The sequence below is a fragment of the Streptomyces sp. NRRL B-1140 genome, from assembly GCF_001280065.1.
In the GTDB taxonomy this organism is placed as follows: Bacteria; Actinomycetota; Actinomycetes; order Streptomycetales; family Streptomycetaceae; genus Streptomyces.
In genome coordinates this window covers 286,451-339,359 of the sequence record NZ_LGEA01000036.1, presented here as the reverse complement: position 1 = coordinate 339,359, position 52,909 = coordinate 286,451, and the positions used below count along the sequence as shown (strand labels likewise).

Below are 52,909 nucleotides of genomic sequence, written 5' to 3'. Positions count from 1 at the left end.
GAACTCGTACCAGGAGCCGTACAGGGCCCGCTCGCGCTCCACGAGCAGCGGCAGCGGCTCGCTGCTGGTGACCAGGTCCCGCAGCGGGTGCCGGGCCAGGACCGCGTCGACCTCCGGCGTCAGCGCCGCCGCCAGACGAACCGCCGCGGGGCGGTCCTCGTCCCGCAGGGCGTCGACGGCGGTGAGGATCACTGCGCGCAGTCCCTCCTCCTCGGGCACACCGGCGGCTGCCCGCTCGTACAGACGCGCGCCCTCCTCCAGGACGACGTCCGTGTCCATGCCCGCCGGGATCTTGATCTCGGCGTGATGGCGCCAGGTACTGACCGGGTCCCCCCATGCCTCGACGGTGAACGTCCACAGCCCGGGCTCCCCCGCGGTGACCGTGGCGCCCCACCGGTCCGTCCCGGGGGCCAGCTCGCGCATCGGCGTGAACGGGCCGGGGCGGCCCTCGGGGTCCTTCAGGACGACATCGGCGGCCACCGCGTCGTGCCCCTCCCGGAACACGGTCGCCGAGATCTCGAAGGTCTCGCCGGTGACGGCCTTGGCCGGCCGGCGTCCCCGCTGGACCGCCGGACGGACGTCCAGGACGGGTATGCGCCCGACGGCGGTCGTGTCGCTCACGGGGGGTGGTGGCGCGGCCGGTGTACCGGCGGCGGCCGGGCGTGCGGGGCGTGCTTCGCCGCCGGGTGCGCGCGCCCCGGTGGTGCGGCGGTTGGGGGGTGCTGGCGAGTGGTGCTTGGCGGGCATGACCGCTCCTGTCCGCGTCAACGTGGGTAGGCGGATGTCTGTGGGGAGGTGGGTCCTGCATGGTGCTCCTGAGAGGGGTACCCGCAGGAGCCTTCCCACCCTATTCGGGTGGGCAATCCGGCACTTTGTTAACTACTCACGCGTATGTCGACACACAAGACCGGCCTCGTCCGCGACGGACGAGGCCGGCTCCTGGCGTGGCCGCTCCTTCGCCCTACACGCGCGGCACCCGCAGTAACCTGTCCGGCGAACCGATGCCCGCGCCGGAGACCTTCCCGGTCGCCGCTCGCGCGGTCAGAGCCCTCCCGACCTGCGCCGGAGCGGCTTTCGGATGATCGGCCAGATAGAGCGCGGCCGCGCCGGCGGCGTGCGGGGACGCCATCGAGGTGCCCGAGAGGGTGGCCCACGCGGTGTCGCTCACGGCGGACGCGGCGGTGATACCGACGCCCGGCGCGAACAGATCGAGCGCCAAACCGTGATTGGAGAAGGCCGGTTTTCTATCCTCACGGTCGGTCGCGCCGACCGTGAGGGCCTGTTTCACGCTCCCCGGGGAATACAGTCCCGCCGGCCTGCCGTCGTTGCCCGCGGCGACCGTGTAGGTGACGCCGGAGGCGATCGAGGCGCGGACGGCGGCGTCCAGCCGTTCGTTGCGCGGTCCGCCCAGGCTGAGGTTGGCGACCGCGGGCTTCCTCGCGTGCCGGGTCACCCAGTCGATCCCGGCGATCACCCGGGCCGTGGTGCCCCCGCCCGCCGCGTCGAGGACGCGCACGGAGACGATCCGGGCCTTCCTGGCGACGCCGTGGGTCGCCCCGGCGACCGTGCCGGCCACGTGCGTGCCGTGGCCGTCCGCGTCCGAGGCCACCGGGTCGTTCCCGACGAAGTCCCAGCCGTGGGACGCCCGGCCTCCGAAGTCCCGGTGGGTGGTCCGCACGCCGGTGTCGATCACGTACACCGTCACCCCCGCACCGGCCGACCGGGGCCAGGTGAAGCTCCGGTCCAGAGGCAGCCGCGGCTGGTCGAGGCGGTCCAGCCCCCAGGACGGGGGTGCCTTCTGCACGCCGTCCAGGCGCACGCGGGTGTCCTGGACGACCGAGGCGACCCGCGGGTCGGCGGCCAGCCGTCCGGCCTGTCTCTCGTCAGCGCGGACCGCGTAGCCGTTCAGGACCGTGCCGTAGACATGGCTGATCTCCACCCCGTACTTTCCGGCGAGGGCCTTTCCGGCCGCCGACCGGGCCTGCGTGCCGCCCTTCAGTGTGACCAGGTAACTCCCCTGCACGGAGCCGGGTGATCCGGCGAGGAGTATCCGCCCCTCCGGTACGGCCTGCGCGGGCAGGGTGGTGGCCGAAAACGCCGCGACACAGATCGCCGCGACCAGGCCCCCCGTCCGCCGCAGACTGCGCTCGCGCGTCCGAGCCATGGTCCGATGTCCCCTCCTCGACTCGGCGTACGGCGGCCGCGCGGCGTCGCGTGCGGCGGGCACGGGCCGGTACGCCAGAGGCAGCCTCTCGTGGCGGGTGAAGCACCACAAGGACGCCTACGGGGGTGGAATCGGCCATATCCGCCGATGGTGCCGTTCAGGCCGATCGGGGGTCGCGAGGCGGAGCGTCGGCCGCGGCGGCGCCGACGTGGGTACTGTCGTAGGAGACGTCGTCGAAGCCCTGCGAAATCCTGCGAACGCGCCGAGGTGGAACCCTTGAAGGCGATCCGTCGATTCACCGTCCGACCCGTTCTCCCCGACCCCCTCCGGCCGCTCAGCGACCTGGCCCGCAACCTGCGCTGGTCGTGGCACGCGGAGACCCGGGAGCTGTTCCGGTCCGTCGACCCCGAGCGGTGGGCCGCCTCGGGCGGCGACCCCGTCCGGCTGCTCGGCAGCGTGCCGCCCGCACGGCTGGCGGAGCTGGCCGGGGACCGCCCGTTCCTGCGCCGCCTGACCGCGGTCGCGGGCGACCTGCACGACTACACCACCGGCGACCGCTGGTACCAGACCCAGCCCGAGGAACTGCCCGCCGCGATCGCCTACTTCTCACCCGAGTTCGGCATCACGGCCGCCCTGCCCCAGTACTCCGGCGGCCTCGGCATCCTGGCCGGCGACCACCTCAAGGCGGCCAGCGACCTCGGCGTCCCGCTGATCGGCGTCGGCCTGCTCTACCGGCACGGCTACTTCCGCCAGACCCTGTCCCGGGACGGCTGGCAGCAGGAGCACTACCCCGTCCTCGACCCGAACGAGCTGCCCGTCGTCCAGCTCGAGGAGCCCGACGGCACGCCCGCCCAGGTTGCCCTCGCCCTGCCCGGCGGCAAACAGCTGCACGCCCGGATCTGGCTGGCGCAGGTCGGCCGGGTCCCGCTGCTGATGCTGGACTCCGACGTCGAGGAGAACGACCTCGGCGAGCGCGGCGTGACCGACCGGCTCTACGGCGGCGGCAGCGAGCACCGGCTGCTCCAGGAGATGCTCCTGGGCATAGGAGGGGTCCGGGCGGTACGGACGTACTGCCGGCTGACCGGCCACCCCACGCCGGAGGTCTTCCACACCAACGAGGGCCACGCGGGGTTCCTCGGCCTGGAGCGCATCGCGGAACTGTGCGCGGACGGGCTGGACTTCGACTCGGCGCTGGAGTCGGTGCGCGCCGGGACGGTCTTCACCACCCACACCCCCGTACCGGCCGGCATCGACCGTTTCGACCGCGAGCTGGTCGCCCGGCACTTCGGCCCCGACGCCGAACTGCCCCGCATCGACGTCGACCGCATCCTGCGGCTGGGCATGGAGACCTACCCGGGCGGGGAGCCCAACCTCTTCAACATGGCCGTGATGGGGCTGCGCCTGGCCCAGCGCGCCAATGGCGTCTCCCTGCTGCACGGCAACGTCAGCCGCGAGATGTTCTCCGGACTGTGGCCCGGCTTCGACGCCGACGAGGTGCCGATCACGTCCGTGACCAACGGGGTGCACGCCCCCACCTGGGTCGCCCCCGAGGTGTTCGAGCTGGGCGCCCGGCAGATCGGCGGCCGGCGCGCCGAGGACGCGATGACCGTCGGCGGCTCGGACCGCTGGGACGCGGTCGCCGACATCCCCGACCAGGACATCTTCGACCTGCGGCGGGTGCTGCGCGAGCAGCTCGTGCAAGAGGTGCGGGAGCGGCTGCGGGCCTCCTGGCGGCAGCGCGGCGCCCACACGGCCGAGCTGGGCTGGATCGACGACGTGCTCGACCCGGACGTCCTGACGATCGGCTTCGCCCGGCGCGTGCCCTCGTACAAGCGCCTGACGCTGATGCTGCGCGACCGGGACCGGCTCATGGAGTTGTTGCTGCACCCCGAGCGGCCGGTCCAGATCGTCGTGGCGGGCAAGGCGCACCCCGCGGACGACGGCGGCAAGCGGCTGGTGCAGGAGCTGGTGCGGTTCGCGGACGACCCGCGGGTACGGCACCGGATCGTCTTCCTGCCCGACTACGGCATGGCGATGGCGCAGAAGCTGTACCCCGGCTGCGACATCTGGCTGAACAACCCGCTCCGGCCGCTGGAGGCCTGTGGCACGTCCGGCATGAAGGCCGCGCTCAACGGCTGTCTCAACCTGTCGGTCCTCGACGGCTGGTGGGACGAGTGGTTCCAGCCCGACTTCGGCTGGGCCATCCCCACGGCGGACGGCGTCGCCACCGACCAGGACCACCGGGACGACATAGAGGCCGCGGCGCTGTACGACCTGCTGGAGCAGCGGGTGACGCCCCGCTTCTACGAGCGGGGGCGCAGCGGGCTGCCCGACCGTTGGATCGAGATGGTCCGGCACACGCTGAGCCTGCTCGGGCCCAAGGTGCTGGCCGGGCGGATGGTCCGCGAGTACGTGGAGCGGCTCTACGCGCCGGCCGCGCTCTCCCACCGGGCCGTGGGGCCGGACGCGGCGCGTGATCTCGCCGAGTGGAAGACGAGGGTGCGGGCGGCGTGGCCGGGGGTCACCGTCGACCATGTGGAGACGTCGGCGTCGGAGGCACTGGCGGAGCTCGGGACGACGCTGGGGCTTCGGGTGCGGGTCGCCCTCGGCGATCTCGGGCCGGACGACGTGGACGTCCAGGTCGTCTCGGGGCGGGTGGACGAGGAGGACCGGATCGGGGACGCGACGGTTGTTCCCCTGAAGCCGGTGGGGTCGCCCGACCAGGACGGACGCTGGGTCTATGAAGGGCCCTTGTCGCTGGATCGCACCGGGCCTTTTGGGTACACGGTGCGGATCCTGCCCGCGCACCGGCTTATGGCTTCGAGCGCGGAGCTGGGCTTGGTTGCCGGGCCTTCCGAGGAACTGGTCGCGGCTGCGGGGCTGCTGATGCGGTGAGTCCGGCTGCGGGTGCGTGGGGGCTGGGCGCGCCTACGCGGCGGAGCCGCACATCGATACGGCCCCGCGCCCCTCAGGGTGACTCACCGCTCTGCGTCGCGAGGTTCCGCAGGACGGCGCCGCACCGTCGCGCATACGCGTGCTGGAAGCCTCTCGTCGCCGGGCCGCCCGCCTTCGCGTACCACTTGGCGGGGCGGCTGAACGCGTTGACCGTCAGCCACACCGTGCCGTCTCCCGTGCGGTCGACCACGAAGGACTCCTCGCCGGTCTCCGGGTGGCCGGGCAGGGTGCCGTAGGCCCAGCCGGCGCGGCGGGGTTCCTCGACCGTCCAGACCACGCGGCAGGGAGCCTTGATCATGCCGGCGAGGGTGACGGTGACGTCGACGCCGGGGGCGGCCCGGTCCGCGCTCGCGTCGAGGCCGACGCCCATCGCCCGGTGCATCTGCCAGGTGAGGACGGCCTCCGCGGCCCGGCGGAAGACGTCCTCGCCCTCGCCGAGACGGGTGCGTACGTTCATGGGACGGAAGCCCGGCGGGCAGAAACCCTGGTCACGGGTGGCGCCGACATCGGCGTAGGTGAAGTCCTGCGAAGACATGAGCACCAAGAGTAAGGCGGCACCCGGACCGTCCTGCGATCCGGGTGCCGCCCGTGGCCGTGCTGCGGTCAGCCGACGTTGACGGCCGACCAGGCGGCCGCGACCGCCTTGTACTCGGTGCTGGAGGCGCCGTACAGCGCCGAGGCGGCGTTCAGGGTCGCCGTACGGGCCTGGGCGTACTTGGTCGTCGACGTCATGTACGTCGTCAGCGCCTTGTACCAGATCTGCAGCGCCTTGGTCCGGCCGATGCCGGTGACCGTGGAGCCGTTGGAGGTGGGCGAGTTGTAGGTCACGCCGTTGATGGTCTTCGAGCCGCTGCCCTCGGACAGCAGGTAGAAGAAGTGGTTGGCGGGACCGGAGGAGTAGTGGACGTCCACGCTCCCGAGACTGGAGGACCAGGCGTCCTTGGACGAGCCGTCCTTGCTGGGCTTGTCCATGTAGCTTGCTGGGCTTGTCCATGTAGCGCAGCGGGCTGCCGTCGCCGTTGATGTCGATCTCCTCGCCGATGAGGTAGTCACCGACGTCGGAGGAGTTGTTCGCGAAGAACTCGGCACCCGCGCCGAAGATGTCGCTGGTGGCCTCGTTCAGGCCGCCCGACTCGCCGCTGTAGTTGAGGCCCGCCGTGGCCGACGTCAGACCGTGGCTCATCTCGTGGGCGGCCACGTCCAGCGAGGTCAGCGGGTGGGTGTTGCCCGAGCCGTCGCCGTAGGTCATGCAGAAGCAGCTGTCGGACCAGAAGGCGTTGACGTAGTTGCTGCCGTAGTGGACCCGGGAGTAGGCGGCCTTGCCGTCGTTGCGGATGCCGTTGCGGCCGAAGGTGTTCTTGTAGAAGTCCCAGGTGATCTGGGCGCCGTAGTGGGCGTCGGCGGCGGCGGTCTCGGCGTTGGACGGGCTGCCGGTGCCCCACACGTCGTCGGAGCCGGAGAAGAGGGTGCCGGTGCCGGAGGTGCCGCGGTTGAGGTTGTAGGTCTTGTGGCCGCCGCGGGTGCCGTCCGTCAGGTTGTACGTCGAGCCGGACTTGGTGGTGCTGAGGGTGACGGCGCCGCTGTAGGTGGTGTTGCCGGTGCCCGTCTCGACGCCCTGGTACTCGTACAGCTTCTTGCCGGTGGCGGCGTCGGTGATGACGTGCAGCTCGTTCGGGGTGCCGTCCTCCTGGAGGCCGCCGACGACGGTCTCGTAGGCGAGGACCGGCTTGCCGTTCGCGGCCCAGATCACCTTGCGGGGCGCGGAGTCCGCCTCGGTCTTCTCCGAGCCGGCGGCCTTGGCGAGGGTCACGGCCTGCTTCTCGGCCTTGGCGGCGGTGACCGCGGGTTTGAGCGAGGCGACCTTCAGGGCCGCCTTGGTGGCTCTGGTGACGCCCTTGGTCGCACCGGACTTCGACTCGTGCACCACGAGGTCGCCGCCGAGGACCGGCAGGCCCGCGTAGGTGCGCTCGTAGCGGGTGTGCACCGAGCCGTCGACGTCCTTCACGACGTCCTTGACGACCAGCTTCTCCTGGGAGCCGAGGCCTATCGCGTCGGCGGTCCTCGTGGCGTCCGCCTGCTGCTCCCGCACGAGCGCGGTGCGGGCCTGCGCGGAGAGCAGGACGGGAGCGGCCGCGAGGGCCGGCTTGCTCGCGGAGTCCGCGGCGACGCTGCTCGTGGAGGTCAGACCGGTGGTGAGCAGGGCACCGGCGGCGACGGCGGTGGCGATGGCCAGCGTGGCGCGCTTTTGACGCGCGTAGAAAGAGGTGGACACACAAGCTCCTCGATGTGGGGGAAGTGCTGTGCTGCGGTGGTGCCGTGCGGGTGGGGGAAGAGTGGCACTCAGGGCGCGTACATGACAGGAGTGGGGGTGATGTTGGCCGGAAAACGACGGCCAGATGTACGCGAGGACACGTGAAACGGACGCCGCCCCGGGGGATTCGAACCCACCGGGGCGGCGCCCTGACTTCGAGGGCCCACCGGACCGCGTATCCACGGCCTGTGGACCTGCCGGCCTACGGATCTACGGGAACGTCAACTTCCAGCTGTTGATGTAGCCGGTGTCGATGGCCGCGTTGTCCTGGACCCGCAGGTTCCAGACGCCGTTGGCCACCTCGGAGGAGGCGTTCACCGTGTAGGTGGTGTTGATGTTGTCGGCGCTTCCGCCGGTGCCGTAGCCCTTCAGCGTGTAGACCGTGCCGTCGGGGGCGACCAGGTCGACCTTGAGGTCACCGATGTAGGTGTGGACGATGTCCACCGAGACCTGGAGGTTGGACGGCGCGTTGCCCGTCCGGCCGGAGACGGTGACCGGCGAGTTGACCGCCGCGCCCCGGTCCGGGATCGCCACGTCGGCGGTGTTCTCGAAGGACGTGCCGCCGCCCCCGCCGCCGCCGGAGCGGGTGCCGACGTTGACGCCCGCCCACGCGTCCTGGACCGCCTTGTACTCGGCGCTGTCCGTGCCGTACAGCTCACCGGTGGCCGCGAGGGTGCCGGTGCGGGCCCCCGCGTAGTTGGTGTTCGAGGTGAACTTCGTGGTGAGCGCGCGGAACCAGATCTTCTCCGCCTTGTCCCGGCCGATGCCGGTGACCGGAAGGCCGTCCGAGGTGGCCGAGTTGTACGTGACACCGTTGATGGTCTTGGTGCCGCTGCCCTCGGAGAGCAGGTAGAAGAAGTGGTTGGCGGGGCCCGACGAGTAGTGCACGTCGACCGAGCCGATGCCCGAGTACCAGCTGTCCTTGGACGAGCCGTCCTTGCTGGGCTTGTCCATGTAGCGCAGCGGGTTGCTGGGCTTGTCCATGTAGCGCAGCGGGCTGCCGTCGCCGTTGATGTCGATCTCCTCGCCGATGAGGTAGTCACCGACGTCGGAGGAGTTGTTCGCGTAGAACTCGACCGTCGATCCGAAGATGTCGGAGGTGGCCTCGTTCAGACCGCCGGACTCGCCGCTGTAGACGAGGCCCGCGGTGTTGGACGTGACGCCGTGGGTCATCTCGTGACCGGCCACGTCGATGGACGTCAGCGGGTGGGTGTTGCCCGAGCCGTCGCCGTAGGTCATGCAGAAGCAGCTGTCGGACCAGAAGGCGTTGACGTAGTTGTTGCCGTAGTGGACCCGGGAGTAGGCGCCGACGCCGTCGCCCTTGATGCCCGAACGCCCGTGCACGTTCTTGTAGTAGTCCCACGTCAGCGCCGCGCCGTAGTGCGCGTCCGCGCCGGCGGTCTCGGCGTTGGAGGGGCTGCCGTTGCCCCACACGTCGTCGGGGCCGGAGAAGAGGGTGCCGGTGCCGGAGGTGCCGCGGTTGAGGTTGTAGGTCTTGTGGTTGCCGCGCGTGCCGTCCGTGAGGTTGTACGTCGACCCCGACTGCGTGGTGCCGAGCGTCACCGTGCCGCTGTACATCGTGTTGCCGGTGCCGGTCTCGATGCCCTGGTACTCGTAGAGCTTGGCACCCGTGGTGGCGTCGGTGACGACGTGCAGCTCGTTCGGGGTGCCGTCCTCCTGGAGGCCGCCGACGACGGTCTCGTAGGCGAGGACCGGCTTGCCGTTCGCGGCCCAGATCACCTTGCGCGGGGCCTTGTCGACGTCGGCGCTCTTGGTGTCGTCCGCCTTCGCGGCGGCCAGCGCCTGCTTCCGCGCCTTGGCGGCGGAGACGGCGGCGGTGGTGGTGGCCGGCTTGATGGCGGCGCGGGTCGCCTTGACGACCGACTTGGTCGCACCGGACGCGGCGGTCTTGACGACGAGGTCGCCGCCGAGGACGGGCAGGCCGTCGTAGGTGCGCTCGTAGCGGGTGTGGACCGTGCCGTCGGCGTCCTTCACGACGTCACGGACGACCAGCTTCTCCTTGGCGCCGAGACCCAGGTCCCGGGCGGTCTGCGCCTTGCCGGCCTCGGCCTTGCGGATCAGCGCGGCGCGCTGGGCCGGGCTGAGCTTGACCGACTCCGAGCCGGGGATCGCCTTGCTCGCGGCCGGCGGCGCCTGCTCGGGGGCCGCGGTGGCCGTGCCGCTCTGGACGGCGGCGGCGATCAGCGCGGCGACGCCGGCGAGGGCCACGGCCGCGGTGCGGCGAGGGGTGTGGGGAGTGCGTCTGTGGGAGGTGCCTCTTCGCGAGGAACTGCTTCTCAACACTGACTCCTTCTGCGGGACCGGGGGTCGCCCGGCCTGGGGAGGTGGAGGTGTTGCTGTGGGGTTCCTGTGGAGCAGTCGTGGGAAGCGTGGCAGGGGAGCGCGCTTTCTGTCAGGACCGCGTCAAAAGTATGGCCGGAAACGGTTCGTTGTCCGGAAGTTCATGTTCGCTATACGGACGCGTTGCCGCCGCCGGGAGGATTCCCGTGCTCCTCGCGCGGATCCCCGTGCCACGAGTGCCACAGCGCCGCATAGGTTCCACCGGCCGCCACCAGCTCGTGGTGCGTGCCGAGTTCGGTCAGCCGGCCGTCTTCCATCACCGCCACCCGGTCGGCGTCGTGCGCGGTGTGCAGCCGGTGGGCGACGGCGATGACGGTGCGCCCCTCCAGGACGGCGGCCAGGGCCCGCTCGGTGTGCCGGGCTGTCGTCGGGTCGAGCAGCGCGGTCGCCTCGTCGAGGATCAGCGTGTGCGGGTCCGCCAGCACCACGCGGGCCAGAGCGAGTTGCTGCGCCTGCGAACCGTCGGTACGGCGACCGCCCTGCCCCAGCGGGGTGTCCAGCCCCTCCGGCAGCTCCCGCACCCACGCGTCGGCGCCGACCACGGCCAGCGCGTCCCACAACCGCTCGTCGTCCGCGACCGGTTCGGCGATCCGCAGATTGTCGCGGACCGAGCCGAGGAACACGTGGTGCTCCTGGGTGACCAGGACGACCTGACGGCGCAGCCGCTCCGGCCCCAGTCCGGCCACCGGCACGCCGCCGACCGTCACCGAGCCCGCCGTCGGCGCGTCGACGCCCGCCATCAGCCGGCTCAGCGTGGTCTTGCCCGCCCCGGACGGCCCGACCAGGGCGAGCCGCTCCCCGGGGCGGACCGTCAGATCGACACCGTGCAGCACCTCCACGCCCCCGTCGTACGCGTAGCGCGCCCCCACGACGTCGATCCGGTCACCGTCGGGATCCGGGCACTCGCCCTCCCCGTCGCCCCGCGACGCCCGGGCGAGCCCTTCCACCCGGGCGAACGAGGCCCCGCTGCTCTGCAGTTGCTCGACCCGGACCAGGATCTCGTCGAGCGGGTTGCTCAGCTGGTGCAGGTACAGGGCCGCCGCCACCACCGCCCCGAGACTCATCGCGCCCGAGGAGTGCAGCACCCCGCCGATCACCAGCACACCGGCCACGGGCAGCACGTAGGACACCTCCACGGCAGGGAAGAACACACTGCGCAGGTAGAGCGTGTGGAAGCGGGTGCGGCGGGAGGTCTCCAGGGCGTCCCGGCTCGCGGCCGTGCGCCGCCTTTCCAGGCGGAACGCCTCGACCGTACGGGCGCCGGACGCGGTCGCCGCGAGGATCTCCGCGACGTCCGAGGTGGCCGCCCCCTCGGCGAGGTAGCCGTCCCGGGCCCGGCGCAGGTACCAGCGCAACGCCAGCCGGATGGGCGTGAACCCGAGCAGCCCGAGGGCGCCGAGCCAGGGGTCCAGGAGGAAGACCGCGCCGATCAGGAACAGGCACTGGACGAGGTTGACGAGCAGCTCCGGGCCGGCGTCGCGCAGGGTGTTGCCGACGGTGGTGACGTCGGAGGTGCCGCGGGCGGTGAGGTCGCCGGTGCCGGCTCGCTCGACCACCGAGGCGGGCAGCGCGAGGGCGCGGTCCACGAACCGTTCCCGCACGCGGGCCAGGGTCCGTTCACCGAAGCGGTGGCCCACGTAACGGGCCCAGCGGGCCAGGAGCAACTGGGCGAGGGCGCACAGGAATAGGGAGAGGGCGAGCCGGTCGACGGCTGCGACGCCGTGGCCCGCCCGTACGTCGTCGATCATCCGGCCGAGCAGCCACGGCCCCGCGAGACCGGCCAGGGCTGCCAGGGCGTTGAGAGCGAGGACCGTGCAGAAGGCCCGGGTGTCCACGCGTACGAGGTCCACCATCGCGCGCCGGACGTCCTGCCGTGCGGCGACGGGGAGATGGGTGCGGGTCATCCCAGGGCCTCCTCGGTGTCCCGTGCGACGACGGCTCGGTAGCCGGGGGTGGAATCCAGGAGTTCGTGGTGGGTGCCGCCGGCGGCGACCTTGCCGGCCTGCAGGAAGAGGACGGTGTCCGCGTGGTCCAGGACCAGGGGGGAGGTCGTGGTGACGACCGTGGTGCGGCCGTGCCGCGCCGCGGCGAGCCGGGAGGCCACCGTGGCCTCCGTGTGGGCGTCCAGGGCCGAGGTGGGTTCGACGGCGAGGAGGATCTCCGGATCGGCCAGGAGTGCTCTCGCCAGGCGGATGCGCTGGCGCTGGCCGCCGCTGAGGTTGCGCGCCTGCGCGGTCATCGGGGAGTTCAGGCCGTCGGGGAGCGCCTGGACGATGTCCTCGGCCGCGGCGGTGTGCAGCGCCCTCCGGGTCGCCGGGTCCCGCGGTGTGGTGTCCGCGGGTTCTCCGTGGCGGCTCGCGGAGCTCCCCGCGCCCCCCGGCGAAGGGGCGATCATCTCCCGGAGCGTCCCGGCGAACAGGTCCGCCTCGTGGTCCGCCAGCAGGATGCGGGACCTGACCTGGGCCAGGGGGATGTCGTCCAGGCGGGTCCCACCCCAGGTGGCGTTCGACAGGGTGTAGCGGGCCAGGCGGTCCAGGACGGCCGTGGCGTCCGCGGGGTGCTCCGCCACCAGCGCCGTCAGGCGGCCCGGCCGGACGCGCACGTCCGACTCGGGGTCGTACAGCACCGACGGCTCGGACGGGGCGTGCCGGGTGCCGGTGTCGGGCACCGGCTCCAGGCGCAGGAAGCGTACGACCCGACGGGCACACACCAGGCCGCGGCTGATCTGGTAGCCGCACTCCACCCAGAAGGACACCGGGCCCACCAGGACCGCCACATAGCCGTAGACCGACACCAGCTCGCCCACGGTGATGTGGCCCTGCGCGGCCAGGCGGGCCGCGAGCCAGGTCACCACCGCGAGGAACAGGGTCGGCAGGCCGATGCCCAGGGCCTGGACCCAGCTGGTCACCGCGCCGACGCGGTAGCCCTGTTCGCGCAGCCGCCCGGAGTCCCGGCGGAAGGCGTCCGAGATCAGGTCCTTGCCGCCGAGGCCGGCGAGGACCCGCAGGCCGGCGGCGAGGTCGCCGATGCGGGCGGTCAGGACGCCCTGACGTTCGCGGTACTCCGCCTCCGAGCCCTGCAGCCGGCCGAGCAGCGGGCCGACCAGCACGACGAGGACCGGAATGCCGAGCAGGACGACCGCGGCGAGGAGCGGGGAGACCGAGATCAGCAGGGCGGCGACGACCAGATAGGCCACGACGGCGCCGACGCCGGGGCCGACGACCGTCAGGGACTGGCTGATCGTCTGGACGTCACCCACGCCGATCGTGACGACCTCACCCGCGCCCATCTGCCGGGACAACGACGACCCGAGCCGGACCGCCTGGCCGACCACCACCTTCACCGTCCGGAAGTTGGCGTCCATGCGGACCCGCGTCATGGTGCGGTGCCGCATGATGCTCAGCCAGGCGTTGAAGGCCCCCACCGCGAACAGCGCGCCGCTCCAGAGCACCAGCGCGTTCATGTCCCCGGGCTCCAGACCTTCGTCGATGGCCCGGGACATCAGATAGGGCGTGGCCGCAAGCAGCACCATCCACACACTGCCGAACATCGCCCCGGCGGCACACCGCCCGGGCTGCCGCATGACCAGCCACCACAGGTACCGGGCGCCGCCGCGCCGGTCGGGTGTGCCGGGGTCCTCGTACGCGTCGATCATCCGCCCGCCTCCGCCTCCGCCTCCGCCTCCGCCGCTCTACGCCAGACTGTCCCGCCACGCCCGGTGCAGATCCGCGAACCTGCCCGTGCCCGCGATGAGTTCGGCCGGTTCGCCGTCCTCCACGATCCGGCCGCGCTCCATCACCAGGACGCGGTCCGCGATCTCCACCGTCGACAGCCGGTGCGCGATGACCACGGCCGTACGGCCCTTCAGCACCGTCGTCATGGCCCGCTGCACCGCACGCTCCCCGGGCACGTCCAGCGAGCTGGTCGCCTCGTCGAGGATCAGCACCGCCGGGTCGGCCAGCAACGCCCGGGCGAACGCGACCAGTTGCCGCTGCCCGGCGGAGATCCGGCCACCCCGCTTGCGCACGTCGGTGTCGTAGCCGTCGGGCAGGGAGCTGATGAAGTCGTGCGCGCCGATCTCCTTCGCCGCCTGCTCCATCTCCTCGCGGGTGGCGTCCGGGCGGCCGATCGCGATGTTGTCGGCGACCGTGCCGGAGAACAGGAACGCCTCCTGCGTCACCATGACCACCCCGCGCCGCAGTTCCGGCACGGGGAGGTCGCGCAGGTCGACCCCGTCCAGCAGCACCCGGCCCCCGGAGGGGTCGTAGAACCGGGCCAGCAGCTTGGCCAGCGTCGACTTGCCGGCGCCCGTGGACCCCACGACCGCGACCGTCTGCCCCGCCGGGAGGGTGAGGTCGAACGCGGGCAGCACCTCGCCGCCGGTGCGGTAGCCGAAGCGGACGCCGTCGAAGACCACTTCGCGGCCGGGCTGCTCGCTCTCCAGCGGCGGAAGCTGCCGGGGTGTGGCCGGCTCGGGGACCGACGGACACTGGGCGAGCAGGCCGGCGATCTTCTCCAGCGAGGCCGCCGCCGACTGGTAGGAGTTCAGGAACATCCCGAGCCGGTCGATGGGGTCGTACAGCCGCCGCAGGTACAGCACGGCCGCCGCCAGCACACCGAGGGCCAGCGTGCCCTGCGCGACCCGGTGGGCGCCCCACAGGACGATCGCCGCGACCGCCGTGTTGGCTACCAGGCGGGAGCCGGTGACGTAGCGGGCCATCTCCAGCAGCGCGTCGCCGTTGACCCGCTCGTGACGGCGGTTGAGCTCGCCGAAGTCCGCGTCGTTGGCGGACTCGCGACGGAAGGCGCGCACCGGGCGGATGCCGTTCATCGTCTCGACGAACTTGACGATCACCGCCGCGATGGCGGTCGACCGCGCCCGGTACACACGCCCGGCCCGTCGCTGGTACCACCGCACGAGCCCGTACAGCGGCACCAGGGACGCCACCGCCACGCCCCCGAGCCCCAGGTCGAGCCAGAGCAGCATCGCCGAGATGTAGACGAAGGACAGGATCACCGTCACGAGCTCCTGGAGGCCCTCGTCCAGCAGCTCGCGCAGCGACTCCACGTCGGTCGTGGAGCGGGAGATGAGCCGGCCCGAGGTGTAGCGCTCGTGGAAGTCGACGCTCAGCGCCTGCGCGTGGCGGAAGATCCGGCCGCGCAGGTCGAGCAGCACGTCCTGGCTGACCCCGGCCGCGGCGGCGACGAACGCGAACTGCAGCCCGCCCGCGGCCAGCGCACACGCCAGGTACCCGGCGCCCACCGCGATCAGCGGCCCGTGGTCCTGCGCGCGGAACGCCGGCACGCCGCGGTCGATGGCGTACGCCACGAGCAGCGGGCCCGCCTGCACGACCGCCTGCTGGAGCAGCAGCAGGAGTGTCGTGATGGTGACCCGCACCTTCATGGGCGCGAGCAGGGAGCGCAGCAGGGCTCCGGTGGCGCCCGGCGGGGTGGGCAGGGCGTCCTGGTCGAAGGGGTCGCCGGTGCCGGCCGGACGGTCGTCGGGCCGGTCGTCGGATCGGCCGTCGGGTTTGTCGCCGGCCGGTGTGCCGGTGGCCGCCGTCATCGTGCGCCCTCCTCTTCCCCTGACGTCTCCCCGGACATCAGATGCGCGTACTCGGCGTTCGTACGGAGCAGTTCGTGGTGGGTGCCGATCGCGGCGATCCGGCCGCCGGACAGCAGTGCGACGCGGTCGGCGAGCAGCACGGTGGACGGGCGGTGCGCGACGATCAGGGCGGTGGTGTCCGCCAGCACCTGCCGCAGGGCGGCCTCGACCGCTGCCTCGGTGTGCACGTCCAGGGCCGACAGCGGGTCGTCCAGGACAAGGAATTCCGGCTGCCCGACCACGGCCCGGGCGAGCGCGAGGCGCTGGCGCTGGCCACCGGAGAGGCTGAGGCCCTGCTCGCCCACCCGGGTGTCCGTCCCCTGGGGCAGGGCATGGACGAAGTCGGCCTGGGCGACGGCGAGGGCACGCTCCAGATCGGCGGTGCCCGCGGTGTCCGCCGCCCCCATGAGAACGTTGTCGCGGACCGCGGCCGAGAACAGCGTGGGCTCCTCGAAGGCCACGGCGACCTTGGCACGCAGCGCTTCTCTGGACAGCCGCGTGATGTCGCGGCCGTCGAGGGTGATGCGGCCCGAGGTCAGCTCGTAGAGGCGGGGGACGAGCGCTGTGAGGGTGGTCTTGCCGCTGCCGGTGGCCCCGACCAGGGCCATCGACTCGCCGGGCCGGATGTGCAGGTCGACGTCCTGCAGGACGGGAGGGGTGCCGGGCGGGGCGTCCGGGTAGCGGAACCGGACGTGGTGGAAGCGCAGGCCCATCTCGTGAAGGTCCTTCGCGCCGGTCCGCGCGATGCAGGCGGTGTGCTCGGAGGCGGTGCCGCCGGAGGCGGTGTGCCCGGAGATGGCGCGCTCGGAAGTGGTGTGCTCGGTCTCCTCGTCCATCACCTCGAAGAACCGCTCCGTCGCCGCGGCCGCCTCCTGGCTCATCGCGAGCAGGAACCCGATCGACTCCACCGGCCACCGCAACGCCAGCGCCGTCGACAGGAACGCCACCAGCGTCCCCGCCGACAGGGCACCGTCGGCCACCTGGACGGCCCCCACCACCAGTGCCGCCCCGATCGCCACCTCCGGCAGCGTCACGATGACGCCCCAGATCGTCGCCAGCAGCCGCGCCTTGCGCAGTTCCGTGCCGCGCAGCGTCCGCGACAGGTCCCGGAACGCCCGGGCCTGGCTCCGGTGGCGGCCGAAGCCCTTGATGACGCGGATGCCGAGCACGCTCTCCTCGACGACCGTCGTCAGATCGCCGACCTGGTCCTGGGCCTGCCGGGCCACCTGCGCGTACCGCTTCTCGAAGACCAGGCAGGTGACCATCACGGGCACGGCGGGTCCGAGGACGACCAGCCCCAGCGTCCAGTCCTGGAGCAGCATGATGACCACGCCCACGACGATCGTCACCCCGTTGACCAGCAGGAAGGTCAGGGGGAAGGCGAGGAACTGGCGCAGCAGCATCAGATCGGTGGTGCCGCGGGAGAGCAACTGCCCCGAGGCCCACCGGTCGTGGAAGGCCACCGGCAGCCGCTGGAGGTGCCGGTACAGTCCCGCCCGCATGGACGCCTCGACGTGGGTGAGCGGACGGGCCACCAGCCACCGCCGCAGCCCGAACAGCAGGGCTTCCGCGAAGCCGAGCAGCAGCAGGTACAGCGCGCCGAGCCACACCCCGCCCGGGTCCCGCCCGGCGATCGGCCCGTCGACCATCCACTTCAGGACGAGCGGGATCACCAGGCCCACGCAGGAGGCGAGTATCGCGACGAACGCGGCACTGAACAGCCGCACCCGCGCGGGCCGCACGTACGGCCACAGGCGCAGCAACGAGCGCACGGCGGAACGGTCCTGGGCGGGGGCGGGTGTCGTGGCCATCAGCAGCGAGCCTACGGATCGCCACTGACACTTCCCACCGGGTTTCCGCCGGACCCGGCCCGGTCCTGGGCCCCCCGACCTGGGGAAACGTTCGACGGGCCGTACGGCTGCACCCGTCGTGCCGTACGCATGCACCCGCTCGGCCGTACGCATGCACCCGCTCGGCCGTACGGCCGCACCCGCTCGGCCGTACCCCGCCGGGTCGTACGGTCGCATCAACCGATCGGCCGATGCCCTTTCGAGCGTGACGGCCGATGTGAGGGGCCCCGCCCCACCGGCACTCTCTTCCTATGCCGACCGCACCAGTCATCGAAGTCACCGAACTGCGCAAGAGCTACGCCGGCCGTCGCGCCGTCGACGGTGTCTCCTTCGCCGTGGAGGAGGGCGAGATCTTCGGGATCCTCGGCCCCAACGGCGCCGGGAAGACCACCACCGTGGAGTGCGTCGAGGGGCTGCGCGTGCCCGACTCCGGCCGCGTCCGGGTCGCGGGGCTCGACCCCGTCACCGAGCACGAGGCCACCCGCCGGGTGCTCGGCGCGCAACTCCAGGAGAGCGAACTCCAGGCCAAGCTCACCGTCCGCGAAGCGCTGGAGCTGTACAGCTCCTTCTACCCGAGCCCGCTCGACTGGCGGCCCCTCGCCGAACGCCTCGGGCTGACCGCCAAGCTCTCCACCCGGTTCGCCAAACTCTCCGGCGGCCAGAAGCAACGGCTGTTCATCGCGCTCGCCCTGGTGGGCAACCCCAGAGCCGTCGTCCTGGACGAGCTGACCACCGGCCTCGACCCGCGCGCCCGCCGCGACACCTGGGAGCTGATCGAGGACATCCGCGCGAACGGCGTCACGGTCCTGCTCGTCACCCACTTCATGGAGGAGGCGCAGCGGCTGTGCGACCGGATCGCCGTGATCGACAAGGGGCGGGTGGCCGCCCTGGACACCCCGGCCGGACTGATCCGCCGCTCGGCGGGCGCCACCGTCATCAGCTTCACCCCGTCCGTGCCTCTGGACGAGCGTGATCTCGGCGCGCTCCCCGCGCTCGCGTCGGTCCAGCACAAGGACGGCCGCGTCATCCTGTCCGGCACCGACGAGACCGTCAACGCCGTCATCACCCTGCTCGCCCGCACCCGTGTCACGGCCCACCAGCTCCGGGTCACCGACGCCACGCTGGACGACGCGTTCCTCGACCTCACGAAGGAGGCGGCGGCATGAGTACCGCCCTCGTCAACACGGCCGTACTGAAGAGCGAGATCCGCCTCTTCCGCAGAGAGCCCGGCGCCCTCTTCTGGGTCCTGGTGTTCCCTACCGTGCTCCTGGTGATCCTCGGCTCGATCCCCTCCTTCCGGGAGGCCGACCCGGACTTCGGCGGGCTGCGCCCGGTCGACGGCTACGTCCCGGTGAGCGTCCTGCTCGGAATGATCATGGCCGGGGTCCAGGCCATGCCGCAGACCCTCACCGGCTACCGCGAGCGCGGCATCCTGCGCCGCATGTCCACCACGCCGGTCAGGCCCGCCGCCCTGCTGTCCGCGCAGATGCTGCTGTTCGGCGGGGCCGCGCTGGTCTCGGCGCTGCTCGCCCTGACGACCGGCCGGCTGGCCTTCGCCGTCCGGCTGCCGCGCCAGGGCTTCGGATACGCCCTCGCCCTGCTCCTGGCCGTGCTCTCCGCCCTCGCGCTGGGTGCGGTGATCTCCGCGCTGTCCCGTTCGACGAAGATCGCCGGTGCCATCGGGTCGGCCGTCTTCTTCCCCGCCATGTTCTGCGCGGGCGTGTGGATGCCGGTGCAGACGATGCCGGACGTCCTGGCCCGGTCCGTCGGTTTCACGCCCTTCGGCGCGGCGGCCGAGGCCCTGAACCAGGCCGCGGCGGGGGACTGGCCCGGCTGGGGCCACCTCGGGGTGCTGGTGGCGTGGACGCTGCTGCTGACGGCCGGGGCCGCGCGCAGGTTCCGCTGGGAGTAGGCAGGAAGCCGTGCACAATGGCGCGATGACCCCGGCGGACGAACAGATCGAGCACCGGCAGAACCAGTTCCACACCTGGGGTGTCTACGGACTGCTCGCCGTCTCCGCCGTGCTCTCGGTGGCCTCGCACGAGCTGATCGTGAGCCCGGCCGAGTGGTACGCGGGCGGGGCCCTGCTCGTCGCCGCGGTGCTGCTCCAGCTGTGGCACGGGCCCCGCCGCGGCCGGCGCACCCCGTCCCCGCGCGGAGCCGCCTACTACGTCCTGCGCTGGGCGCTCTCCTTCGCCCTCACCTGGCTCAACCCCTTCTTCGGGTTCTACGCGTCCGCCGGCTACTTCGACAGCGACGAACTGATCCCGGGACGGCGCCGGCAGTGGCTCGGTCTGCTCGCCACCGTCGTCGTGGTGGCGGGCTCGCAGTCCGGCGGGATGCCGATCCACGGCCGGGTGCAGTGGCTGCTGTTCTTCGTGCTGCTGGGCACGAACTTCGGCCTGCTGGCGGTGGTGGGCCACATCGCCCAGCAGGAGGAGCAGCGTTCCCGTGAGCGGGCCGCCACCATCACCGAACTGGAACGCACCAACACCGCCCTGCAGCAGGCCCTCGACGAGAACGCCGCCCTGCACGCCCAGTTGCTCGTCCAGGCACGGGAGGCGGGCGTCGCCGACGAGCGCCGAAGGCTTGCCGCCGAGATCCACGACACCATCGCCCAGGGCCTGACCGGCATCATCGCCCAGCTCCAGGTCGTCACGAACGCCCCCGACCTGCCCACGGCCCGCACCCATCTCGAACGCGCCTCGGACCTGGCCCGGCACAGCCTCGGTGAGGCCCGCCGCTCCGTGCACAACCTCGCGCCGGTGGCGCTGGCCGACGCCGGGCTGCCGGAAGCCCTGAAGAAGACCGTCGCCGCATGGGGTGAACGGACGGATGCGCGCGCCGACTTCACGGTCACCGGCACCGCTGAGCAACTCCACGAGGAGGTCGCGGCCACTCTGTTGCGGATCGTCCAGGAGGCCCTCTCCAACATCGCCCGGCACGCGGCGGCGACCCGCGTCGGCGTCACCCTGTCCTTCCTCGGCGACGAGGTCATCCTCGACATCCGCGACGACGGCAGCGGCTTCGACCCGCTCGCCGTCCCGGCACGCACGCGCACCGGCGGTTTCGGCCTGCCCGGCATGCGCGCCCGCGCCGAACGCATCGCAGGCTCCCTCACGGTCGAATCCGAGCCGGGCCACGGTACGGCGGTCTCCGCTCGCGTACCGTTGGTCCGCCATGACTGAACACGCCACGACGGGGGCCGCCCCGATCACCCTGCTGATCGTCGACGACCACCCCGTCGTCCGGGACGGCCTGCGCGGCATGTTCGAGTCCGCGCCGGGCTTCCGGGTCCTCGGGGAGGCGCCGAACGGCGTCGAGGCGGTCTCGCTCGCCGCGGCCCTCGACCCGGACGTGATCCTGATGGATCTGCGCATGCCGGGCGGCGGGGGAGTCGACGCCATCCGCGAACTCACCCGCACCGGCGCCCGCGCCAAGGTCCTGGTCCTCACCACCTACGACACCGACTCCGACACGCTGCCCGCGATCGAGGCGGGCGCGACGGGCTACCTGCTGAAGGACGCCCCGCGCGACGAGCTGTTCTCGGGAGTGCGGGCGGCGGCGGAGGGCCGTACCGTCCTGTCCCCCGCCGTCGCCTCGCGCCTGGTCTCCGCGGTCCGGGCCCCCGGCAACGAGCCCCTGTCCGCCCGTGAGCGCGAGGTGCTCGCCCTGGTCGCCAGGGGCACGTCCAACCGCGAGATCGCCCGCGAACTTTTCATCAGCGAGGCGACGGTCAAGACCCATCTCACCCACCTGTACACCAAGCTGGGCGTCAACGACCGCGCGGCAGCGGTCGCGACGGCGTACCGGCGGGGGATCCTCGGCCAAGACGGCTGAGACGGCCAAGACGGCTAAGACGACTGGGACGGCTGGTCCGGGTAGGGCAGCAGGGTCCGGTCTGTCTTCTCCCAGGAGGCCTTGAGCTCGGCGAGCAACTCCGGCCGGTCGGGGGCGAGATCGGCCTGTTCCCGCTGGTCCTCGGCCAGGTTGTACAGGTGGTCGGTGCCCTTCGCGTCCCGGTGGTACTTCCAGTCGCCACGCCGGAGCGCCCTGTTGCCCCGCACCCGCCAGAACAGGTCCCGCACGGGCGGCTCCTCGCCCCGCAGCAGATACCCGGCCAGGCTCGTGCCGTCCAGCGGATACGCCGGGTCGGGGCGGGCGCCGGCCAGCTCCAGCAGGGTCGCGGTCCAGTCGGGGGAGAAGTGCGGCTCGTGACTGACCTGCCGGCCGTCGACGCGGGCGGGCCAGCGCAGGATCGCGGGCACCCGGATGCCGCCCTCCTGGAGGGAGGACTTGCCGCCGCTGAGCGGCCACAGGTACGACCAGCGCTCGCCGCCGTTGTCACTGGCGAACAGCACGAGCGTGTTCTCCTCCTGTCCCGAGCGGCGCAGTGCGGTGAGCACCTCGCCGACGGCCGCGTCGAGGCTCTGCACCATCTGCGTGTACTTCGCGACCGAGCCGCCGTCGTAGTGGTTCAGCGCCCTGCCGACGTCGGCCTGGCTCTGCGCCGCCCTGATCTTCGCCGCGATCCCGGCGGCGGTCTCCTCGTCGCCCTCGGCGAGCCAGGGCCAGTGCGGGGTGGTGAAGTTGAGGTTGAGCAGCCAGGGCCGGTCGTGGTCCCGGCGCACGTACTCCACCGCCCGCTCGGTCAGGACGGTCGTGTAGTACCTGAGGTCCTTGTACTCGGCGTCGCCCTCGTAGAGGTCGTACGCGCCGAGCTGGCCGAGCTTGGAGTAGTACTCCAGCACGCCCCCGAAGTTCCCGAAGAACTCGTCCCAGCCCGACTTGGTGGGGCTGAAGTCGGGCAGCCAGCCGCAGTGCCACTTGCCGATGAGGGCGGTGGCGTAACCCGCCTTCTTGAGCAGGGAGGCGAGGGTGGGGTGGTTCGGGTCCAGGCCCTGGGACCGGTCGGCGATCGGCTCGGCCAGCCCGCCCTTCGTACGTCCCGGATAGCGGCCGGTGTAGAGGCTGAAGCGGGTCGGGGAGCAGGTCGCGGAGCCCGAGTAGGCGTCCGTGAAGCGCACCCCCTGGCGGGCCAGCCGGTCCAGGTTCGGCGTGCTGATGTGCGGGGCGCCGTAGGAGGACAGATCGGCCCAGCCGAGGTCGTCGGCGAGGACGACGAGGATGTTGGGGCGCTGTCCGGAGCCGGCTCCGGGGCGGGCCCGGAAGGGGCGCTCGACGGGAACCGCCTCGGCGGCACCGGCCGTGCCGGCCACGGCGCCCACGGCACCACCGCCGACGAGGGCACCGAGGGCACGACGGGATATTTCGGGCATGCGGAAGTCCTGGAGGGTCCGGGGGGAGGGGTGGGGGGAAAGGAGTGGGGGGTGGAACCGAGGCTCGGCAGCGACGCTGCCAGCCGTGCGACGGCGGGGTCAAGAAGATCGCCGCCGTGTTCACGGACCCGCAACGCGGCGCAACAATCCCCGGCACCGCCCACCCCACCGCCCGGCGGAACGGCACCTCGGCTCACGACCGCCCGCGGCGCCCGGGCCCGGCCCTCGTCGCGAGACGATGCCTCAGCCCGTCACCCGCAGCAGCAGCACCGCCCGCGCCGGCAGGGTGATCTCCGTTCCCGCGCGGTGCTCCACACCCGGTATCTCCCCCTGCTCCTCCAGGCTCGTGTCCACGACCACCTCGTACCGTTCCGCCCACGGCGGCCCCGGCAGCGCGAAGTCCACCGGCCCCTCGCCCGCGTGCAGGAGGGCCAGGAAGCTGTCGTCGAGGATCTGCTCCCCGCGTTCGTCGCGGCCCGGGATGTCCCGGCCGGAGAGATACATGCCGAGCGTGGCCGCCGGCGCGTACCAGTCCCGCTCCGTCATCTCCGTGCCCCGGGCCGTGAACCAGGCCAGGTCGCGCAGCCCGTCCGCGGTCTGCGCCCGGCCCGAGAAGAACGCCCGGCGCCTGAGCACCGGGTGGCGGTGGCGCAGCGCGATCAGCCGGGAGGTCAGCGCGAACAGGGCCTGCCACTCCGGGTCCTCCAGCAGCTCCCAGTCCACCCAGCTGATCTCGTTGTCCTGGCAGTAGGCGTTGTTGCTGCCCCGCTGGGTGCGGCCCATCTCGTCGCCCGCGACCAGCATCGGCACTCCCGTCGACAGCAGCAGCGTGGTCATGAGGTTCCTGAGCTGCCGCCGCCTGAGCGTCCGCACCCCCTCCTCGTCCGTCTCGCCCTCGGCGCCGCAGTTCCAGGCCCGGTTGTCGTCCGTGCCGTCCCGGTTGCCCTCGCCGTTGGCCTCGTTGTGCTTGCGCTCGTAGGACACGAGGTCGCGCAGGGTGAAACCGTCGTGCGCGGTCACGAAGTTGACGGACGCGTACGGCCTGCGCCCTCCCCAGGCGTACAGGTCGCTGGAGCCCGACAGGCGGTAGCCCATCTCCCGCACGTCCGGCAGCGCATGCCGCCAGAAGTCCCGCACGGCGTTGCGGTACCGGTCGTTCCACTCCGTCCACAGCGGGGGGAACGCCCCCACCTGGTAGCCGCCCGACCCCACGTCCCACGGCTCGGCGATCAGTTTCACCCGGCGCAGCACCGGGTCCTGGGCGATGACCGCCAGGAACGGGGAGAGCATGTCGACGTCGTGCATGGAGCGGGCCAGCGCCGCCGCCAGGTCGAAGCGGAAACCGTCCACGCCCATCTCGGTGACCCAGTAGCGCAGCGAGTCCGTGATCAGGCGCAGCACGTGCGGCTGGACCACGTGCAGGGTGTTGCCGCAGCCGGTGTAGTCGGCGTAGCGCCGGGGGTCTTCCTGGAGGCGGTAGTAACCCCGGTTGTCGATGCCCTTCAGCGACAGCGTCGGACCGAGCTCGCCCGCCTCCGCGGTGTGGTTGTAGACGACGTCGAGGATGACCTCGATCCCGGCCGCGTGCAGGGCGCGCACCATCCGCTTGAACTCGCCGACCTGCTGCCCGGCCGTCCCGGAGGCCGCGTACCCGGCGTGCGGGGCGAAGTAGCCGACGGAGTTGTACCCCCAGTAGTTCTTCAGGCCTCTGCGCAGCAGGTGGTCCTCGTGCGCGAACTGGTGCACCGGCAGCAGCTCCACCGCCGTCACGCCCAGCCTGACCAGGTGCTCTATCGCCGCCGGGTGCGCGAGACCGGCGTAGGTGCCGCGCAGCTCCTCGGGTATGCCCGGGTGCAGCCGCGTGAAGCCCTTGACGTGCAGCTCGTAGATCACCGAGTCGGCCCACGGCGTCTTCGGGCGGCGGTCGTCCGCCCAGTCGTCGTCGTCCTGGACGACGACGCCCTTCGGCACGTACGGCGCCGAGTCGCGGTCGTCGCGCACGGTGTCGGCGACGTGCTGCTGCGGCCAGTCGCGCACGTGCCCGTACACCTCCGGCGGCAGGCCGAAGTCCCCGTCCACGGCGCGGGCGTACGGGTCGAGCAGCAGCTTCGCCGGGTTCCAGCGGGCGCCCGTCCAGGGGTCCCAGCGGCCGTGCACCCGGTAGCCGTAGCGCTGTCCGGGCAGCACGCCCGGGACGAAGCCGTGCCAGATCCCGTGGGTCTGCTCGGCGAGCCGGACCCGCGCCTCCTTGCCCGCCTCGTCGAACAGGCACAGCTCGACGCCCTCTGCCCCGCCCGCCCACAACGCGAAGTTGGTGCCCGCGACCCGGTCCGGACCGACCCGGAACCGGGCGCCCAGCGGGGTCGGCGCACCCGGCCACGCCGGCACGGTGGGCGGCGGCGCGGCCCTGCGCGTGCCGTTCACGGCGGCGGCCTGGCGCCCGTTCCCGGTGGCCCGATGACCGGCCACCGCCTCCTGCTCGGCTGCGCTGGACACCTGTCAGCCTCCCACCGGCTCGTGGGACGACGGGGGACAGAGGGGTGCGGCCCTGTGCTGCGGCCCGGGTCGCGGCTCCCCTGCGCGTCGTCCTCCCCACTGTTCTGCCCAGAGCTTGGGTCGCACTCACGTTTCCCCGGGGGCGGGCATGGTCGTTTCCCGGGGACGCGACCGGTCGTTGGGCACCGCGTGAGGCACGTACAAGGGCGCGCGCGGCGCGCGAGGGCCGCGCTGGCCGCCGTAGTGACATGGGCAGGGCTCCTCGCCGGGGCCGCGGGGTGCACCTCGGACGACGCGGGCGGGGTCACCGGGGCCCCCGGCGCGCCCCCGGCGCCCGAGGACGTCATCAAGGTCTCGCCCGGCGACGGCAGCAGGGGTGTGCGCCCCGAAAGGGCGCTGCGGGTGCGCGTGCCCGACGGCCGGCTGGAGAAGGTGAAGGTCGTCCGGTCGCAGGACGCCCAGGAGACCCCGGTGCCCGGGCACCTCTCCGCCGACGGCCTGACCTGGGAACCCGACGAGCGGCAGCTCGCGCTGGCCGCCAAGTACACGGTCGACGCGGTGGCCGTGGACGGCGACGGGCGCCGCTCGGCCCGGCACACCACCTTCACCACCTACGTCCCCGAGGAACGCTTCATCGGCTACGTCGCCCCGGAGAACCGCGCCACGGTCGGCACCGGCATGATCGTCTCCCTGGAGTTCAGCCGCCCGATCGCCGACCGCGCCGCCGTCGAACGCGCGGTCCGGGTCACCGCCCGCCCGGCCGTCGAGGTCCGCCCGCACTGGTTCGGCAGGACCCGCCTCGACTTCCGCCCCGCCGACTACTGGAAACCCGGCACCCGGGTCACCGTCGCCCTGCGGCTGCGCGACGTCGAGGGCGCGCCCGGGGTCTACGGCCTGCAGCACAAGACGCTCTCCTTCACCGTCGGCCGCAGCCAGGTCTCCGTGGTCGACGCCGCCGCGCACTCCATGGAGGTCCGGCGCGACGGTGAGCCCCTGGCCACCGTGCCCGTCACGGCGGGCGCGCCGTTGCACACCACGTACAACGGCAAGATGGTGGTCACGGAGATGCTCGACGTCACCCGGATGAACGGTGCCACCGTCGGCTTCAAGACGCGCGACGGCAAAGGCGAGTACGACATCCCCGACGTCCCCCACGCCATGCGCCTGACCGACTCCGGCACCTTCCTGCACGGCAACTACTGGGCGCACCACTCGGTGTTCGGCCGTACCAACGTCAGCCACGGCTGCATCGGACTGCGCGATGTGAAGGGCGGCAGTTCGGACACCCCGGCCGGCTGGTTCTTCGACCGCAGCCTCGTCGGGGACGTGGTGGAGGTCGTCAACAGCAATGACAAAAAGGTCTCTCCCGACAACGGGCTCGGAGGATGGAATATGGGCTGGAATGCATGGAAGGCGGGCAGTGCGGTGAAGTAACAGGACAGCGGGGCGCGTTGGCCTGTGATCCGTTGGGACCGAACGGTGACAATCGCGGGCCGCCGGTGGCCGGTGCCATGTGGTTACTATGCGCCGACGCGCGGGGGACGCGCGGGGTGCGGGCCTGACCAGGCCCTGGGAGGGGAGAACCACGTGAACGGGCGACCGATATCGGGGGCGTCGGTTGGGCGCAGGAACGGAGTGCTCGCGTCGGCGATCGGCGTGCTGCTCCTCGCCGTCACGGCGTGCGGCGGCGGGGGAACCGGCTCCGGTTCCGGCGAGGGCGGCAACAAGGGCAAGGACTCGGGCAGCGCGCAGAGCAAGCAGTCCGAGGCGGTCGTCGGCATCACCCCGAAGGACGGGGCGAAGTCCGTCGACACCAGCGGTGCGCTGAAGGTCACCGCGACGAAGGGGAAGCTGACCGAGGTCGAGGTCAAGGACGCCGAGGGCAGGAAGGTTCGCGGCGAGATATCCGGGGACGGCGCCAGCTGGACGCCGTCCACCCACCTGGCCGGTGCCACGAAGTACACGGTCCACGCGGTGGCCAAGGACTCCGAGGGCCGCACGGCCGCGGAGGACGCGGGCTTCACCACGCTGACCCCCGAGAACACCTTCACCGGCACCTTCACCCCCGAGGACGGGTCGAAGGTCGGCGTCGGGATGCCGTTCTCCATCCGCTTCTCCCGGGGCATCACCGCACCGGAGGACGTCGAGAAGGCCATCCGCATCACCACGGAGCCGGCCGTCGACGTCGAGGGCCACTGGTTCGGCAACGACCGCCTCGACTTCCGGCCGGAGAAGTACTGGAAGCCCGGCACCAAGGTGACCGTCGACCTGAACCTGGACGGCGTCGAGGGCCGCTCCGGCGTCTACGGCGAGCAGGACAAGACCGTGAAGTTCACCATCGGCCGCGAGCAGGTCTCCGTGGTCGACGCCAAGAAGCTCACGATGAAGGTCATGCGGGACGGGAAGACCATCAAGACCATCCCCGTCACCACCGGCCAGCCCGGCATGGAGACCTGGAACGGCCAGATGGTCATCAGCGAGATGCTCACGGTCACCCGGATGAACGGCGAGACGGTCGGCTACGGCGGTGAGTACGACATCAAGGACGTCCCGCACGCCGTCCGCCTGACCACCTCCGGCACCTTCCTGCACGGCAACTACTGGGCGAGCGGAGCCTTCGGCAACTACAACGCCAGCCACGGCTGCATCGGCCTGCGCGACGTGCGCGGCGGCTGGGACAAGAAGGTGCCGGCCGCGTGGTTCTTCAACCACTCGATGATCGGCGACGTGGTGGTCGTCAAGAACTCCGAGGACCGGATCGTCGACCCGGACAACGGGCTCAACGGCTGGAACATGTCCTGGGAGAAGTGGAAGAAGTAGTTCTCCCTCGCGTACGGCACGAGGGCCCCGGTGTGACCGACCGCACCGGGGCCCCGAGCGTTAGCCCCCGTTAACCTGCTGCCTATGACCGTCTCTCTCGAAGTCGCTGAAGGCGTCGGCACGATCCGTCTCGACCGCCCGCCCATGAACGCGCTGGACATCGCCACGCAGGACCGGCTGAAGGAACTCGCCGAGGAGGCCACGCGGCGCGAGGACGTCCGGGCGGTGGTGCTCTACGGCGGGGAGAAGGTGTTCGCGGCCGGCGCGGACATCAAGGAGATGCAGGCGATGGACCACACCGCGATGGTGCTGCGCTCCCGCGCCCTGCAGGACTCGTTCACGGCGGTGGCCAGAATCCCCAAGCCGGTCGTCGCGGCCGTCACGGGCTACGCGCTGGGCGGTGGCTGTGAACTCGCCCTGTGCGCGGACTTCCGCATCGCCGGTGAGAACGCCAAGCTCGGCCAGCCGGAGATCCTGCTCGGCCTGATCCCCGGCGCCGGCGGCACCCAGCGCCTGGCCCGCCTGGTCGGACCTTCCAAGGCCAAGGACCTCATCTTCACGGGCCGGATGGTGAAGGCCGACGAGGCCCGCGAGATCGGCCTGGTGGACCGGGTCGTCCCCGCCGACGAGGTGTACGCCCAGGCGCACGCCTGGGCCGCGAGGCTGGCCCAGGGCCCGGCGCTCGCGCTGCGGGCCGCGAAGGAGTCGATCGACACGGGTCTGGAGACGGACATCGACACGGGCCTCGCGATCGAACGGAACTGGTTCGCGGGTCTGTTCGCCACCGAGGACCGCGAGCGCGGGATGCGCAGCTTCGTGGAGGAGGGGCCGGGCAAGGCGAAGTTCCTCTGAACCTTCCTCCAGGGGCTTGCCATTGACGTCGTGTCTGACCCGAGTCCCTCGAAGGGGCGTTTTATGGGAGCCTTAAGGCAACCTTAAGCGTGCCGGAACGGGAGAGTCCGGCGATTACCCCGTAATTCTGCGTTCCAGCAGGTCGGACGGGGTGCCGAAGGCTTCGAGATGCCTGCGGCATATGACAGGTGATCCTCTGTTCGCCGTCCGTTCCCCGGGGTGTATTCCCCGGGAACGGCCCCGTCGGGCGCTGCGGGCGGCCATGATGGGGGCATGGCGGGGCTGGAGGGTATGGGACAGCCGCGGGGACACGCACATGCGGCCGCGGCGCGCTGGTCGCCGACCGTCGAGGACGAACACGCTCTGAAAGCACTGGAGTTGTACGGCAACCCGACGGAGGCCGAGGTCCCGCTGCCCTCCCGCCCGGAGTCCGCGGCCACCGCGAGACGGCTCACCCAGGTCGTGATCCTGCGTCACTGGGGGCTCACCCCCAAGACCACCGAGGACGCGGTCCTGCTCGTCTCCGAACTGGTCGGCAACGCCGTGCGCCACACCGGTGCCCGGGTCTTCGGGTTACGTCTGCACCGACGCCGCGGCTGGATCCGCGTCGAGGTCCGCGACCCCTCCCGCGGACTGCCCTGTCTGATGCCCGTCCAGGAGACGGACATCAGCGGGCGCGGCCTGTTCCTCGTCGACAAGCTGGCCGACCGCTGGGGGGTCGACCTCCTGCCCCGGGGCAAGACCACCTGGTTCGAGATGCGGGTCACCGACCGCTGAGCACGCCCGATGCCTCACCCGGTCGCCGGACGGACGAATCACGCGTTTCCCTCCATGGCGCCCATTAAATGGTGCAATGCGCCCCCATCTCCTCAAGAGCACCCTGGTCGCGGGTGCCGTCCTCGCCGTCCTCGCCGCCTGTGGCACCGGTAGGGGGGAACGGCCCCCCGAGGCGCCGGGCACCAAGGCCGCCGTACCGCTCCCGCCCGAGAAGAAGCCCGTGCAGGGCCTGCCCGGCATGCCGCCGGTCCTGGACCCCGAGGACGTGTACGCGGCCGACCGCCCGAACAAACTGTCCCCGGTGGTCAGGGACTTCCCGTCCCGGGTCTACGTCCCCAACACCGAGTCCGACACGGTCACCGTCATCGACCCGAAGACGTACGAGGTCACCGAGACGATCCGGGTGGGCCGGCAGCCCCAGCACGTCGTGCCCTCCTGGGACCTGAAGACGCTCTGGGTCAACAACAACCGCGGCCACACCCTCACGCCGATCGACCCGAAGACCGGAAAGGCGGGCAAGGACGTCGAGGTCCACGACCCGTACAACCTGTACTTCACGCCCAACGGCAGATACGCCGTCGTCATGGCCTCCCTCGACCGCGAGCTGGTCTTCCGCGACCCGCACACCATGGAGATCAGGAAGACGGTCCCGGTCTCCTGCTACGGAGTCAACCACGCCGACTTCTCCCTCGACGGCCGCTACTTCATCGTCTCCTGCGAGTTCAGCGGCGAGCTGCTGAAGGTCGACACCGAGAAGATGGAGGTCGTCGGTCAGCAGCGGCTGCCGTTCCAGGGCGCCATGCCGCAGGACGTGAAGGTCTCGCCCGACGGCAAGAGGTTCTACATCGCCGACATGATGGCCCACGGCATGTGGGTTCTGGACGGCGACAAGTTCACCGAGCCCACCCTGATGCCCACCGGCAAGGGCTGCCACGGCCTCTACGTCAGCCGCGACTCCCGCGAGATGTACGTGACCAACCGCGGCGAGGGCACGATCTCGATCTTCGACTTCACCCAGGGCAAGCTCACCAAGAAGTGGCAGCTGCCCGACGGCGGCAGCCCCGACATGGGCGGCGTCTCCGCCGACGGCAAGGTGCTGTGGCTGTCCGGCCGTTACGACGCCGAGGTGTACGCCGTCGACACCCGCACCGGCACCCAGCTGGCCCGCATCCCGGTCGGCAGCGGCCCGCACGGCCTCGCGGTCTACCCCCAGCCCGGCCGCTACTCGCTCGGCCATACGGGCGTCTTCCGGTGAAGGGCGGCCGAGCCGTGTGCGGCCCGCCTCGGAGGCCGACCGGGCAGGGACGGGTACCGGCCCGGTGACCTGCACGGCCGGACCCACTCGCCCGGAGTTCCGCTCGCCCGGTGCCGCCGCGCCGGAGGCGGCCACGGCCGGTTAACCTGACCACCGTCAGACCTGCGTCACGAGGACGCACAGCACGAGATGAGGGGCGGATCGGTGGCGGACATCGAGGAAGCACGCAAGCAGTTCGAGCGGATCGATACGGACGGTGACGGATTCATCACCGCTGCCGAGTTCAAGACCGCCCTGGCCCGGTCGGGCGATTGGAACGTCACCGAGTCGGTCGCCGAGGTCGTCATCAAGACCCGCGACCTCGACGGCGACAAGCGGCTGAGCTTCGACGAGTTCTGGGCCTACCTGAACAAGTAGGCGCACCGCTCGCCGCCCGTGAGCGAAGGGGCCCGGTCCACGATCCCGGACCGGGCCCCTCGCCGTACCCGGAAGGCCCCTTCACCTGCCCGGAATAGCCCGCCCTCTCCGGGGGTTGCCAGGTCACGAGACTCCACGAGGCGCTGTTCACCCCCCGAAGGGCGAGGCGAGGACATGAAGATCGGCATCATCGGAGCGGGCAACATCGGCGGCAACCTGACCCGGCGGCTCACCGCCCTCGGTCACGACGTGTCCGTCGCCAACTCCCGCGGCCCCGAGACGCTCACGGCCCTGGCGGAGGAGACCGGCGCGACGCCCGTGACCGTCGGGGAGGCCGCCCGGGGCGCCGAGATCGTCGTCGTCACCGTCCCGCTGAAGGCGGTCCCGGACCTTCCCTCCGGCCTGCTCGACGGCGCGGCGGACGGCGTCGCGGTCATCGACACCGGCAACTACTATCCCCGGGAGCGCGACGGCAGGATCGCCGCGATCGAGGATGACGGCCTCACCGAGAGCCGCTGGACGGAACGCCGGATCGGCCACCCGGTCGTCAAGGCCTTCAACGGCACCTACGCGCAGGACATCCTGGACCGCCCGCTCCCCGCGGGCGACCCCGGCCGCATGGCCCTGCCGGTGGCCGGCGACGACGAGGCGGCCAAGCGCACGGTGCGGGAGCTGATCGACGAGTTGGGCTTCGACACCGTGGACGCGGGCGGCATCGACGAATCCTGGCGCCAGCAGCCCGGTACCCCGGTCTACGGCCTGCGTGACGGCGTGGAGGCCGTCAGGAAGGCCCTCGCGGCGGCGTCCCCGCGGCGCACGCCGGAGTTCAGCGGCTGAGACACCCCGCCGCTCAGGCGTCCCCGGCCCATCTGCGCAGCGCCGCCCTGCTGTCGAAGGCGGCCACGTTCTTGTCCAGCGGGTCGTCGGTGTACTGGTGGAAGCGCCACCTGGCCTTGATGCGGGGCTTGCCCGCCGCGACGTAGTCGGCGATCCACAGGCCGTCGCCCGCGTAGGAGGTCGTGTCGACGTTCAGCCAGAAGTCGCGGTTGGCGTAGAGGACGACCCGGTTGTCCGGCCGCAGTTCCTTCAGCTTCCGCAGGAACCGGTCCTTCTCGGCGTTGCTCGCGTGTGTCCCCTCACCGGTCGTCTCCCAGTCGACGGCGAGGATGTCGCCCGGCCGGTCCGGGGCTTTGCCGACGAAGTACTCGGCCTGGGCGGTGAGGTTGCCGGGCCACAGGAAGTGGTAGAAGCCGACGACCAGCCCGGCGTCCCGCGCGCGCTTCGTCTGGGCGGCCAGTTTCGGGTTGACGTAGGACCGTCCCTCGGTCGCCTTGACGAAGACGAAGGAGAGACCGTCGGTGCTGTAGGAGGAGGACTGATAGGCGCTCACGTCGATGCCGCGCAGCATGGGGGCTCCCTTGGTGCAGGCGGGGCTGAAGTCCCAGCGGGCCGGGGGATGTCGTTATGCCCGGTGACGGTGGCGGTACGCCGGGCGCGAGGGGGCTCGCGACCCGGCGGTGGTGAGCGCCGGTCGGTCTGAGGGTCGGTGAGAGGAGCGGCGTCAGGGGGCGGGGGAGCCCGCCGGAGCCCGGCTCGCGTCGTCGGCGGCGGTCTCGCGGTCGTCCAGGGAGACGTGCTTGGTCTCCTTGCCCAGCAGGAGCGCGATCAGCGTCAGCACCGCCATCGCCGAGAGGTAGACGCCGACCAGCCAGGGCGAGCCGTCCCCCGCCTCCCACAGCGCCACGGCGATGAACGGGGCGACCGCCGCTCCCAGGATCGAGCTGACGTTGTACGCGATGCCGGAGCCGGTGTAGCGCACGCTGGTCGGGAAGAGCTCGGGCAGGAGCGCACCCATCGGCCCGAACGTCATGCCCATCAGGGTGAAGCCGAGGACGAGCCACAGCACCACGCCGAGGGTGCCGAGACCGATCAGCGGGACCCAGACCAGTCCGAAGGCCACGATCGCGGCGGTGATCCAGATCAGCGTGGTGCGCCGCCCGTACCGGTCCGCGAGCGGGCCCGAGACCAGGGTGAAGGCGGCGAAGAACAGCACACCGAAGATCATCATGAGCACGAACGTGGTGTAGTCGTACCCGAGTCCCGGCACGGCGGCGTCCTTCGCGGCACGTCCGTAGCTCAGCGAGAACGTGGTCATCAGGTAGAAGAGCACGTAGGTGGCCAGCATGATGAAGGTGCCCAGGACCAGCTGCTTGCCGTGGCTGCGCACCACCGTGACGAGCGGCAGCCGCCGCACCCCGCCCGACTCGCGGGTCCTCGCGAAGACCGCCGACTCCACGAGCCGGGAGCGCACCCACAGGCCGATCGCGACCATCACCGCGGAGAACAGGAACGGCACGCGCCAGCCCCAGCTGACGAAGGCGTCCGAGGGCTGCGAGGGGTCGGAGCCGGCCGCGGACGGCAGCAGCGCGCCCATGACGAGGAACAGGCCGTTGCCGATGATGAAGCCGAGCGGGGCGCCCAGTTGCGGGAAGGTGCCGTACAGGGCGCGCTTGCCGCTGGGGGCGTTCTCGGTCGCGACCAGGGCGGCGCCGCTCCACTCACCGCCGAGCGCGAAGCCCTGCGCGAGCCGCATCAGCACGAGCAGCGCGGTGGCCAGCCAGCCGGCCTGCGCGTAGGTGGGCAGGACACCGATGAGGAAGGTGGCGATGCCCATGGTCAGCAGCGAGACGACGAGGGTCTTCTTGCGGCCGAGCCGGTCACCGAGGTGTCCGAAGACGACGGCGCCGACCGGGCGCGCCACCATCGCGGCGCCGAAGACCGCGAAGGACGACAGCAGCGCGGTGGTCGGGTCGCTGCTCGGGAAGAAGAGCTGAGGGAAGACGAGCACCGCGGCGGTCGCGTAGATGTAGAAGTCGTAGAACTCGATCGTCGTGCCCATGAGGCTGGCGACGAGTACGCGGGACCGCGGGTTGACGGGCGTGCGGGCGGGATCGGTAGCTGGCATCGCTCGGTCTTTCACGTGTGAAACATGGGTGATGCAACGATGTCAGCCGTCTTGTTTTCCGGTATGAGCGTCTCGCCTGTTGAGATGATCAGCGAGGCAGCCACGCGTCGACGGCGGCCGCCAGTCCGTCCTGGCCGGTGAAGACATGCCCGTCCAGGCCGACGGCCCGCGCCGCGCTGACGTTCTCCTCGCGGTCGTCGATGAAGAGGAAGTCGGCGGGCGCGGCCCCCAGGGCGATGACGCAGTGCTGGAAGGCGGCCGGCTCGGGCTTGGCCGCACCGATCTTTCCGGAGAAGGCGACGTGGTCGAGGTCGTACAGCCACGACTGGGCGGCGAGGAAGGCGTCCGCGTGGTCCGCGGGAATGTTGGACAGCAGGGCGACCCGGGCGCGCTCCCGCAGGTTCCGCACGTAGGCGACCATGCGCTCGTCGACGCGGGACCAGCTGTGGATGTCGGTGAGCCGCAGCTCTTCGATCGTGTCGGCGTCGGCGGGGCGGGACAGGTCGTGCAGTACGTGGGTCCAGTACGCGGACGCGGTGAGCCGGCCGGCGTCGTAGGGCGGGCGGTGGGTCCAGTAGGCCGTGGTGAAGGCGTCCAGGGGGGTGTGGCAGCGGGCGGCCATTTTGTCCAGGGCGCCCGGGCGCTGGTGGCGGGCTATGACCCCGAAGAGGTCGAAGAGCACGATGCGGCGGCGGTCGGTGGGCATGAGGGTGTCGGGTTCCTTGGGGGGCTCGGGGGTTCGGGTCAGTGCCGGTGGGGGAGGGCGCGGGCGAGCGAGTCGAGCGCGGCCAGGGGATCGGGGCCCGCCGGAGCGAGGACGACGCTGGTCGCGCCGGCCGCATGGCGGGCCTCGATCGCCTTGCGGGCCTGGGCGGGGGTGCCGGCGATGCTCAGCGCACGGACCCAGTCGGCGGGCATCGTCCGGGCGAAGTGCCGGGCGTCGGGGCTGACGGCGCGGTGTGCGCGCAGTTCCTCGGCGAAGGGCAGGGGGTCGATGTGCGCGGCCCACTGCGGTTCACCGACCGATTCCAGGGAGGCGCGGACGCGGGCCAGGGCGGCTTCCTCGTCGTCGTCCACGGCGGCGGCGTCGTAGACGACGATCTCCGGGGAGCCCGTGGAGGCGGCGGGGCCCAGGTTGTGCAGGGAGGCGGTGATGTAGCCGGGTGCGGCGGGCTCGGCCAGGAGGAGCCCGTCGGCGACCTCGCCCGCCACGGCCTGCGACTTGGGGCCGCGGACGCCCAGGATCACCGGGGGCACGAGGTCCGGGACCTCGGTGAGGACCACGCCTTCGCAGCGCACGTACCGGCCGTTGGCGGGGCCGGGCTCACCGGCGATGAGCAGGCGCAGCGCTCTCGCGTACTCCTTGATCAGCGTCAGGGGGCTGGCGGGCCAGGACCCGGCCTGGCGCATCCAGCCGGGCATGCCGTGCCCGATGCCCGCGACGAGCCGGCCGGGGTGGAGCTGGGCGAGGGTCGCCAGTTCCATCGCGGCGAAGGCCACGTTGCGGGCGCCTGCGGGCATGATCCCGATCCCGACGGTGAGGTGCGTGGTGGAGGCCAGGACGGTGGCGGCCTGGGCGACACCGCCTCGCCAGCCGAGGTCCTCCACCACCCAGACCTGGTCGAACCCCAGTTCCTCGGCACGCCGGACATACGGCAGCACCTCGCCGACGGGGAGGTCGAGCGGCAGCATGACACCGACGCGGCTGGGGGCGGGACGTGAGGGGGACTCGGACATCGGGGACTCCTTCGGCCGGCTGAGGGCGTGTTCGCCCCCGACCTCGGGTGAGGCGGGGGAAGGCGAGCTTGTGCGGCACGGCTGTCAGGGACCGTGCCGCACAAGCGGTCAGTGGGTGCCGGCCGCCATCTCGGGCCGGCGCGTGCTGTCGTCGGATCCGGTGCGCAGGACACCGGCGCCCACGGCGGTGGTCACACACAGCAGGGTCAACAGGACGAAGGCGTGGTTGAGGGCGACGACGTGGGTCAGCCAGCCGATCACGGCGGGGCCCGCGAGCATGCCGACGTAGCCGAGTCCGGCGACGCGGGAGACGTTGGCCCCGGCGGCGGTGGGATCGGCGTGGCCGGCCGCGCTGAACAGCTGCGGGACGCAGCCGGACAGGCCCAGTCCGAACAGCGCCCAGCCGGTGAACACGGCCCACATCCACGGGCCGAGCACCACGAGGGTGATGCCGGCGGCGGCCATGAGGGCGCCGTGGCGCAGGATCGCCAGGGACCCGAACCGGGCGACGAAGCGGTCGGCCAGCAGGCGGCCGGCGGTCATCGCCGCGGCGAAGGTGCCGTACGCGAAGGCCGCGGCACCGGCGGACGCGCCCAGGACGTCCCTCATGTGCAGGGCGCTCCAGTCGTTGGCGGCGCCCTCGCACAGCATCACCATCAGCGCCAGCCCGGCCAGCAGCCAGACCCGGCCCGTGGGGCCGCCGCGCTCGACGGCCGGTGACGTCCCGGTCTCCGACGCGGAGCCGGGGCTCTCGACGGCGGGAGCGGCGGGCAGCAGGGCGCGTGCCGAGACCAGGGAGATCACGACGCCCACGGCTCCCGTGGCGGCCATGCCCGCGGCCGGGTGCAGTCCGGCGCTCGCCGCGCCCGCTCCGGCGAGGGCGGCCAGGACACCGCCGACGGAGAACGTGGCGTGGAAGCCGGACATGACGGGGCGGCCGTACGCCTTCTCCACGTGCACGGCGTGGGCGTTCATGCTCACGTCCAGGCAGCCGTTGCAGAGCCCGAAGACCAGCAGCGCACCGGCCAGCGTCCACGGGTCCTGGGCCAGACCGGGCAGGAACAGGGTCGCACCGCAGAGCACTCCGCCGGCGGGCACCACGACGCGGGTGCCGAGACGGTCCGTCAGCGGACCCGCCACCTGCATGCCCACGAAGGCCCCGAGACCGAGCACCACCAGCAGGCCGCCGAGGGTGGCGTGGCTGATGCCGACGCGTTCCTCGATCGCGGGGATGTGCACCACCCAGGTGCCCAGCAAGGTGCCGTACAGGACGAAGTAGACATAGGTCGCTACACGGGCGGCTGGCAGGGAACGTTCCATACCGCCCAGCGTAACGAACATTTCTGGTGTTCGGAAACCCTGCTAACTAACAGAATTGTTGTTCATTTCACGGTGGTGTTCAATCACGGTATGAGCAACGCAGACCGGCACGGGCTGATCGCGAAGGCCGTCAGGGACTCCGGAGGCGCGACGGTCCAGGAACTCGCCGGGCTGACCGGCGCCTCGGAGATGACCATCCGGCGCGACCTCGACACCCTCGCCGCCCAGGGCGTCCTGGAACGCGTCCGCGGAGGGGCGCGCACCCTGCTGCTCCGGGGCGAGGAGCCCCCCTTCGCGCTGCGCGCCCACGAGGCGATCGACGCCAAACGCCGGATCGCCGCCCGGATCTCCGCCCTCATCGCCGACGGCGAGAGCGTCCTGCTGGACAGCGGCACCACCTGCCTGGAGGTCGCCCGCCTCCTGCGCGAGCGGCCCGTCACCGTGATGCCCCTGTCCCTGCAGGCCATCCACCTGGTCGGTGAGACACCCGGCCCGGCCACCCTGGTGGTGCCCGGCGGACAGCCCCGGGCCGCCGAAGGGGCCCTCACCGGCCCCCTCACCCTGGCCTCCCTGGCCGCACTGCGCTTCGACACCGCCGTCATCGGCTGCTGCGGGCTGACCGCGGCCGACGGCCTGACCGCCTACGACCTCGACGACGCCGCGGTGAAGAAGGCGGGTATCGCGTCCGCCCGCCGCGTCGTCGCCGCCGCCGACGGCAGCAAACTCGGCCACACCGCCTACGCCCACGTCGGCCCCGCGTCCCTCCTGCACACCCTCGTCACGGACACCACCGCGGCCGCCGGGGAGGTCGCCGCACTCGAGGACGGCGGCACGCTCGTCCAGACCGTCTGACGGACCGTCCGCTCCGCGGCCGCCCGCAGCCCGTGCATCCCCCGGGGGGGCACGGGCTGCGGACGTGGTGCCGTGTCAGAGGTGCTGCTCGGTGGCCCGGATGCGGTCGTACTCGTCCTGGCGTTCGTCGGTGATGTACGCCGGGATCGGGAAGTCCCACCAGCCGGGCACCCAGGGGCCCGCGGCGTCACGGTCCGTGGGGACCTCGACCAGGGCGGGCGCCCCGGACCGGACCGCCTTGCGCAGCGTCGGCTCCAGCGACTCGGCGTCGTCGACCTTCCACGACTCGATCCCGAAGGCCCGGCCCATGGCCGCGAAGTCGGGGCTGTACGGCGAGCCGTCGGGGTGGGAGAACTCGGTGCCGATGTGCCGCGAGGTCTGCTTGCGCTGGCCGCCGCGGATCGACATGTAACCCGCGTTGTTCTGGACCACGAAGATCACCGGTGCGTCGGCGGTGACACTGAGGGCGATCTCCTGGGCGGTCATCAGGAAGTCGCCGTCGCCCAGGACGCACACCACGGGGCTGTCGGGCCGGGCCAGCTTGGCGCCGACGGCGGCCGGGACGGCCCAGCCCATGGAGGAGAAGCCGCCGGAGGTGAGGTGGGTGCGCGGGGAGTAGACCGGGAAGGTCTGCTTGACCGCTCCCTGGGTGTTGCCCGAACCGGCGACGATGATCGCGTCGCGCGGCAGCACGTTGCGCAGGGCGCCGAGCGGGCGCTGGGAGGTGAAGGGGAAGCGGTCGCTGTCCCGGCGGCCGGCGAGCTTGTTCTCCCAGTCCTGCTTCAGCTGCGCCAGTTCGGCGAGGTACTCGGAGCGGTCGACGCCCTGGCCGGGCAGGGAGTCCACGATGGCTGCCACGGCGCGCTGCGCGTCCGCGACGATGCCCACCTCGGCGGGGTAGTTCTTGCCGATCTCGTGCGGGTCGATGTCGATGTGGATGAGCTTCGCCGGCGGGATGGAGAAGCTGACGCCCTTGGCGTAGCTGGAGGCCGACCAGTCGGTGAAGCGGCAGCCGACGGAGATCACGACGTCGGCGGAGCTCGCGATGGCGTTGCCCGTCATCGTGCCGGTCTGGCCGACGCTGCCGGCGAACAGCTCGTGGTCCTCGGGGAAGGCGCTCTTGCCGTTCCACGTGGTGACGACCGGGATCTGCCACTTCTCGGCGAGCGCGAGGACCTGGTCGGACGCCTCGGAGGTGATCGCACCGCCGCCGACCACGATGACCGGCCGGGTGGCCGCGCGCAGCACGTCCACGGCGCGGTCCACGGCCTCCGGGTCGGGGTGCTGGCGGCCGACCGGGATGCGCCGCTCCAGGTCGTGGAGGTCCACGTTCGCGGCCTCGGCCTGTACGTCCATGGGGACTTCGAGGTGCACCGGGCCCGGGCGGCCGGTCAGCATGGAGTTGAAACAGCGGTGCAGGACGAAGGGGAGCTCCTCGACCCGGGTGACGACCCAGTGCCGTTTGCTGACCGCCTCGGCCACCTTGGGGAAGTCGTTCGCCGTGTAGCGGTCGAGTTCCTGCAGCAGTCCGTGGCCGCGCATGTGGGTGGGCGGGCCGCCGGTGACGACGAGAACGCTGGTGGAGTCCGTGAACGCGGTGCCCATGCCGATGACGGTGTTGCTCGCGCCGGCGCCGATGGAGGTCACCGCGGCCTGCGGGCGGCCGGTGACGCGGTAGTAGCCGTCGGCGAGGTGGACGGCGCTCTGCTCGTGGAAGGTCTGGATGAAGGGAATCCTGGACTCGTCGTCGAGGAAGGCGTCGGTCAGTGACCAGATGCCGTGGCCGGGGATGCCGGCGACGACGTCGACCCCGTAGTTGCGCAGGGTCCGCGCGACGATCTGGCCTCCGGTGAGGACGGGCATGGTGTGCTCCCAATCAGCTGGGGGGTGAGAGATCAGGGGTTCTGACGGGCGGCCCAGGCGAAGCCCTGGGTGCACAGGCGGGTGACGTCCGGGTTCTGGAGGTCGTCGAGGTCGTGTCCGACCGCGCTGTAGAAGACGCGGCCCCGTCCCCAGGTCCGGGTCCAGGCCTGGGGGATCGTCTTCCCCTCCAGCCACGGCAGGTGCTCGCCGGTGAAGGTGGACTCGGCCAGGACGTGGTTGTTGGGGTCGACGGACATGTAGTACTGCTCCGAGGCGACCCGGAAGTCCTTCACCCCGGCGGTGACGGGGTGACCGGTGTCCGTGACGGTGACCTCGTAGGGGTACTTCACGCCTTCGCCGGCAGGGTGTTCGAGGAAGCTGCCGCCGATGAGCCAGTGGTACTTCAGGCTCGTGCGGAACGCGGCGGCCGCGCCGTGCCAGGCGGCGATCCCGGTGCCGCCTTCCACCGCCCCCAGCAGGTTCGACTCCTGGGCGGCGGTCAGCCCCTCGGACAGCAGGGCGTTGTTCCAGTTGAGCGCGATCAGGTCGTAGCCGGTGAGGTCGGCGTCGAGGGAGAAGATGTCGTTGGTCTCGTCGACGTCGAATCCGAGGTTCTTGAAGATCGGCAGGGCCCATTCCTCGGCCACCTGGTAGGGCTTGTGCCCCGGCCAGCCTCCGTACAGATACAGAACGCGGGTCATGCGGGGTTCCCTCCGGTCGTACGGGACAGGGCCGCGGCGCGGCTGCGCAGACGCTCGGCCACCTCCATGGCGTCGCCTTCCGGCGCGGTGGACTTCCGCTCCGGCTTCATGACCAGCAGGTACACCAGGCCCACGGCCGAGACGACGAGGAAGCCGACGAGCGCGATCCAGCGGTCCAGGAGCGGGGTCGTGGAGTCGCCGGTGGGCATGGCGAGAAGGACCATCCCGAGCACGCCGTAGACCAGGGCCGCCACGTTGACCAGGAAGCCCCAGCGGCCGAGGGTCCAGGCTCCGGCGGGACGCCAGCCCTTCAGGCGCATCCGCAGCGCGGCCAGTACGACCATCATGAACGCCGCGTATCCGGCCAGCATCTGGAACGCCGCGATCTTGGTGAGCGAGTCGGGCGAGTAGTAGACGAACACGAAGAGCAGCAGCGGAAGGACGTTCACGGCCAGCAGCGCGTTCAGGGGGACGCGGTGCTTGCGGGTGATCTGCGAGAAGACGCGGGAACCCGGGAACATGTCGTCGCGGGCGAAGGAGAAGACGATCCGGCTCGCGGCGGCCTGCTGGCTCATCACACCCGCGATGAAGGACGTCATGATCACCGCGAGCACCACCTTCGTTCCTATGGTGCCGACCGAGCTCTGCAGGATCGAGGGGATCGGGTTGGTGTCCTTGCCCGAGAGGATCGAGGCGAGGTCCGGAGCCGCGAGCGCGTAACCGACGAACGCGAACAGCGCGGCCACGCCGCCGACGGCCACGGTCAGCTGCATGGCCCGCGGGATGCTGCGGGAGGGGTTCGGAACTTCCTCCGCGATCTCGCCGCACGCCTCGAAGCCGTAGAAGAGGAAGAGCCCGACGAGCGAGGCGGCGATGAAGGCCATGACGTAGCTGTCATGGGTGGAGCTGCCGGCCTCGAAGAAGATCGAGACGGAGTTGTGCCGCTCGAAGACCAGCAGGTAGAGGCCCACGACGACGATGCCGATCAGCTCCGCGGCGAGTCCGATCTTCGAGATCAGAGCCAGGGTCCTGGTGCCGAAACAGTTGCAGATCAGGCAGACGACGGTCACGCCGACCGCGATCCCCAGGCGCTGGGCCGGGGTGGAGCTGATGGCCGGCTCGGCAGCGGTCCCGGCGAAGAGGCTGGCCGCGAAGTCCGAGCTGAACAGTGCGGTGCTGGTGATGCCGATGGTGATGCAACAGATGTACGTCCACGCGTTGAACCAGGCATAGCGCCCGTTCCAGAGCCTTCTCACCCATTGGTAGAGCCCGCCCGCGAGCGGGAACTGCGAGACGACCTCTCCGAAGACCAGCGCGACCAGGAACTGCCCGGCCCCGACGATGCCGATCCAGAAGACGGACGGTCCGCCGGCGGTCGCCAGACCGATCGCGAAGAGGGCCACGACGCCCACCAGGGGCGAGAGGTACACGAAGCCCAGGGCGAAGTTCCCCCACAGGCTGACCTTGCGGTCGAACTTCTGCTCATAGCCGAGTACGGCGAGCATTTCCGCGTCCGCGGCCGACGAGACGGGACTCGGGGTCCCGCCCGAGGGTCCGCCGGGGGTGGATGTGGGCGCCGCGTGCGCCTCGTTGTCCGTAGCTGACATGACGATCTCCGTGGGTCGAGGGGGAAATGCTCCTTGTCGAACGGCTGCCGCACCGCGTCCGCGGCCCGGCATAAGTCGCGATGGGGCATCGCGGTTCAGCTCTGCTCGAAGGTGTGGTCGGTCCAGTCCAGACGGGCCGATCCGTGACGCGCGGCGCGGACGTCTCCCGAGCGCGCGTGGCCCTCGAAGTTCTCGATGCGCGAGGCCCTGCCACAGATCTCGCCGAGCCGGGCACTGGACCCGGAGTCCCGGATCTCCTGATAGGTCATGGTCTTCAGGTACTTGCCGACCCAGAGGCCGCCGGTGTACCGGGCCGCTCCCAGGGTGGGCAGCACGTGGTTGGTGCCGATGACCTTGTCGCCGTACGCGACGCACGTCTTGTCCCCGAGGAACAGGGCGCCGTAGTTGCGCATCCGGTGCAGCGCCTCGCGGGGCTCGGCGGTGAGGATCTGGACGTGCTCGCTGGCGTACTCGTCGGCGAGGGCGTAGGCGGCGTCCAGCGTGGGGACCACGATCACCTCGCCGTGGTCGCGCCAGGCCGGACCGGCGACGTCCCCGGTGGGCAGGCCGGGCAGCAGCTTGTCCACCCAGGCGATGGTCTGCCTGCCCACCTCCTCGGACGTCGTGATGAGAACCGTCGGGGAGTCGGGTCCGTGCTCGGCCTGGGACAGCAGGTCCGTCGCCACCACGAACGGGTCCGCGGTGTCGTCCGCGACGATCAGCACCTCCGTCGGTCCCGCGAAGAGGTCGATCCCGACCTCGCCGAAGAGCTGGCGCTTGGCCTCCGCCACATAGGCGTTGCCGGGGCCGGCGAGCATGTCGACCGCGTCGATGGTCTCGGTGCCGAGCGCCAGGGCGGCCACGGCCTGGACACCGCCCATGACGTAGATCTCGTCGGCACCGGCGAGGTGCATCGCGGCGATACTGACGGGCGGTGGCGCGCCCCGGTCCGGCGGAGTCGTCGCGGCGACCCGCTCGACCCCCGCGACCTTGGCCGTCAGGACGGTCATGTGGGCCGACGCGGTGAGGGGGTAGCGACCACCGGGCACGTAGGCGCCGGCCGCGCCGATGGGGATGTTGCGCTGCCCCAGGTACACGCCGGGCAGCGTCTCCACCTCGAAGTCGGTGAGGGAGTCCCGCTGCGCCCGGGCGAAGCCGCGGACCTGCTTCTGGACGAATCGCAGGTCGTCCAGGACCGTCTCGGGGACGGAGGAGACGACCGAGGCGATCCGGTCCGGACCGAGACGGTAGGACTCCGGGCTCCAGTCGTCGAACTTCTGCGACCAGCGGCGCACGGCGGCGTCCCCGTTGGCCCGTACGTCGGCGATCACGTCCGCGACGGTCTCGACGATTTCCGGACGGCTGGTCCGCGACGTCTTCACGGCGACAGGAGCCTTGATGGTCTTGTGTTGTGCTGACACTGCGCACTCCTTGCACGGGGTCGTGCCTGCGGGCTTGCCCTGAAGTCTGGGGAAACGAGGGGTGGGACGACAGGCACAGTGTGTGCAATATTGGCCGGGTATTCTGCACACACCGAGGTCGTGGATCATGGCTCAAGTCCTCACTGTTCGCGCCGCACTGCAGCTCGAGGTGTTCACGCGCACCGCCGTGCGCGTGTATGCGGGGGAGAGGAATCTGGACCGTCCTGTGCGCTGGGTGCACACCGGTGAGATCCCGGACATCCACCGCTTTCTCACGGGTCAGGAGATGCTGCTGACGGCCGGCCTCGGCATGGGCGCGACGCAGCTGGAGCAGCGAGCCTTCATCCGGCGGCTCGCGGACGCCCGCGCGGCCGTCCTCGTCGTCGAACTGGCCGGGCGCATGTTCGACTCCATGCCGGAGGCCGTGATCGAGGAGGCGGAGGCGGTCGGCCTGCCCCTGGTCGGACTCGCCGACGAGATTCCTTTCGTCGAGACGTCGGCGCAGGTCCACGAGGTCCTGGTCGGGATGCGCGTCAAGCAGCTGATCGCCGAAGAGGCCACCAGCCAGGCGTTCATGGACCTCCTCCTGGCGGACGAGGACTACGTCGGCGTGGTCAGAGAACTGGCCCGTCGCACCGGGCACCCCGTCGTGCTGGAGGACGTCGCCCATCAGATGCTGGCGTACGGAGGCGCGACGCCGGAGGCCGACCGGATCGTGGACGAGTGGAGCGCGCACTCCCGGGCGATCCACGAACGCCACACCTCGCTCGCGGCGCAGCGCCCCGAGGTCCCGACCGCCTCGGCGGCGTCGTTTCGCGAGGTCGCCCCGTGCGCCCGTCAACCCGTGGTGCTGCGGGGCGAGTCGTGGGGTTGGCTCCACCTCCTGCACGGCGGGAGTCAGCCGAGTCCGCCCGAACTGCGCACGCTGGAGCGGGCGGCGGCGGCCGTGGCGATCTCGCTGCTGAGCGAGCGGGAGAGCGGCGCCCGTGCCTCCCAGCGCCAGACGGCGCTGCTCAACCGGCTGCTCCTCGGCGACGTCACGGGAGAGCGGTTCGTGACCCTCGGCCTGGCGCTCGGCCAGGACCTGCGCGGGCGCGACCTGATCGTCGTCACGGCATGGGCGGGGGACGAGGAGCCCATGAAGGACCACCTTCTCGCCCGCCTTCTGGAGGAGGCCGGCTGGCCCGCCGTCGTGGGCGACACCGGAGACTTCGATGTGGCGGTCGTGGGCCTGCCCGCCCGCGCCGACGCCGCCCGGGTGCAGACCCTGCTGACCGATCACGGGGTACGGGGCGGCATCAGCCGCGTCGTGGAGCCGGCGGTGCTTCCGCTGGCGCTGCGCCAGAGCCGCAGCGCGGCGTCCGTCGCCGCGGCCGCCTCGACGACGGAGGTGCGTCACTTCGACGATCTGGGAGCTCTGCGCCTCCTGGTCGCCCTCTCCGAGGGTCCCGAGCTCAGACGTTACGTCGAGGACGAACTCGGTCCGCTCCTCGAGCACGACGCACTGGCGAAGAACCCTCTGCTGCCCACCCTCCGCACGTTCCTCGACTGCGGAGGCAACAAGGCGCGGGCGGCGGAGGAGCTCTTCATCCAGCGCCGCACCCTCTACCACCGCCTCGACAAGCTCTCCGAGATCCTCGGCCTCGACCTCACCCAGGTCAGCAATCAGCAGCGACTGCAACTGGCCGTGCGTGGGCACGACCTGCTGCGCAAGCCGACGCTGCGGCGGACCTGACGCCGCGGCGTCAGCCCTTCGTCGCCCTGGCGAGGGACGGGGCGATGCGCAGCGCGTTCGCCCCGATCGTCAGGGCCGGGTTGAGTGCCGCGGAGGACGGGAAGAACGACGAGTCGGTCACCCAGAGGTTCTCGACGTCATGGCTGCGGCACAGGGGGTCCAGCACACTCTCCGCCGGGTCGTGACCCGCCACGGCCGTTCCGCACATGTGGGAGTTGGTCTCGATCCCCATGCGCTGGGTGAAGATCAGCGGATAGCCGGACTTGCGGACCGCCCGGGTCACCCGGCGCACGAGTTCGTGGTGGGGCGCGAGGTTGGTCGGCGTCCAGTCGATGAGGATGCGGTCGCCGTCCACGCGTACCCGGTTGTTCCGGGACGGGAGGTCCTCGGTCGTCAGGTAGATGTCGAGGCTCCTGGCCGCCATGAACCTCAGGGCCCAGGTCGGTGCCCACGGACGGGCGGGCTTGAGCATGGGGGCCTGCAGCTTGCCCAGCATCTGGAGGTTGCCGAGCGGGAAGCGCGTCCCCGGCCCGGCCTCGTAGAAGTCGTTCAGACCGAGGGTCTTCTGCCACTGCGTGGGGTTGGTCCGCAGCGGGTTGACCCCGACGAAGAACGTGCTGTTGTGGACCATGTAGTTGCGGCCCAGCAGCCCTGACGAGTTGGCCAGGCCCTCAGGGTGCGCGTCGTCGGCCGAACGCAGCAGCAGCGCGGCCGAGTTGACGGCGCCTCCGGCGAGGGCGAAGGTCTTGGCGTTGATCCGGACGGTACGGCCCGCCTGCCGTGCCTCGGCGGCGACGACCCTGCGGCCGTCGGGCGAGGTGATCAGACGGGTGATCTCCGCACCCGTGAGGATCTTCACGCCGTCGCGCAACGCGGGCAGGAGGAGCCGGTTCTCGGCGTCGGACTTCATGCCCGTCTCGTCCGGACAGCCGTCGGCGGTCGTCACGGCGGCACGGTCGGCCTGGGTGCTGATGTTCAGGGCGTTCGGTGTGTGGAACGGGTGCAGGCCCTGTCTGCGCAGCGACCGGGAGAACCGCTCGATCTCCGGTTCGTGCGGCAGCGCCGGGTAGGGGTAGGGCTTGGAGCGGGGCGGCTCGGTCGGGTCCTCGCCGGTCTGCCCGTGCACCTGGAGCAGATGCTCCATGACGGTGTAGAAGGGCTCCAGGTCGTCGTAGCCGAAAGGCCAGGCACGCGAGACGCCCTCGTGGTGTTCCACCTCGGTGAAGTCGCTGCGGCGGAAACGGGGCAGCATGGCTCCGTAGAAACGGGTGTTTCCGCCCACCCAGTAATACACGCCCGGCGCGAACGGCTTGCCGGTGCTGCCGTCGTACCAATAACCGGCGTTCTTGTACCGGCCCTTGATATACATCTCGGCCGGTTGCGAGTTCTCCGGTTCACGGGGAAGGAAATGGCCGCGTTCGGCGACGAGTACGTCGAGACCGGAGTCCTTCAGCGCCCAGGCCAGCGACGATCCGCCCATGCCGGAGCCGATGATCAGGACATCGGTGCTGATCTCCTCGGCGGTGCCGACGGAAACGAGGGCCTCGGGCCGGAGCTCCGGGGGAGTGTAATCCTGGCGGACCGGGTGGGACATGAGTCGGAATCCCCTTAGGCGCTCGGGTACGGCGGAGTTCCAGGAGAGCCTAAGCAGCGGCCCGAATACAGCACATGCACGGAATGGGTAATACCTGCCGCCCCGATTGCTCACTTCGTGCATGTGCCGAGCGTGCCCGGCGTCTCTAGCCTCTCCAGGGACCAGCTCCAGGGAGGCGCAATGGGCAGGGAATCGTATGACTACATCGTCGTCGGGGCCGGCTCGGCCGGCTGTGCGCTGGCGGCCCGGCTGTCCGAGGATCCCGATGTCACGGTCGCGCTGATCGAGGCGGGGCCGCCTGCCCGGGGCCGTCTCTTCGAGATACCCGCGCTGTTCTCGCAGCAGCTCAAGACGGCGTTCGACTGGGACTTCGAGACGGAACCCGAACCGCAGCTCGGCGGGCGCCGCGCCTACCTGCCCCGTGGCCGGTCGATCGGCGGCACCAGCTCGATGAACACGATGCTGTACGTCCGCGGCCACCGCTACGACTACGACACCTGGGAGCGGCTCGGGAACCCGGGCTGGGGATACGACGACGTCCTGCCGTACTTCAAGAAGTCCGAGGACAACGAGCGCGGGGCCGACGACTTCCACGGCGTGGGCGGTCCCCTCACCGTCAGCGACCCCCGCTCCGTCCACCCCCTGCTGACGGCATGGGTCGAGGCGGCTCAGGATGCGGGCCACAAGTACAACGCGGACTTCAACGGATCCGATCAGGAGGGCGTGGGCTACCACCAGGTCACCCAGCGCAACGGTCTCAGGTGCAGCAGCGGGATCGCGTTCCTGGAGCCGGCCGCGGGCCGTCCGAACCTCACGGTGCTTCCCTCGACGACCGCCCTGCGCCTGAGCTTCGACGGCTCGCGCGCCTCCGGCCTGGAGGTCGACCACCTCGGCACCGTCCGGACGATCCATGTCGGCCGCGAGATCGTGCTGTCCCTCGGCGCCTACAACTCGCCTCACCTGCTCCTCCAGTCGGGCGTCGGGCCGGCCGACGAACTGACCGCGGGAGGGATCACCCCCCGGCACGACCTGCCGGACGTCGGCAGGAACATGCAGGACCACACCGGATGCTTCATCAGCTTCTTCAGCGACACCCAGCCGCTCCTGGGGCCGGACACCGCCGCGGAGGAGCGGCTGCTGCGCGAGCAGGGCACCGGCCCCATGGCCTGGAACGAGACCGGCGGCTTCTTCAGCTCCGGCGACGACGTCCCGGCCCCGGACATCCAGGTGCACGCCGCGCTGGGCATCGTCCGTGACGAGGGTCTGGCCGCGCCGCTCGAACCCGGAATGTCGTTCGGCCCCTACGTCGCACGGCCCGCGAGCCGCGGCTGGGTGCGGCTGCGGCACTCCCACCCGTACGCCAAGCCGCGCATCTTCCACAACTACCTCGACGACCCCGACGACCGCAGGCGGCTGCGCGAGGGCGTGCGGCTGTGCATGCGCATCGCCCGTGAGCAGCGGCTGACGTCCCTGCTGCGGTCGGACCTGCGCGGGGCGGCCGACGCCGGTCTCGCCCCGCTGTCGGACAGCGACCAGGACATCGACGACTTCATCCGCACGCAGTCGTTCTCCTTCTACCACCCGTCGGGCACCTGCATGATGGGCAAGGTCGTCGACCACGAACTGCGCGTGCGCGGGCTGGAGAACGTGCGCGTGGCGGACACGTCGATCATGCCGACCCTGGTCACCGGGAACACCAACGCTCCCGCGATCATGATCGGGGAGAAGGCCGCCTCGTTGATCCAGGCGTCGGCAGGGTGAACCCGTCTCTCAGCACTCGATGATGTTCACGGCCAGCCCGCCCCGGGCCGTCTCCTTGTACTTGACCTACATGTGGAGAGCTGTTGATCATGGGCACGGATCCCATGCTGTGTGAGACGCCGGCGGGATTGGGCAGTTGACGCTCGGGCGGCATGTGATGGCTTCGGTGAACCCCGCACTCGTAATGCGATTGGTGCATCGAGTGGGTTGCAGCGGGATCCGTGGATGCTGACCGGAGGCTATGTACCTGTTGCTTCTCGACAACACTCATTCCTCGGTCTCGGACGCGTCGATGGTGGACCTTGCGGCTCGCCGCACCCACCAGGCGGTCTTGCGGAGGTTTTCGTGCACGGCGGTTTCCCTACGACGGCGCGAACAGCAGTGGGCGGGCTTCGTCGGCAGGTCGCGCAACACCTCGCTGCCCCTGCCATGTCTCGGTCTACCAGCAGGCCATCTCTCCCGTGCCTGCCCGGACATCGTTTGCGCAGGCGGTCGGTGCCCCGGCATCATGCAGAACATCGGGTGATCTTGTGGGTCGTGGTGTTGAGGAGGCACTCCCTTGGCTCTCATCGGTGTGCATCGTCTGGCTCTTCTCGGGGGCGGGTTCTCCACCGATGACGACGGTCTGCTGGACGACTGGGTATTCGGCCATGCGCGCGCCGTCCGGCCCAAGGTGTGCTTCGTTCCGACGGCCAGTGGTGATGCGCCCGCCTACGTCGAGCAGTTCCTCACGGCATTCCGGTCTCGCGACTGCGAGCCGAGCGTTCTGCCGCTGTTCCGGAGGGAGCTCGATGACGATGCGCTGCGGACCTTCCTGCTCTCTCAGGACGTCGTGTACGTAGGGGGCGGCAACACGGCGAACCTACTGGCCATATGGCGTACGCACGGCGTGGACCGGCTCCTGCGCGAGGCCTACGACCGCGGAACGCTGCTGTGTGGCATCAGCGCCGGCGCCAACTGCTGGGCTGAAGGCTCACACACCGACTCCTTCGGCCCGCTGACGTTCCTGCCGGACGGGTTGGGCCTGCTGGCCGGCTCGGTCTGCCCGCACTACGACAGCGAGCCCGGCCGCCGTTCCTCCTACCGGGCGGCCGTCGCGACCGGCTCGCTTGGTGCGGGGTGGGCACTGGAGGACGGCGTCGGAGCGCTCTTCGCCGATGGCCGGCCGGCGGAAACAGTAACGCGTACGCCGCGGGCCGGCGTGTATCGGGTGGAGCCGGACGGGGACGGCGGAGTCACAGAGCGCGCTCTTTCGTGCCGTCCGCTCGCCGTAGCCTGAGCGCGGGATTCAGCCGGCCGGCAGCCGGCCGCGATGGACTGCGCGGACTCCCGCCGCGGACCGGCTCGTGGCGCCCAGCCGTTCCATGGGGTCGGCCGTGATGCGCCGGGCGGTTCGGGGCGACACGCCGAGCCTCTTGGCCACGGCCTCGTCGGTGAAACCGCGGGCCAGCAGCCGCATCACCTCGGCCTCCTGCGGGACGAGCCCGTTGGCGTCCGCCTCCGGGGAGGCCCCCGGCGGGGTGGCACCGACCCGGATGGCCTCGAAGAGCGCCACCGCGCTGGCCACGATCCCCTCGCCCTGGGTCACGACCGCCCCGGCGCGGGCATCTGAGAGACATGTGGCGAATAAGTCCAGCTATAATAACTGCATCTATATGTGGGAGCTGGTGCTGTGGACAAGCCCGCCGAGATGTTCGACCGTTTCTTCGAATGGTCCGAGCTGACCCGGTTCGCCACCCTGCCGGGCCCGCGGGCCACGCTGGGCGTGGTCTCCGGTCGTCGCCGACAGGGCAAGACCTTCCTGCTCGACGCCGTCGCTCGTGCCAGTGGCGGCTTCATGTTCACCGCCACCGAGACCACCGAGGCCGACGCCCTGCGTCAGTTCGGTGAGGCACTGGCCCGATATCGCGGGCAGCCCACTCCATTCCGTTTCGCGCACTGGGACGAGGCGGTCGCGGAACTCATGCGCATCGCCGACGCGGGCGGCCCCACCGTGGCGGTCATCGACGAGTTCCCCTTCCTCGCCAAGGCATCTCCCTCCCTGCCTTCGATCATCCAGCGCGCTCTGGACCCTGCTGCCCAGCACACCAACACTCCCGTGCGTCTGCTGCTGTGCGGCTCCGCGCTGTCGTTCATGGGCCGGTTGCTGTCCGGCAATGCTCCGCTGCGTGGCCGGGCCGGCCTCGAACTCGTGGTCCCGACCCTGGACTTCCGGCTCGCGGCCGAGTTCTGGGAGATCGACGACCCGCGCACGGCGTTGCTGACCAATGCCGTCGTCGGGGGTACCCCCGCCTACCGCCGTGAGTTCACCCAGGGGGACACTCCTGCCGGGCCGGACGACTTTGATGCCTGGGTCGTGCGTGCGGTGCTCAACCCGGCGCGTCCGCTCTTCCGGGAAGCCCGCTACCTTCTCGCCGAGGAGCCCGAACTTCACGACACCGCGTTGTACCACTCGGTACTGGCAGCCATCGCCGCCGGTAACGCCGCTCGTGGCGGCATCGCCGACTACCTGGGGCGCAAGTCCACCGACCTCGCCCACCCGTTGAGCGTTCTCCAGGACGTCGGCATGATCACCCACGAAGCCGATGCCTTTCGCCGCAACCGCTCCGCCTACCGCATTGCCGAACCGCTCGTCACCTTCTACCACGCGGTCATGCGCCCGGCCTGGGGCGATCTGGAACGCCCCGGGCGGGCGCCCGGCGTATGGCGCCGAACCCAGTCCACCTTCCGCAGCAAAGTCGTCGGTCCGCACTTCGAGCAGGTCTGCCGGGAATGGGCCCGCTGGCATGCGGCACCCGACACCCAGGGAGGACACGTCACACGCGTCGCGGGCGGGACCGTCAACGACCCGGCTGCCAGGACCAGCCACGAGGTCGACGTCGCAGTCCACGGCGAGAGCCAAGAGGGTCGCCAGATGCTGCTCGCCATCGGCGAAGCGAAGTGGAGTGAGGTGATGGGAGCCGGCCACCTGGAACGCCTCCGGCACATCCGTTCCCTCTTGATCAGGAGCGGTACGGCTACCGAGGCAACGAGGCTCTACTGCTTCAGCGGCACCGGCTTCACCGATGAGCTGAACCACCTCGCAAAGAACGACCCCATGATTCAACTGATCGGCCTGCCCCGCCTGTACCACGGAGAGTGAATCGCGATATGTAGCGCGGGGGACGGGTTGGTCGCACCGGCTGACAGGCCCCTATGAGGAGTCCGGGCTCTTCGGAGAGCAGGTCGCGGGCTCCTGTGACCAGGCGCGATACGTCGCCGGACGGCCAGGGTGAGCGCGGGCAGCCACCGGACTGGGCACCCAGGCTCAGCACTCGATGATGTTGACCGCGAGCCCACCCCGCGCCGTCTCCTTGTACTTGACCGACATGTCGGCGCCGGTGTCCTTCATCGTTTTGATGACCTTGTCCAGGGACACCTTGTGGGAGCCGTCGCCGCGCATGGCCATGCGGGCCGCCGTGACGGCCTTGACCGCCGCCATGCCGTTGCGTTCGATGCAGGGGATCTGCACCAGGCCGCCGACCGGGTCGCAGGTGAGGCCGAGGTTGTGCTCCATGCCGATCTCGGCGGCGTTCTCGACCTGCTCGGGCGAGCCGCCGAGGACCTCGGCGAGAGCGCCCGCGGCCATCGAGCAGGCGGATCCGACCTCGCCCTGGCAGCCGACCTCGGCGCCGGAGATCGAGGCGTTCTCCTTGAAGAGCATGCCGATCGCGCCCGCGGCGAGCAGGAAGCGGACCACCCCGTCCTCGTCGGCGCCGGGCACGAAGTTCACGTAGTAGTGCAGGACCGCCGGGATGATGCCGGCGGCGCCGTTGGTGGGCGCGGTGACGACCCGCCCGCCGGCGGCGTTCTCCTCGTTGACCGCCATGGCGTAGAGGGTGATCCACTCCATGGCCAGGGCCAGCGGGTCGCCCTCGGAGCGCAGCTTGCGCGCGGTGTTCGCGGCCCGGCGGCGCACCTTGAGGCCGCCCGGCAGGATGCCCTCCTGGGACAGTCCGCGCGCCACGCAGTCCCGCATCACCTGCCAGATCTCCAGCAGGCCCTCGCGGATCTCCGCCTCGGTGCGCCAGGCCCGCTCGTTCTCCAGCATCAGCGCGGAGATGGACAGGCCCGTCTCCTCGGTCAGGCGCAGCAGCTCGTCACCCGTGCGGAAGGGGTACTTCAGGACGGTGTCGTCGAGCTTGATGCGGTCCGCGCCGACCGCGTCCTCG

At 71.2% G+C, this 52,909-nt stretch carries 38 protein-coding genes and 2 pseudogenes (1 of these 40 only partly in view); 17 read left to right on the top strand and 23 right to left on the bottom strand.

Features of this window, described 5'->3' with window-relative positions:
- Together ADK65_RS06800 and ADK65_RS06795 are read right to left on the bottom strand one after the other, a co-directional pair.
- The coding region (locus tag ADK65_RS06800) for a maltotransferase domain-containing protein (RefSeq protein ID WP_159038732.1) at window positions 1-747 on the bottom strand (747 nt) is incomplete at its 3' end.
- A 214-nt stretch (window positions 748-961) separates the two neighbouring features.
- Window positions 962-2,164: a S8 family peptidase gene (locus ADK65_RS06795; RefSeq protein ID WP_053668885.1), complete on the bottom strand. Its 1,203-nt coding sequence runs from the start codon at window positions 2,162-2,164 to the stop codon at window positions 962-964.
- Window positions 2,165-2,440: 276 nt separating this feature from the next.
- Between ADK65_RS06795 and ADK65_RS06790 the strand changes: the two genes are divergently transcribed.
- Complete coding sequence (locus ADK65_RS06790) at window positions 2,441-5,059, top strand: glycosyltransferase family 1 protein (protein WP_053668884.1); 2,619 nt, start codon at window positions 2,441-2,443, stop codon at window positions 5,057-5,059.
- Window positions 5,060-5,132: 73 nt separating this feature from the next.
- Here ADK65_RS06790 and ADK65_RS06785 read toward each other — a convergent pair.
- The 7 genes and pseudogenes from ADK65_RS06785 to ADK65_RS06755 form a co-directional block, all read right to left on the bottom strand.
- Window positions 5,133-5,624: pseudogene (locus tag ADK65_RS06785) on the bottom strand (DUF1990 domain-containing protein); the annotation flags it as partial.
- 98 nt (window positions 5,625-5,722) lie between these two features.
- Window positions 5,723-7,391, bottom strand: a pseudogene (locus tag ADK65_RS06780) (M4 family metallopeptidase).
- Window positions 7,392-7,640: 249 nt separating this feature from the next.
- Window positions 7,641-9,731 (bottom strand): M4 family metallopeptidase, encoded by a 2,091-nt coding sequence (locus ADK65_RS06775; RefSeq protein ID WP_053668882.1) that lies wholly within the window; start codon window positions 9,729-9,731, stop codon window positions 7,641-7,643.
- Window positions 9,732-9,901: 170 nt separating this feature from the next.
- Entirely contained in the window at window positions 9,902-11,695 is a 1,794-nt protein-coding gene (locus ADK65_RS06770; RefSeq protein ID WP_053668881.1) for an ABC transporter ATP-binding protein, read from the bottom strand.
- Window positions 11,692-13,446, bottom strand: coding sequence for an ABC transporter transmembrane domain-containing protein (locus ADK65_RS06765; RefSeq protein WP_053668880.1), 1,755 nt, complete (start codon window positions 13,444-13,446; stop codon window positions 11,692-11,694). Before ADK65_RS06765 ends, ADK65_RS06770 begins: the two co-directional genes overlap by 4 nt.
- A gap of 36 nt (window positions 13,447-13,482) precedes the next feature.
- Window positions 13,483-15,357: an ABC transporter ATP-binding protein gene (locus tag ADK65_RS06760; protein ID WP_053668879.1), complete on the bottom strand. Its 1,875-nt coding sequence runs from the start codon at window positions 15,355-15,357 to the stop codon at window positions 13,483-13,485.
- On the bottom strand, window positions 15,354-17,207 hold the full coding sequence (locus ADK65_RS06755) for an ABC transporter ATP-binding protein (RefSeq protein WP_053668878.1): 1,854 nt from the start codon (window positions 17,205-17,207) through the stop codon (window positions 15,354-15,356). The genes ADK65_RS06760 and ADK65_RS06755 overlap by 4 nt, the downstream gene beginning before the upstream one ends.
- 290 nt (window positions 17,208-17,497) lie before the next feature.
- On the opposite strand from ADK65_RS06755, the gene ADK65_RS06750 reads away from it, so the two are divergent.
- From ADK65_RS06750 to ADK65_RS06735, 4 genes are read left to right on the top strand one after another with little or no spacing between them, the layout of a single operon-like run.
- The gene (locus ADK65_RS06750) at window positions 17,498-18,412 is read left to right on the top strand and encodes an ABC transporter ATP-binding protein (RefSeq protein WP_053668877.1); all 915 of its coding nucleotides are present in this window, start codon (window positions 17,498-17,500) and stop codon (window positions 18,410-18,412) included.
- Window positions 18,409-19,158 (top strand): ABC transporter permease, encoded by a 750-nt coding sequence (locus tag ADK65_RS06745; protein ID WP_053668876.1) that lies wholly within the window; start codon window positions 18,409-18,411, stop codon window positions 19,156-19,158. The genes ADK65_RS06750 and ADK65_RS06745 overlap by 4 nt, the downstream gene beginning before the upstream one ends.
- A 25-nt stretch (window positions 19,159-19,183) precedes the next feature.
- Window positions 19,184-20,434, top strand: a complete 1,251-nt coding sequence (locus ADK65_RS06740; protein WP_053668875.1) for a sensor histidine kinase — start codon at window positions 19,184-19,186, stop codon at window positions 20,432-20,434.
- Complete coding sequence (locus tag ADK65_RS06735; protein ID WP_053668874.1) at window positions 20,427-21,086, top strand: response regulator; 660 nt, start codon at window positions 20,427-20,429, stop codon at window positions 21,084-21,086. Before ADK65_RS06740 ends, ADK65_RS06735 begins: the two co-directional genes overlap by 8 nt.
- 14 nt (window positions 21,087-21,100) lie before the next feature.
- Here ADK65_RS06735 and ADK65_RS06730 read toward each other — a convergent pair whose 3' ends face one another.
- The gene (locus ADK65_RS06730) at window positions 21,101-22,525 is read right to left on the bottom strand and encodes a sulfatase (protein WP_053668873.1); all 1,425 of its coding nucleotides are present in this window, start codon (window positions 22,523-22,525) and stop codon (window positions 21,101-21,103) included.
- A gap of 243 nt (window positions 22,526-22,768) precedes the next feature.
- The gene (gene glgX, locus ADK65_RS06725; RefSeq protein ID WP_053668872.1) at window positions 22,769-25,021 is read right to left on the bottom strand and encodes a glycogen debranching protein GlgX; all 2,253 of its coding nucleotides are present in this window, start codon (window positions 25,019-25,021) and stop codon (window positions 22,769-22,771) included.
- Window positions 25,022-25,210: 189 nt separating this feature from the next.
- On the opposite strand from glgX, the gene ADK65_RS06720 reads away from it, so the two are divergent.
- The 7 genes from ADK65_RS06720 (at window position 25,211) to ADK65_RS06690 (ending at window position 31,979) form a co-directional block, all read left to right on the top strand.
- Window positions 25,211-26,455 carry a L,D-transpeptidase gene (locus ADK65_RS06720; RefSeq protein WP_053668871.1) on the top strand — a complete coding sequence of 415 codons (1,245 nt, stop codon included), beginning with the start codon at window positions 25,211-25,213 and terminating at the stop codon, window positions 26,453-26,455.
- Between the two features lie 153 nt (window positions 26,456-26,608).
- Window positions 26,609-27,841, top strand: a complete 1,233-nt coding sequence (locus ADK65_RS06715) for a L,D-transpeptidase family protein (RefSeq protein ID WP_199825574.1) — start codon at window positions 26,609-26,611, stop codon at window positions 27,839-27,841.
- Window positions 27,842-27,925: 84 nt separating this feature from the next.
- Window positions 27,926-28,693, top strand: coding sequence for an enoyl-CoA hydratase/isomerase family protein (locus tag ADK65_RS06710; protein WP_053668869.1), 768 nt, complete (start codon window positions 27,926-27,928; stop codon window positions 28,691-28,693).
- Window positions 28,694-28,912: 219 nt separating this feature from the next.
- Window positions 28,913-29,470: an ATP-binding protein gene (locus tag ADK65_RS06705; protein WP_107092223.1), complete on the top strand. Its 558-nt coding sequence runs from the start codon at window positions 28,913-28,915 to the stop codon at window positions 29,468-29,470.
- 76 nt (window positions 29,471-29,546) lie between these two features.
- Entirely contained in the window at window positions 29,547-30,725 is a 1,179-nt protein-coding gene (locus tag ADK65_RS06700) for a YncE family protein (protein WP_053668867.1), read from the top strand.
- A gap of 204 nt (window positions 30,726-30,929) precedes the next feature.
- The gene (locus ADK65_RS06695; protein WP_010041731.1) at window positions 30,930-31,142 is read left to right on the top strand and encodes an EF-hand domain-containing protein; all 213 of its coding nucleotides are present in this window, start codon (window positions 30,930-30,932) and stop codon (window positions 31,140-31,142) included.
- Between the two features lie 174 nt (window positions 31,143-31,316).
- Complete coding sequence (locus ADK65_RS06690) at window positions 31,317-31,979, top strand: NADPH-dependent F420 reductase (RefSeq protein WP_053668866.1); 663 nt, start codon at window positions 31,317-31,319, stop codon at window positions 31,977-31,979.
- Window positions 31,980-31,992: 13 nt separating this feature from the next.
- Here ADK65_RS06690 and ADK65_RS06685 read toward each other — a convergent pair whose 3' ends face one another.
- The 5 genes from ADK65_RS06685 to ADK65_RS06665 all read right to left on the bottom strand — a co-directional run bounded on the left by ADK65_RS06685 (window position 31,993) and on the right by ADK65_RS06665 (window position 37,164).
- Window positions 31,993-32,550: a glycoside hydrolase family 25 protein gene (locus tag ADK65_RS06685; RefSeq protein WP_053668865.1), complete on the bottom strand. Its 558-nt coding sequence runs from the start codon at window positions 32,548-32,550 to the stop codon at window positions 31,993-31,995.
- 153 nt (window positions 32,551-32,703) lie between these two features.
- A complete protein-coding gene (locus ADK65_RS06680) occupies window positions 32,704-34,107 on the bottom strand; it encodes an MFS transporter (RefSeq protein ID WP_053668864.1) in 1,404 nt (467 codons plus the stop codon).
- Between the two features lie 88 nt (window positions 34,108-34,195).
- The gene (locus tag ADK65_RS06675) at window positions 34,196-34,813 is read right to left on the bottom strand and encodes an HAD family hydrolase (protein ID WP_053668863.1); all 618 of its coding nucleotides are present in this window, start codon (window positions 34,811-34,813) and stop codon (window positions 34,196-34,198) included.
- A 38-nt stretch (window positions 34,814-34,851) separates the two neighbouring features.
- A complete protein-coding gene (locus ADK65_RS06670; protein WP_053668862.1) occupies window positions 34,852-35,844 on the bottom strand; it encodes an LLM class flavin-dependent oxidoreductase in 993 nt (330 codons plus the stop codon).
- Between the two features lie 108 nt (window positions 35,845-35,952).
- Window positions 35,953-37,164 carry an MFS transporter gene (locus ADK65_RS06665; protein WP_234352806.1) on the bottom strand — a complete coding sequence of 404 codons (1,212 nt, stop codon included), beginning with the start codon at window positions 37,162-37,164 and terminating at the stop codon, window positions 35,953-35,955.
- Window positions 37,165-37,254: 90 nt separating this feature from the next.
- Here ADK65_RS06665 and ADK65_RS06660 point away from each other — a divergent pair, with 90 nt between their 5' ends.
- Complete coding sequence (locus ADK65_RS06660) at window positions 37,255-38,016, top strand: DeoR/GlpR family DNA-binding transcription regulator (protein WP_053668860.1); 762 nt, start codon at window positions 37,255-37,257, stop codon at window positions 38,014-38,016.
- A gap of 75 nt (window positions 38,017-38,091) precedes the next feature.
- Here ADK65_RS06660 and ADK65_RS06655 read toward each other — a convergent pair whose 3' ends face one another.
- The 4 genes from ADK65_RS06655 to hisD all read right to left on the bottom strand — a co-directional run bounded on the left by ADK65_RS06655 (window position 38,092) and on the right by hisD (window position 43,608).
- Window positions 38,092-39,879: a thiamine pyrophosphate-binding protein gene (locus ADK65_RS06655; RefSeq protein WP_053668859.1), complete on the bottom strand. Its 1,788-nt coding sequence runs from the start codon at window positions 39,877-39,879 to the stop codon at window positions 38,092-38,094.
- Between the two features lie 32 nt (window positions 39,880-39,911).
- Entirely contained in the window at window positions 39,912-40,580 is a 669-nt protein-coding gene (locus ADK65_RS06650) for a ThuA domain-containing protein (RefSeq protein ID WP_053668858.1), read from the bottom strand.
- Window positions 40,577-42,187 carry an APC family permease gene (locus ADK65_RS06645; protein ID WP_078955837.1) on the bottom strand — a complete coding sequence of 537 codons (1,611 nt, stop codon included), beginning with the start codon at window positions 42,185-42,187 and terminating at the stop codon, window positions 40,577-40,579. Before ADK65_RS06645 ends, ADK65_RS06650 begins: the two co-directional genes overlap by 4 nt.
- Before the next feature lie 95 nt (window positions 42,188-42,282).
- Complete coding sequence (gene hisD, locus ADK65_RS06640; protein WP_053668856.1) at window positions 42,283-43,608, bottom strand: histidinol dehydrogenase; 1,326 nt, start codon at window positions 43,606-43,608, stop codon at window positions 42,283-42,285.
- 127 nt (window positions 43,609-43,735) lie between these two features.
- Here hisD and ADK65_RS06635 point away from each other — a divergent pair, with 127 nt between their 5' ends.
- Window positions 43,736-45,343, top strand: coding sequence for a PucR family transcriptional regulator (locus ADK65_RS06635; protein WP_053668855.1), 1,608 nt, complete (start codon window positions 43,736-43,738; stop codon window positions 45,341-45,343).
- A gap of 10 nt (window positions 45,344-45,353) precedes the next feature.
- On the opposite strand, the gene ADK65_RS06630 is transcribed toward ADK65_RS06635, so the two are convergent.
- Window positions 45,354-46,937 carry a GMC oxidoreductase gene (locus ADK65_RS06630; protein ID WP_053668854.1) on the bottom strand — a complete coding sequence of 528 codons (1,584 nt, stop codon included), beginning with the start codon at window positions 46,935-46,937 and terminating at the stop codon, window positions 45,354-45,356.
- 180 nt (window positions 46,938-47,117) lie between these two features.
- On the opposite strand from ADK65_RS06630, the gene ADK65_RS06625 reads away from it, so the two are divergent.
- The gene (locus ADK65_RS06625; protein ID WP_053668853.1) at window positions 47,118-48,698 is read left to right on the top strand and encodes a GMC family oxidoreductase; all 1,581 of its coding nucleotides are present in this window, start codon (window positions 47,118-47,120) and stop codon (window positions 48,696-48,698) included.
- Window positions 48,699-49,257: 559 nt separating this feature from the next.
- Entirely contained in the window at window positions 49,258-49,977 is a 720-nt protein-coding gene (locus tag ADK65_RS06620) for a peptidase E (protein WP_234352805.1), read from the top strand.
- 9 nt (window positions 49,978-49,986) lie between these two features.
- Here the strand turns inward: ADK65_RS06620 and ADK65_RS06615 are convergent, their stop codons facing one another.
- Window positions 49,987-50,286, bottom strand: coding sequence for a helix-turn-helix domain-containing protein (locus ADK65_RS06615; RefSeq protein ID WP_053668852.1), 300 nt, complete (start codon window positions 50,284-50,286; stop codon window positions 49,987-49,989).
- A 102-nt stretch (window positions 50,287-50,388) separates the two neighbouring features.
- On the opposite strand from ADK65_RS06615, the gene ADK65_RS06610 reads away from it, so the two are divergent.
- Window positions 50,389-51,840: an AAA family ATPase gene (locus ADK65_RS06610; RefSeq protein ID WP_199825576.1), complete on the top strand. Its 1,452-nt coding sequence runs from the start codon at window positions 50,389-50,391 to the stop codon at window positions 51,838-51,840.
- Window positions 51,841-52,005: 165 nt separating this feature from the next.
- Here ADK65_RS06610 and ADK65_RS06605 read toward each other — a convergent pair whose 3' ends face one another.
- On the bottom strand, window positions 52,006-52,909 hold the 3' portion of the coding sequence (locus ADK65_RS06605; protein WP_053668850.1) for an L-serine ammonia-lyase. It continues 464 nt past the right edge of the window; the window shows 904 of its 1,368 coding nt (coding positions 465-1,368); its start codon lies off the right edge, out of view; its stop codon occupies window positions 52,006-52,008.

What these genes read in the sequence shown, in the direction of transcription:
- ADK65_RS06660 (WP_053668860.1), top strand. Translation starts at nt 37,255, where the DNA reads ATGAGCAACGCAGACCGGCACGGGCTGATCGCGAAGGCCGTCAGGGAC.
- ADK65_RS06700 (WP_053668867.1), top strand. Translation starts at nt 29,547, where the DNA reads ATGCGCCCCCATCTCCTCAAGAGCACCCTGGTCGCGGGTGCCGTCCTC.
- ADK65_RS06795 (WP_053668885.1), bottom strand. Translation starts at nt 2,164, where the DNA reads ATGGCTCGGACGCGCGAGCGCAGTCTGCGGCGGACGGGGGGCCTGGTC.
- ADK65_RS06770 (WP_053668881.1), bottom strand. Translation starts at nt 11,695, where the DNA reads ATGACCCGCACCCATCTCCCCGTCGCCGCACGGCAGGACGTCCGGCGC.
- ADK65_RS06635 (WP_053668855.1), top strand. Translation starts at nt 43,736, where the DNA reads ATGGCTCAAGTCCTCACTGTTCGCGCCGCACTGCAGCTCGAGGTGTTC.
- ADK65_RS06625 (WP_053668853.1), top strand. Translation starts at nt 47,118, where the DNA reads ATGGGCAGGGAATCGTATGACTACATCGTCGTCGGGGCCGGCTCGGCC.
- ADK65_RS06680 (WP_053668864.1), bottom strand. Translation starts at nt 34,107, where the DNA reads ATGCCAGCTACCGATCCCGCCCGCACGCCCGTCAACCCGCGGTCCCGC.
- ADK65_RS06730 (WP_053668873.1), bottom strand. Translation starts at nt 22,525, where the DNA reads ATGCCCGAAATATCCCGTCGTGCCCTCGGTGCCCTCGTCGGCGGTGGT.
- ADK65_RS06675 (WP_053668863.1), bottom strand. Translation starts at nt 34,813, where the DNA reads ATGCCCACCGACCGCCGCCGCATCGTGCTCTTCGACCTCTTCGGGGTC.
- ADK65_RS06740 (WP_053668875.1), top strand. Translation starts at nt 19,184, where the DNA reads ATGACCCCGGCGGACGAACAGATCGAGCACCGGCAGAACCAGTTCCAC.
- ADK65_RS06665 (WP_234352806.1), bottom strand. Translation starts at nt 37,164, where the DNA reads ATGGAACGTTCCCTGCCAGCCGCCCGTGTAGCGACCTATGTCTACTTC.
- ADK65_RS06690 (WP_053668866.1), top strand. Translation starts at nt 31,317, where the DNA reads ATGAAGATCGGCATCATCGGAGCGGGCAACATCGGCGGCAACCTGACC.
- ADK65_RS06755 (WP_053668878.1), bottom strand. Translation starts at nt 17,207, where the DNA reads ATGGCCACGACACCCGCCCCCGCCCAGGACCGTTCCGCCGTGCGCTCG.
- ADK65_RS06710 (WP_053668869.1), top strand. Translation starts at nt 27,926, where the DNA reads ATGACCGTCTCTCTCGAAGTCGCTGAAGGCGTCGGCACGATCCGTCTC.
- ADK65_RS06650 (WP_053668858.1), bottom strand. Translation starts at nt 40,580, where the DNA reads ATGACCCGCGTTCTGTATCTGTACGGAGGCTGGCCGGGGCACAAGCCC.
- ADK65_RS06750 (WP_053668877.1), top strand. Translation starts at nt 17,498, where the DNA reads ATGCCGACCGCACCAGTCATCGAAGTCACCGAACTGCGCAAGAGCTAC.
- ADK65_RS06670 (WP_053668862.1), bottom strand. Translation starts at nt 35,844, where the DNA reads ATGTCCGAGTCCCCCTCACGTCCCGCCCCCAGCCGCGTCGGTGTCATG.
- ADK65_RS06745 (WP_053668876.1), top strand. Translation starts at nt 18,409, where the DNA reads ATGAGTACCGCCCTCGTCAACACGGCCGTACTGAAGAGCGAGATCCGC.
- ADK65_RS06735 (WP_053668874.1), top strand. Translation starts at nt 20,427, where the DNA reads ATGACTGAACACGCCACGACGGGGGCCGCCCCGATCACCCTGCTGATC.
- ADK65_RS06765 (WP_053668880.1), bottom strand. Translation starts at nt 13,446, where the DNA reads ATGATCGACGCGTACGAGGACCCCGGCACACCCGACCGGCGCGGCGGC.
- ADK65_RS06760 (WP_053668879.1), bottom strand. Translation starts at nt 15,357, where the DNA reads ATGACGGCGGCCACCGGCACACCGGCCGGCGACAAACCCGACGGCCGA.
- ADK65_RS06685 (WP_053668865.1), bottom strand. Translation starts at nt 32,550, where the DNA reads ATGCTGCGCGGCATCGACGTGAGCGCCTATCAGTCCTCCTCCTACAGC.
- ADK65_RS06610 (WP_199825576.1), top strand. Translation starts at nt 50,389, where the DNA reads ATGTTCGACCGTTTCTTCGAATGGTCCGAGCTGACCCGGTTCGCCACC.
- ADK65_RS06655 (WP_053668859.1), bottom strand. Translation starts at nt 39,879, where the DNA reads ATGCCCGTCCTCACCGGAGGCCAGATCGTCGCGCGGACCCTGCGCAAC.
- ADK65_RS06645 (WP_078955837.1), bottom strand. Translation starts at nt 42,187, where the DNA reads ATGTCAGCTACGGACAACGAGGCGCACGCGGCGCCCACATCCACCCCC.
- ADK65_RS06630 (WP_053668854.1), bottom strand. Translation starts at nt 46,937, where the DNA reads ATGTCCCACCCGGTCCGCCAGGATTACACTCCCCCGGAGCTCCGGCCC.